The 57,329-nt window shown below is 72.6% G+C and carries 45 protein-coding genes and 1 pseudogene (1 of these 46 cut by a window edge); 26 read left to right on the top strand and 20 right to left on the bottom strand.

The window, feature by feature from the left end; translation table 11 throughout:
* Nucleotides 1-65: 65 nt before the first annotated feature.
* Both ACP4J0_RS11615 and ACP4J0_RS11610 read right to left on the bottom strand, forming a co-directional pair.
* Complete coding sequence (locus ACP4J0_RS11615; protein WP_426598556.1) at nucleotides 66-941, bottom strand: undecaprenyl-diphosphate phosphatase; 876 nt, start codon at nucleotides 939-941, stop codon at nucleotides 66-68.
* A 355-nt stretch (nucleotides 942-1,296) separates the two neighbouring features.
* Entirely contained in the window at nucleotides 1,297-2,085 is a 789-nt protein-coding gene (locus ACP4J0_RS11610) for a TVP38/TMEM64 family protein (protein WP_426598555.1), read from the bottom strand.
* Nucleotides 2,086-2,134: 49 nt separating this feature from the next.
* Between ACP4J0_RS11610 and ACP4J0_RS11605 the strand changes: the two genes are divergently transcribed.
* The 3 genes from ACP4J0_RS11605 (at nucleotide 2,135) to ACP4J0_RS11595 (ending at nucleotide 5,198) form a co-directional block, all read left to right on the top strand.
* A complete protein-coding gene (locus tag ACP4J0_RS11605) occupies nucleotides 2,135-2,857 on the top strand; it encodes a DNA alkylation repair protein (RefSeq protein ID WP_426598554.1) in 723 nt (240 codons plus the stop codon).
* Nucleotides 2,858-3,157: 300 nt separating this feature from the next.
* Nucleotides 3,158-4,327 (top strand): elongation factor Tu, encoded by a 1,170-nt coding sequence (tuf, locus tag ACP4J0_RS11600; RefSeq protein WP_426598553.1) that lies wholly within the window; start codon nucleotides 3,158-3,160, stop codon nucleotides 4,325-4,327.
* Nucleotides 4,328-4,352: 25 nt separating this feature from the next.
* Nucleotides 4,353-5,198 (top strand): spermidine synthase, encoded by an 846-nt coding sequence (locus ACP4J0_RS11595; RefSeq protein ID WP_426598552.1) that lies wholly within the window; start codon nucleotides 4,353-4,355, stop codon nucleotides 5,196-5,198.
* 30 nt (nucleotides 5,199-5,228) lie between these two features.
* Here the strand turns inward: ACP4J0_RS11595 and ACP4J0_RS11590 are convergent, their stop codons facing one another.
* Together ACP4J0_RS11590 and ACP4J0_RS11585 are read right to left on the bottom strand one after the other, a co-directional pair.
* On the bottom strand, nucleotides 5,229-6,251 hold the full coding sequence (locus ACP4J0_RS11590; RefSeq protein ID WP_426598551.1) for a hypothetical protein: 1,023 nt from the start codon (nucleotides 6,249-6,251) through the stop codon (nucleotides 5,229-5,231).
* Nucleotides 6,252-6,377: 126 nt separating this feature from the next.
* Nucleotides 6,378-7,322, bottom strand: a complete 945-nt coding sequence (locus tag ACP4J0_RS11585) for a hypothetical protein (protein WP_426598550.1) — start codon at nucleotides 7,320-7,322, stop codon at nucleotides 6,378-6,380.
* Between the two features lie 85 nt (nucleotides 7,323-7,407).
* Between ACP4J0_RS11585 and ACP4J0_RS11580 the strand changes: the two genes are divergently transcribed.
* Together ACP4J0_RS11580 and ACP4J0_RS11575 are read left to right on the top strand one after the other, a co-directional pair.
* Nucleotides 7,408-7,845, top strand: coding sequence for a DUF4442 domain-containing protein (locus ACP4J0_RS11580; protein WP_426598655.1), 438 nt, complete (start codon nucleotides 7,408-7,410; stop codon nucleotides 7,843-7,845).
* A gap of 123 nt (nucleotides 7,846-7,968) precedes the next feature.
* Nucleotides 7,969-8,592: a DedA family protein gene (locus ACP4J0_RS11575; protein ID WP_426598549.1), complete on the top strand. Its 624-nt coding sequence runs from the start codon at nucleotides 7,969-7,971 to the stop codon at nucleotides 8,590-8,592.
* 66 nt (nucleotides 8,593-8,658) lie between these two features.
* Here the strand turns inward: ACP4J0_RS11575 and ACP4J0_RS11570 are convergent, their stop codons facing one another.
* Nucleotides 8,659-9,195, bottom strand: a complete 537-nt coding sequence (locus ACP4J0_RS11570) for a gamma carbonic anhydrase family protein (protein WP_426598548.1) — start codon at nucleotides 9,193-9,195, stop codon at nucleotides 8,659-8,661.
* 107 nt (nucleotides 9,196-9,302) lie between these two features.
* Here ACP4J0_RS11570 and ACP4J0_RS11565 point away from each other — a divergent pair, with 107 nt between their 5' ends.
* Complete coding sequence (locus ACP4J0_RS11565; RefSeq protein ID WP_426598654.1) at nucleotides 9,303-10,139, top strand: acyltransferase; 837 nt, start codon at nucleotides 9,303-9,305, stop codon at nucleotides 10,137-10,139.
* Nucleotides 10,140-10,316: 177 nt separating this feature from the next.
* Nucleotides 10,317-10,874 (top strand): YbaK/EbsC family protein, encoded by a 558-nt coding sequence (locus ACP4J0_RS11560; RefSeq protein ID WP_426598547.1) that lies wholly within the window; start codon nucleotides 10,317-10,319, stop codon nucleotides 10,872-10,874.
* A gap of 4 nt (nucleotides 10,875-10,878) precedes the next feature.
* Here the strand turns inward: ACP4J0_RS11560 and ACP4J0_RS11555 are convergent, their stop codons facing one another.
* On the bottom strand, nucleotides 10,879-11,934 hold the full coding sequence (locus ACP4J0_RS11555) for a cation diffusion facilitator family transporter (protein ID WP_426598546.1): 1,056 nt from the start codon (nucleotides 11,932-11,934) through the stop codon (nucleotides 10,879-10,881).
* Nucleotides 11,935-12,103: 169 nt separating this feature from the next.
* On the opposite strand from ACP4J0_RS11555, the gene ACP4J0_RS11550 reads away from it, so the two are divergent.
* Entirely contained in the window at nucleotides 12,104-12,463 is a 360-nt protein-coding gene (locus ACP4J0_RS11550) for an ArsR/SmtB family transcription factor (RefSeq protein WP_426598545.1), read from the top strand.
* 10 nt (nucleotides 12,464-12,473) lie between these two features.
* Here the strand turns inward: ACP4J0_RS11550 and ACP4J0_RS11545 are convergent, their stop codons facing one another.
* On the bottom strand, nucleotides 12,474-13,697 hold the full coding sequence (locus ACP4J0_RS11545; RefSeq protein ID WP_426598544.1) for a 4-hydroxybenzoate 3-monooxygenase: 1,224 nt from the start codon (nucleotides 13,695-13,697) through the stop codon (nucleotides 12,474-12,476).
* Nucleotides 13,698-13,857: 160 nt separating this feature from the next.
* Here ACP4J0_RS11545 and ACP4J0_RS11540 point away from each other — a divergent pair, with 160 nt between their 5' ends.
* The 3 genes and pseudogenes from ACP4J0_RS11540 to ACP4J0_RS11530 all read left to right on the top strand — a co-directional run bounded on the left by ACP4J0_RS11540 (nucleotide 13,858) and on the right by ACP4J0_RS11530 (nucleotide 18,011).
* The gene (locus ACP4J0_RS11540; RefSeq protein ID WP_426598543.1) at nucleotides 13,858-15,291 is read left to right on the top strand and encodes a hypothetical protein; all 1,434 of its coding nucleotides are present in this window, start codon (nucleotides 13,858-13,860) and stop codon (nucleotides 15,289-15,291) included.
* Between the two features lie 137 nt (nucleotides 15,292-15,428).
* Nucleotides 15,429-16,710, top strand: a pseudogene (locus ACP4J0_RS11535) (AAA family ATPase).
* Entirely contained in the window at nucleotides 16,707-18,011 is a 1,305-nt protein-coding gene (locus ACP4J0_RS11530; protein ID WP_426598542.1) for a DUF2201 family putative metallopeptidase, read from the top strand. The pseudogene ACP4J0_RS11535 and the gene ACP4J0_RS11530 overlap by 4 nt, the downstream one beginning before the upstream one ends.
* A 151-nt stretch (nucleotides 18,012-18,162) precedes the next feature.
* On the opposite strand, the gene ACP4J0_RS11525 is transcribed toward ACP4J0_RS11530, so the two are convergent.
* A complete protein-coding gene (locus tag ACP4J0_RS11525) occupies nucleotides 18,163-18,570 on the bottom strand; it encodes a CoA-binding protein (protein ID WP_426598541.1) in 408 nt (135 codons plus the stop codon).
* 171 nt (nucleotides 18,571-18,741) lie between these two features.
* On the opposite strand from ACP4J0_RS11525, the gene ACP4J0_RS11520 reads away from it, so the two are divergent.
* A complete protein-coding gene (locus ACP4J0_RS11520) occupies nucleotides 18,742-19,458 on the top strand; it encodes a hypothetical protein (RefSeq protein WP_426598540.1) in 717 nt (238 codons plus the stop codon).
* Between the two features lie 329 nt (nucleotides 19,459-19,787).
* The gene (locus ACP4J0_RS11515; RefSeq protein WP_426598539.1) at nucleotides 19,788-20,414 is read left to right on the top strand and encodes a YigZ family protein; all 627 of its coding nucleotides are present in this window, start codon (nucleotides 19,788-19,790) and stop codon (nucleotides 20,412-20,414) included.
* 79 nt (nucleotides 20,415-20,493) lie between these two features.
* On the opposite strand, the gene ACP4J0_RS11510 is transcribed toward ACP4J0_RS11515, so the two are convergent.
* The 3 genes from ACP4J0_RS11510 to ACP4J0_RS11500 all read right to left on the bottom strand — a co-directional run bounded on the left by ACP4J0_RS11510 (nucleotide 20,494) and on the right by ACP4J0_RS11500 (nucleotide 23,742).
* Nucleotides 20,494-21,357, bottom strand: coding sequence for a carbohydrate ABC transporter permease (locus ACP4J0_RS11510; protein ID WP_426598538.1), 864 nt, complete (start codon nucleotides 21,355-21,357; stop codon nucleotides 20,494-20,496).
* Complete coding sequence (locus ACP4J0_RS11505) at nucleotides 21,354-22,328, bottom strand: carbohydrate ABC transporter permease (RefSeq protein ID WP_426556385.1); 975 nt, start codon at nucleotides 22,326-22,328, stop codon at nucleotides 21,354-21,356. The genes ACP4J0_RS11510 and ACP4J0_RS11505 overlap by 4 nt, the downstream gene beginning before the upstream one ends.
* Nucleotides 22,329-22,419: 91 nt before the next feature.
* Nucleotides 22,420-23,742, bottom strand: coding sequence for an ABC transporter substrate-binding protein (locus ACP4J0_RS11500; protein WP_426598537.1), 1,323 nt, complete (start codon nucleotides 23,740-23,742; stop codon nucleotides 22,420-22,422).
* A gap of 278 nt (nucleotides 23,743-24,020) precedes the next feature.
* On the opposite strand from ACP4J0_RS11500, the gene ACP4J0_RS11495 reads away from it, so the two are divergent.
* Entirely contained in the window at nucleotides 24,021-26,444 is a 2,424-nt protein-coding gene (locus ACP4J0_RS11495) for a glycoside hydrolase family 2 protein (protein WP_426598536.1), read from the top strand.
* On the top strand, nucleotides 26,441-27,487 hold the full coding sequence (locus ACP4J0_RS11490) for a LacI family DNA-binding transcriptional regulator (protein WP_426598535.1): 1,047 nt from the start codon (nucleotides 26,441-26,443) through the stop codon (nucleotides 27,485-27,487). The genes ACP4J0_RS11495 and ACP4J0_RS11490 overlap by 4 nt, the downstream gene beginning before the upstream one ends.
* Before the next feature lie 195 nt (nucleotides 27,488-27,682).
* Here the strand turns inward: ACP4J0_RS11490 and ACP4J0_RS11485 are convergent, their stop codons facing one another.
* The 3 genes from ACP4J0_RS11485 to manA all read right to left on the bottom strand — a co-directional run bounded on the left by ACP4J0_RS11485 (nucleotide 27,683) and on the right by manA (nucleotide 30,749).
* Entirely contained in the window at nucleotides 27,683-28,267 is a 585-nt protein-coding gene (locus ACP4J0_RS11485) for a YdeI/OmpD-associated family protein (protein ID WP_426598534.1), read from the bottom strand.
* A 183-nt stretch (nucleotides 28,268-28,450) separates the two neighbouring features.
* On the bottom strand, nucleotides 28,451-29,425 hold the full coding sequence (locus ACP4J0_RS11480) for an ROK family protein (RefSeq protein ID WP_426598533.1): 975 nt from the start codon (nucleotides 29,423-29,425) through the stop codon (nucleotides 28,451-28,453).
* Nucleotides 29,426-29,531: 106 nt separating this feature from the next.
* Entirely contained in the window at nucleotides 29,532-30,749 is a 1,218-nt protein-coding gene (gene manA, locus ACP4J0_RS11475) for a mannose-6-phosphate isomerase, class I (protein WP_426598532.1), read from the bottom strand.
* 977 nt (nucleotides 30,750-31,726) lie between these two features.
* On the opposite strand from manA, the gene ACP4J0_RS11470 reads away from it, so the two are divergent.
* Complete coding sequence (locus tag ACP4J0_RS11470) at nucleotides 31,727-32,881, top strand: cellulase family glycosylhydrolase (RefSeq protein ID WP_426598531.1); 1,155 nt, start codon at nucleotides 31,727-31,729, stop codon at nucleotides 32,879-32,881.
* 244 nt (nucleotides 32,882-33,125) lie between these two features.
* Here the strand turns inward: ACP4J0_RS11470 and ACP4J0_RS11465 are convergent, their stop codons facing one another.
* A complete protein-coding gene (locus tag ACP4J0_RS11465; protein WP_426598530.1) occupies nucleotides 33,126-37,226 on the bottom strand; it encodes a CHAT domain-containing protein in 4,101 nt (1,366 codons plus the stop codon).
* A 157-nt stretch (nucleotides 37,227-37,383) separates the two neighbouring features.
* On the opposite strand from ACP4J0_RS11465, the gene ACP4J0_RS11460 reads away from it, so the two are divergent.
* The 4 genes from ACP4J0_RS11460 (at nucleotide 37,384) to ACP4J0_RS11445 (ending at nucleotide 43,272) form a co-directional block, all read left to right on the top strand.
* Nucleotides 37,384-37,782: a hypothetical protein gene (locus tag ACP4J0_RS11460; protein ID WP_426598529.1), complete on the top strand. Its 399-nt coding sequence runs from the start codon at nucleotides 37,384-37,386 to the stop codon at nucleotides 37,780-37,782.
* Between the two features lies 1 nt (nucleotide 37,783).
* Entirely contained in the window at nucleotides 37,784-38,740 is a 957-nt protein-coding gene (locus ACP4J0_RS11455; RefSeq protein WP_426598528.1) for a hypothetical protein, read from the top strand.
* Nucleotides 38,741-39,118: 378 nt separating this feature from the next.
* Nucleotides 39,119-40,282, top strand: coding sequence for an exonuclease SbcCD subunit D (locus ACP4J0_RS11450; protein WP_426598527.1), 1,164 nt, complete (start codon nucleotides 39,119-39,121; stop codon nucleotides 40,280-40,282).
* Nucleotides 40,279-43,272 carry an AAA family ATPase gene (locus ACP4J0_RS11445; RefSeq protein ID WP_426598526.1) on the top strand — a complete coding sequence of 998 codons (2,994 nt, stop codon included), beginning with the start codon at nucleotides 40,279-40,281 and terminating at the stop codon, nucleotides 43,270-43,272. Before ACP4J0_RS11450 ends, ACP4J0_RS11445 begins: the two co-directional genes overlap by 4 nt.
* Nucleotides 43,273-43,653: 381 nt before the next feature.
* Here ACP4J0_RS11445 and ACP4J0_RS11440 read toward each other — a convergent pair whose 3' ends face one another.
* Nucleotides 43,654-45,342: a DUF885 domain-containing protein gene (locus ACP4J0_RS11440; RefSeq protein ID WP_426598525.1), complete on the bottom strand. Its 1,689-nt coding sequence runs from the start codon at nucleotides 45,340-45,342 to the stop codon at nucleotides 43,654-43,656.
* Between the two features lie 77 nt (nucleotides 45,343-45,419).
* Complete coding sequence (locus tag ACP4J0_RS11435) at nucleotides 45,420-45,899, bottom strand: Lrp/AsnC family transcriptional regulator (protein ID WP_426598524.1); 480 nt, start codon at nucleotides 45,897-45,899, stop codon at nucleotides 45,420-45,422.
* A gap of 60 nt (nucleotides 45,900-45,959) precedes the next feature.
* Here ACP4J0_RS11435 and ACP4J0_RS11430 point away from each other — a divergent pair, with 60 nt between their 5' ends.
* Complete coding sequence (locus ACP4J0_RS11430; protein WP_426598523.1) at nucleotides 45,960-47,183, top strand: trans-sulfuration enzyme family protein; 1,224 nt, start codon at nucleotides 45,960-45,962, stop codon at nucleotides 47,181-47,183.
* A 25-nt stretch (nucleotides 47,184-47,208) separates the two neighbouring features.
* On the opposite strand, the gene ACP4J0_RS11425 is transcribed toward ACP4J0_RS11430, so the two are convergent.
* The 3 genes from ACP4J0_RS11425 to ACP4J0_RS11415 form a co-directional block, all read right to left on the bottom strand.
* Nucleotides 47,209-48,594 carry an N-acetyltransferase family protein gene (locus ACP4J0_RS11425; protein ID WP_426598522.1) on the bottom strand — a complete coding sequence of 462 codons (1,386 nt, stop codon included), beginning with the start codon at nucleotides 48,592-48,594 and terminating at the stop codon, nucleotides 47,209-47,211.
* A gap of 321 nt (nucleotides 48,595-48,915) precedes the next feature.
* Nucleotides 48,916-50,502 (bottom strand): alkaline phosphatase D family protein, encoded by a 1,587-nt coding sequence (locus tag ACP4J0_RS11420; protein WP_426598521.1) that lies wholly within the window; start codon nucleotides 50,500-50,502, stop codon nucleotides 48,916-48,918.
* A 142-nt stretch (nucleotides 50,503-50,644) separates the two neighbouring features.
* On the bottom strand, nucleotides 50,645-52,105 hold the full coding sequence (locus tag ACP4J0_RS11415; protein ID WP_426598520.1) for a PLP-dependent aminotransferase family protein: 1,461 nt from the start codon (nucleotides 52,103-52,105) through the stop codon (nucleotides 50,645-50,647).
* Between the two features lie 151 nt (nucleotides 52,106-52,256).
* Between ACP4J0_RS11415 and ACP4J0_RS11410 the strand changes: the two genes are divergently transcribed.
* The 5 genes from ACP4J0_RS11410 to ACP4J0_RS11390 all read left to right on the top strand — a co-directional run.
* On the top strand, nucleotides 52,257-52,763 hold the full coding sequence (locus ACP4J0_RS11410; protein ID WP_426598519.1) for a hypothetical protein: 507 nt from the start codon (nucleotides 52,257-52,259) through the stop codon (nucleotides 52,761-52,763).
* Entirely contained in the window at nucleotides 52,747-53,709 is a 963-nt protein-coding gene (locus ACP4J0_RS11405; protein ID WP_426598518.1) for a bifunctional lysylphosphatidylglycerol flippase/synthetase MprF, read from the top strand. Before ACP4J0_RS11410 ends, ACP4J0_RS11405 begins: the two co-directional genes overlap by 17 nt.
* Nucleotides 53,710-53,812: 103 nt before the next feature.
* On the top strand, nucleotides 53,813-54,946 hold the full coding sequence (locus ACP4J0_RS11400) for an acyl-CoA dehydrogenase (protein WP_426598517.1): 1,134 nt from the start codon (nucleotides 53,813-53,815) through the stop codon (nucleotides 54,944-54,946).
* Nucleotides 54,947-55,007: 61 nt separating this feature from the next.
* On the top strand, nucleotides 55,008-56,129 hold the full coding sequence (locus ACP4J0_RS11395; RefSeq protein WP_426598516.1) for an SDR family oxidoreductase: 1,122 nt from the start codon (nucleotides 55,008-55,010) through the stop codon (nucleotides 56,127-56,129).
* Nucleotides 56,126-57,329 carry the 5' portion of an aspartate aminotransferase family protein gene (locus tag ACP4J0_RS11390; RefSeq protein ID WP_426598515.1) on the top strand. It continues 242 nt past the right edge of the window, so 1,204 of the gene's 1,446 nt are visible here — the first part of the coding sequence; it begins with the start codon at nucleotides 56,126-56,128; the stop codon falls past the right edge of the window. The genes ACP4J0_RS11395 and ACP4J0_RS11390 overlap by 4 nt, the downstream gene beginning before the upstream one ends.

Raw genomic sequence — 57,329 nt, 5'->3', positions numbered from 1 at the left:
TCATGGCGTGGTGCTGCAATCAGGCGCTAGGAAGTGCGAGAAAGCGCCACCTGTGCGGCCCTGGTTCAGCCGCCGGATTCGCCCGCGTGCGGGCTGAGCACACCGGCTCCCACCAGCACAATCACCACCACACCGAGGATCACGCGGTAGTACACGAACGGCATGAAGCTCTTGGTGGAGATGAACTTCATGAACCAGGCGATGACCACGTACCCGGTGGCGAAGGCGATGGCCGTCGCGAAGAGTGTCGGCCCCCAGGAGACGTGGTCGTTCTCCATCGCGTCCTTGAACTCGAACAGACCGGAGGCGAGCACCGCGGGGATCGCGAGCAGGAACGAGTACCGGGCCGCGGCCTCGCGCCGGTAGCCCATGAACAGACCGCCGCTGATGGTGGCCCCCGAGCGGGAGACGCCGGGAATGAGCGCCGCCGCCTGGCAGAGACCGTAGATCAGGCCGTCCCGGACGCTGAGGTCCTCCAGCTCCTTGCGCCGCCGGGGCGCGCGGTGCCGGCCGCCCTTCTCGTCCCGCGCGGCCATCCGGTCCGCGATGCCGATGATCACGCCGACGACGATGAGCATCGTCGCGGTGATCCGCAGGTCGCGGAACGGTCCCTCGATCTGGTCCTTCAGCGTCATGCCCAGCACACCGATCGGGATCGAGCCGATGATCACCAGCCAGCCCATGCGCGCGTCGGGGTCCGCGCGCAGTTCCTTGTTCGCGAGCGACCGCGTCCACGTCGAGACGATCCGCCCGATGTCCTTGCGGAAGTAGATGAGAACGGCGGCCTCGGTGCCGATCTGCGTGATCGCGGTGAAGGCCGCGCCCGGGTCGTGCCAGCCGGAGAACGCCGCGGTCAGGCGCAGATGCGCGCTGGAGGACACGGGGAGGAACTCGGTCAGCCCCTGGACGAGTCCGAGGATGAGTGATTCAAACCAAGACATGGGTTACGGGGTCCAAGCGGCGATCGAGAAACGGTCGATGGGCACGCCGAACCGCCGTGTGCGGTGATCAGGATCAGGCGTGCCGAGGGGCAGCGTAGCGCCCCTTGATGAACACCGGGCCACGGGGTGAACGGGCTCCGGGCCGCCGTCGGGCGGTCACCGTACGGCCCGGGACCTGTGGGTGGGCGGTCGGGTCCTCGTGCCGGACGGTGCCGCGACAGGCCCGGCGGGCGACCGGTGGGACGAGCTCTTCGCCGCGGGCGCGCTCGGTCACCACGGGCCGGTCGCCGTCCGCGCGCAGGTGCCGGCCGGCCCGTGCCGTGAGGGTCGTCCGGACCGGCGGTGCAACGCGCTCTCAGCGTCCGCGCAGTTGGTGGCGCCTGCGCCAGGCCACCACCGCGCCCGCCAGCCCGGGCAGGGCGATGCAGGCCAGCGCGATCAGGAAGGCGGGAGAGGTCGGTGTCGAGGCGCGGGCGCCGGCGATGGCGTAGGCGGCGGTGTTGGGGATCGATCCGAGCCCCGTCGCCAGCAGGAAGGGCAGCAGGCCCATGCGGGAGACGGCCGCGCAGTAGTTGGCGGCGACGAACGGCACCCCGGGGAACAGCCGCGCCGCCAGCATCGAGCGGAAACCGTGCCGACTGAGCTGCCCGTCCGCGGCCTTCAGCCACTTGCCCCGCAGCAGCGGACGCAGCGCCTCCTGGCCCAGCGCCCGCCCGAGGCAGAAGGCGATCCCGGCGCCGAGCACCGTCCCCGCGAGGGCCGAGGCGAGGCCCAGTTGCCATCCGAACAGAGCGCCGGCCGCCAGGTTCAGCAGGGGCCGCGGTACGAAGGCGACGGTGCACAGTCCGTACGCCACCGCGTACGCGACCACCGCCGCGGTGCCCCCGAGCTGCGGCGGCCAGCCGTTGGTCAGCAACTGCTGCGGCTGGAACAGCAGCACCGCGGTCGCGGCCGAGGCCAGCAGGGCGACGAGCAGGGAGAGCCGGGCCCACGGAGAGAGCAGAACCCTCGTCACGCGGGCGGCGAGACCGGTCGCTGAGGCCGGCGCGGACGGCCCGACGGCCGCGGCGACGGCGAGCTCTGCTGCGGCGGTCCGGGGAGAGACCGTGGCGGTGCCCCCAGAGCGGGTGGTGGCATCGAACATCCGGTGACACTAACCGACGATTGTGTGTGATCGCCGTATGGTGCGTTTCATGAGCGTCACAGCCGCAGAAACTCCGGACGTGCCGTGCAGCCCTCTCGCCGACACCGTGGTCGAGCGACTCACCACCGTGTACACCGCCGCGGCCGATCCCGAACGGGCCGTGGCCATGCGGGCGTACATGAGGGACGTGGCCCCGTTCCTCGGTCTGACCTCCCCTGTTCGCCGCTCCCTGTCCCGGACGGTCCTGGAGGGTCTGCCTCGCCCGGGCGAGGCAGACTGCGCCGCGGTCGCGCTGCGCTGCTGGCGGCTGCCCGAGCGGGAGTACCACTACTTCGCCGTCGATTTCCTGCGCCGTCATGTGACGCATTGCTCTTCCGGTTTCCTGCCCGTGGTCCGGCATCTGCTCACCACGGTGCCGTGGTGGGACACCGTCGACCTGCTCGCCGCGCACGTCGTCGGAGGGCTGGTCGCGGCCGACCGCGACCTCACGGCGGAGATGGACGCCTGGATCGCCGACGAGGACCTGTGGCTGGTCCGCGCGGCCCTGCTCCACCAGCTGCGCTACAAGGAACGCACCGACACCGAGCGCCTCTTCGGCTACTGCCTGCGCCAGTCGGGACACGACGACTTCTTCGTCCGCAAGGCCATCGGCTGGTGCCTGCGCGCGTACGCCGGGACCGACCCGGACGCCGTACGCGCCTTCGTGGCCGAACACGGGCGACGCCTCGCGCCGCTGTCCGTGCGGGAGGCGCTGCGCACCGTCGGCCGGTAGCGGACCGGGGTGACCGGGCTGGTCCGGGACGGCCGGGGCGATACTCGAACTCCCGTGCCATAAAAAACCATTCGACGTGGGGCAAAACGTCGGCAAGGATCGTCGTCATGTTCCGGTACGCCTTCCACCTCGCAGCGTCCGCGGTCGCGGATGCCCCGAAGGCTGCCGTCCCCTTCTTGCCGGCCGCCGTCGACGGCGCCCGAAGCTGACCCTCCCCGGATCGTCCGGCGGACCCCGCAGGGGGAGGGTCGGCCAGTCCCCGGGGTCCCCACCACCGCCACGAGGCTTCGAGGTACCGCCATGTCCAAGACGGCGTACGTCCGCACCAAACCGCATCTGAACATCGGCACGATGGGCCATGTCGACCACGGCAAGACCACCCTGACCGCCGCCATCACCAAGGTCCTCGCCGAGCGCGGCGCCGGCACGTTCGTGCCGTTCGACCGCATCGACCGCGCGCCGGAGGAGGCGGCGCGCGGCATCACCATCAACATCGCGCACGTCGAGTACGAGACCGACACTCGGCACTACGCGCACGTGGACATGCCGGGCCACGCCGACTACGTCAAGAACATGGTCACCGGCGCCGCCCAGCTCGACGGGGCGATCCTCGTCGTCTCCGCGCTGGACGGGATCATGCCGCAGACCGCCGAACACGTCCTGCTCGCCCGGCAGGTGGGCGTCGACCACATCGTCGTCGCGCTCAACAAGGCCGACGCGGGCGACGAGGAACTGACCGACCTGGTCGAGCTGGAGGTGCGGGACCTGCTCACCGCGCACGGCTACGGCGGCGACACCGTGCCCGTCGTACGGGTCTCCGGGCTGAAGGCCCTGGAGGGCGACCCGCGGTGGACGGCCTCCGTCGAGGCGCTGCTGGACGCCGTGGACACGTACGTGCCCATGCCCGAGCGGTACCTTGACGCGCCGTTCCTACTGTCGGTGGAGAACGTGCTCACCATCACCGGGCGCGGCACCGTCGTCACCGGCGCGGTCGAACGCGGCACCGTCCGGGCCGGCGACCGGGTCGAGGTGCTCGGGGCGTCCGTGGAGACGGTCGTCACGGGACTGGAGACGTTCGGCAAGCCGATGGAGGAGGCGCAGGCCGGGGACAACGTGGCGCTGCTGCTGCGCGGTGTCGCCCGCGACACGGTGCGCCGGGGGCACGTGGTCGCCGCGCCCGGCAGTGTCGTACCCGCGCGGCGCTTCTCGGCGCGGGTCTACGTGCTGTCGGCGCGCGAGGGCGGGCGTTCGACACCGGTCGCCACCGGATACCGGCCGCAGTTCTACATCAGGACCGCGGACGTCGTCGGGGACATCGACCTCGGCCCGGTCCCGGTGGCGCGACCGGGGGACACGGTCACGATGACCGTCGAACTGGGGCGTGACGTACCCCTGGAGCCCGGGTTGGGGTTCGCCATCCGTGAGGGCGGGCGGACCGTGGGGGCGGGGACCGTGACCGGCGTCGGGTGAGGACGGTGCCCGGCACAATGAGAAGGTGAACGAAGCCATACCCGTCAGCCGCGTCACCGACCACGGCACCGCCAAGCTCATGCCCGACGTCGACCGGGAGCGGGCCTGGCTGCTCACCGTCGACGGGGCCCCGCAGTCGTACGTCGATCTGGACGAGCCGGCGCACCTGGAGTTCGAGTACACGCGCCGGCTCGGCCATGTCCTGGACACGATCGCCGAGCCGGGACGTGCGCTGGACGTGCTGCACCTGGGCGGGGGCGCCTTCACCCTGCCCCGGTACCTGGCCGTGACCCGGCCCGGCTCGCGGCAGGACGTCGTGGAGGCCGACCGGGGTCTGCTGGACCTGGTCGCCGAGCACCTTCCGCTTCCGGACGGCTCGGGCATCACCGCGCACGGGGCCGATGCCCGTGCCTGGCTGGAGGCCGCCCCCGCCGACTCGGCCGACGTCCTGGTCGCCGATGTCTTCGGGGGCTCGCGGGTGCCGGCGCACCTGACCTCCGTCGACTACGCCCACCGGGCGGCACGGGTCCTGCGCGCCGACGGCGTGTATGTGGCCAACCTGGCCGACGGGGCGCCGTTCCCCTTCTTGCGCGCCCAACTGGCCGGCTTCGCCACGCTCTTCGAGGAGCTGGCGCTGATCGCCGAACCGGGTGTGCTGCGCGGACGCCGCTTCGGCAACGCCGTCCTCGTCGCCGCGCACCGGCCGCTCGACACCGCCGCCCTGGCCCGGCGCGCCGCCGCGGACGCCTTCCCGGCCAGGGTCGAACACGGGCCCGCCCTGCGGGCGTTCATCGGCGACGCGCGGCCGGTGCGGGACGAGGACGCCGTACCCTCGCCCAAGCCTCCGGCCGGGGCGTTCGGCATCGGCTGAGCGGCGCCCGCGGCGCCGCGCGCGGGGCTCCTACTGGTCGGTCGGCGGGGCCTCGGTGAGGCGTACGGTGCTCAGGATCTTCTGGATCGTCGCCTCCGGGATCTCGTCGGCGACGCCCTTGGCGCCGTACAGGTTCCAGGTGACGAAGTCACCCGCGCCGTTCTGGAAGGCGAAGGTGATCGCCTTGCCCTCGCTGTCGCACTTCCCCTTCTGGGGGGTGCCCTCCGAGTGCGCCGTGATGACGCTGCCCTTGATGCCGGACGCGGTGGTGTACGCCTTCGGCTTGCCGTACCTGACGCTCTTCTTGTCCGGCTGCGTGTAACCGCCGAAGATCCACCACGGCACGCGCGTCTCGGCCGCCTGCTCCGCGTTGGTGGCGCCCTCCTCACCCCGGGTACCGGCGGTCGCGAGGGCGGTGTTCTCCTTGCGGCCGTCCTTGTTCTCGTCGACCGTGCACCACTCGGACTTCAGGTAGGCCGGGGCGGTGACGGTGGTGCGGTCCGTCTTGCCGTCCTGCTCCCACTCGAAGCCGACGCTGGTGTCGGTGCTGTCGATCTCCCAGTCGGCGGGCACGTCGAACATGGTGCCGAAGCGCGGGTTGGCGACGACCTTCCAGCCGTCGACGGTCGCCTTCGGTCCGTCGCCGCCCCGCGGGTTGTCCTCGGAGCCGGACACGCTCGGCTCGGCGGTCGGGGGCTCGGACGTGTCCGTGGACGCGCTCGCGGACGGCTTGCCGTCCTTGCCCCCGTCCGCCTGGTCGTCCTTGTCACCGCCCAGCACGAGGAAACCGGTGACACCGGCGGCCACCACCACGGCGAGCGCCGCGACGATCGCGACCAGCCTGGTTCTGTTGCCGCCGTTGCCACCGCCGCCCGGAGCGGGCTGCGGAGCCCCGACGGGCTGCGGAGCCCCCCACTGCTGCTGCCCGTAAGGGCCGGGCTGCTGCTGGTAGCCGGGCTGCTGATAGGGATTCGGCTGTTGGTACCCCGGCTGCTGGTACGGATTGTTCTGCGGGTTCTGCTCGCCCCCGGGCGGCTGCTGTCCTGGCCACATGAGCAGTCACCCTAATGCCGCCCAGGACACGTTTCGGTCACCGGCCTTTGTCAGGGACGTACCGAAGCCCACGACGCGCGTCCCGGCGGCGGCCCTTGGGCTCTCTGCATTCCGCGGGCCGGTGCCTCAGGAATCCGCCGGCGTGTACTCCCTGACCGTGGCGAGGATCTTCTGGACGGCGGCGTCCGGTACCTCGTCGTCGACGTCCGCGGCGCCGAAGAACGACCAGGAGACGAGGTCGCCGTCGGCGTTCTTGAAGGCGAACGTCGTCGCCTTGCCGTCCACGTCGCACTTGCCCTTCTTCTCGACCCCCGACGACCGGGAGGTGGCGACGCTGCCCTCGATGCCGGAGGCGGTGGTGAAGGAGGTCACCGGCCCCGTCGAGACCTTGTCCCGGTCCGGCTGGGTGAAGCCCCCGTACACCCAGGCCGCGGAGTCGGCCCGGGCGATCTCCTCGGTGTTCCGCGCACCCTTGTTGCCGCGGGTGCCCGCGCTGGCCAGGGGCGTGTGGTCGACCGAGCCGTCCCGGTCGTCGTCCGCCCGGCACCACTTCTCCTTGAGGACGGCCGGGGCCCGCATGGCGACCAGGGGCTTCTCCTCGGGGTCGTCGTCCTCCGCGACGTACGTGACCCAGTCGGGCGACTGCCGCATCCAGGAGGCCGGTACGTCGAAGGCGATCCCGATGTCGGGGTTGGCCACGACGTTCCAGCCCTCGACGGTCGGCTTCGGGGCGTCCTCCCCGTTCCGCGGGTTGTCGGCGACCGGCGCGGTCGTCGAGGCGGCGGTGGGGCCGGGCTCGGCCCCGTCGTCCTCGCCGCCGCCCAGCAGGAAGGCCCCGGTCACGGCGGCGGCCACCACGACGGCCGAGGCGGCGACGATCGCCACCACCTTCGTACGGTCCCCGGGACCCCGGCCGGGGGGCGGGGCCGCCGTGACCGTGGGGGCGTTCCACGGGGCGGGCGGCTGCTGCCCGGCGTACGCGCCGGGCTGCTGCTGGTAGCCAGGCTGCTGGTACGGGTTGGGCTGCTGGGGGGTCGGTCCGCCGGTGGGTGACTGCTCTCCTGGCCACATGGGCGGAAAGCATACGACGATCACCGCGGACACCTGGCGACTGGATGCTACTCATGGGTAACCTCCCTCCATGAGCACAGATCAGATGTCGATCGGCGAGTTGCTCGCCGCCACGGTGCCGATGGTCCGGACCCTGAACCTCGAGTACCTGGAGACCACCCCGGAGAAGGCCGTACTGGCCCTTCCGGACCAGGCCGAGTACCGCAACCACGTCGGCGGGCCGCACGCCGGCGCCATGTTCACGCTGGGCGAGTCGGCGAGCGGCGCGATCGTGCTGGCCGCCTTCGGCGACCAGCTCTCCCGGGCGGTGCCGCTGCCGGTCACCGCGGAGATCGCCTTCAAGAAGATCGCGCTCGGCCCGGTCACGGCCACCGCGACACTCGGCCGCCCCGTCGCCGAGGTCGTCGCGGAGCTGGACGAGGGCAGCCGCCCCGAGTTCCCGGTGAGCGTCGCCATCCGGCGCGAGGACGGCGCGGTGACCGGTGAGATGACCGTCATATGGACCCTGCGTCCCAACAGCTGACGCCGGCCGAGCCGGTACGCTTCCGGGTGCGCCTCGTCGAGGCGAACCCGGGAAGCGGACAGACCAGGCAGGCCCTGGGCCCACCCGGAACGCAGCAGGAGCGCGAACTCGGAGGGTCCGGCCTTGCACGTCCAGGAGTGGCTCGACACCGTGCCCGCGGCGGCCGTCTACGCCGTCGTCGGACTGGTCATCGGTCTGGAGAGCCTCGGCATCCCGCTGCCGGGCGAGATCATCCTGGTCTCGGCGGCCCTCCTTTCCTCCCAGCACGGCGGTGTCGACCCGCTGGTCCTGGGCGCCTGTGCGAGCGCGGGCGCGGTGATCGGCGACTCCATCGGGTACGCCATCGGCCGCAAGGGCGGCCGGCCACTGCTGGCCTGGCTGGGCGGGAAGTTCCCCAAGCACTTCAGCGACGGGCACATCGCGACCGCCGAGCGGTCCTTCCAGAAGTGGGGCATGTGGGCGGTGTTCTTCGGCCGCTTCGTCGCCCTGCTGCGCATCTTCGCGGGCCCGCTGGCGGGTGTGCTGCGGATGCCGTACTGGAAGTTCCTGATCGCCAACGTCCTCGGCGGCATCGTCTGGGCGGGCGGCACCACCGCGGTCATCTACTACGTCGGCGTCGTGGCCGAGTCCTGGCTCAAGCGCTTCTCGTGGCTGGGCCTGGTGGTGGCCGTGGGCATCGGCGTCGCGTCGATGCTGGTCCTGAAGCGCAAGGCCAAGAAGATCCAGTCCCTCCCCGCCGCAGAGTAGGAACGCGCCCCCGAAGGGGCGCGGGGAACGGCGCGGGCAACCACGACCGACCCGCGGAAGGCGTTCCTACAGACCGCCCCCCACCGCTCCCCGATGCTCCACGGCCAGCGCCGCGTACATCGTCCCGTTCAGCGTGACCCCCTGGCGCTCCTCCTCCGTCAGCTCCCGCTTCACCTTCGCCGGCACCCCCGCGACCAGCGAACCCGGCGGCACCCGCATCCCCTGCGGGACCAGCGCCTGCGCCGCGACCAGGGAACCGGCGCCGATCACCGCGCCGTTGAGGACCGTGGCGCCCATGCCGATCAGGCAGTCGTCCTCGACGGTCGCCCCGTGCACCACGGCGTTGTGCCCGATGGAGACGCGTTCGCCGACGGTGACGGGGAAGCCCGGGTCGGCGTGGAGCGTGCAGTTGTCCTGGACGTTGCTGCTCGCGCCGACGGAGATCCGCTCGACGTCGCCGCGCAGCACCGCGCCGTACCAGACGCTCGCCCCCGCGTGCAGCGTCACGTCCCCGATCACCGAGGACGTCGGTGCCACGAAGGCCTCCGCGTCCACCTTCGGGTCCCTGCCGCCGATGCCCGTGATCAGCGCCTTCTGCGTCATCGTCGCCTCCTGCTCAAGTGGTGTACGGCACCGTACGCCACCCGGTGGGGTGAAGATCACAGCCCTTCGGAGCCATGCCGGCAGCGCCCGCCGACTACCGTGAGCGGGTGCCGAAGCGCAAGAACACGTATCCGTCCTGGCGGAGCCGCCTCGCGCAGCGGGCCGTCCACGCGGGCTGGGCCTGGGTGCAGCGCACCGGCTCCGTCACCGCCGCACACCCGGGGCGCTTCCGCTTCGGCGCGCTGGGCACGGGCACCCGGCTCGCCTTCCCGCTCGGCACGGTCTTCGGAGAGCCCTGGATCCACGTCGGCGACCACTGCATCATCGGCGAACAGGTCACCCTGACCGCCGGACTCATGCCCGACCTCGACCTGGGCCCCGAGCCGATCCTGCGCATCGGTGACGGAGTCGTGCTCGGCCGCGGCAGCCACGTCATCGCGGACACCACGGTCACCATCGGCAGCGACTGCTACTTCGGCCCGTACGTCTACGTCACCTCCACCAACCACTCCTACGACGATCCGCACCAGCCCATCGGCAAGCAGTGGCCCCGGATGGAACCGGTGGAGATCGGCTCCGGCTGCTGGATCGGCACCGGCGCGGTGATCCTGCCCGGCGCGCGGATCGGGCGGAACGTGGTGGTCGCCGCCGGTGCCGTGGTCCGGGGCACGGTCCCCGACCACGCTGTGGTGGCGGGCGCGCCCGCCCGCGTCGTACGGCGCTGGACGCCCGACGACGGCTGGCAGCCGCCGCTGCGGACCCCGCCTCCCGTCCCGATCCCCGACGGGGTGACGCCGGGACAGCTGCGGGCACTGTCGAAGCTGGACGACGAGGCGGTGGCCCGGCTGGCCGAGCTGGACGACGAGCCGGTGGCCCGGGCGCCCGGACCGGACGACCGGGCCGGAGCGGCGGGCAGGCTCGCGGAGCCGGCCGCCGAGAGCTGACCGTCCGGCGCCTCGGCCCGCCGCCCGGCGCGGTGCGCCCACCGGAGCGCGGGCCGCGCCCGCCGCCCGCACAGCAGGCAGCCGTCCGCCGAGACGGCCGTTCGCCGCCCGCACAGTGCGCAGCCGTCCGCCGAGACGGCCGTTCACCGCGCCGCTCGCTGTTGCTAGCGTGCCGCCATGCACGCACCCATCGGGAACTTCGACAGCGCCACGCCCGCGACGGAATGCCTCGCCGAGCTGACCCGCCCGGTCGCCGACGCCGTACGCCACTGGAGCGGCGGCGTCCCCGCCGACGAGATCGTCTACGTCGACACCGAACCGGAGTGGGCCGACACCGCCACCTTCGTCGAGCACTACGGCCGCGAGCTGCTCGAACAGTCCGCCAACTGCGTCGTGGTCACCGGCAAGCGGGGCGGCGGCACGACGCTCGCCGCCTGCGTGGTCCTCTCCACCACCCGGGTCGACGTCAACGGGGTCGTACGCCGCCACCTCGGCGCCCGCAAGGCCTCCTTCGCGCCCATGGACACGGCGACCGGCGAGACCGGCATGGAGTACGGAGGCATCACCCCGGTCGGCCTGCCCGGCGACTGGCCCGTGCTGGTGGACTCGGCCGTCGTCGACCTGCCGTACGTCCTCGTCGGCAGCGGACGCCGACGCGGCAAACTGCTGGTTCCGGGCAAGGCCTTCGCGGAACTGCCGGGGGCCGTGGTCCTGGAGGGACTGGGCGTCGCCTGACCGTTCAGGTGGTGGCGTGGTGGGCCAGCGCCAGATGCGGATCCGTCTCACCGGGGACCGGTTCCGGGTCGGCGTGGACCAGGGCGGCGGTGAGCCGCGGCACCGCGTGCAGCAGCGCGTGCTCGGCCTCGACGGCGATGCGGTGGGCCTGGCGGACCGTGACCTCGCCGTCCACCACCAGGGCCACCTCGGCGCGCAGCCGGTGCCCGATCCAGCGCAGCCGCAGCTCGCCCACCCCGCGCACGCCGGCCACCTCGCCCAGTACGCGCTCGGCCCGGTCCACCAGAGCCGGATCGACGGCGTCCATCAGCCGCCGGAACACCTCGCGCGCCGCGTCCCGCAGCACCAGCACGACGGCGGCCGTGATCACCAGGCCCACGACCGGGTCGGCGAGCCGCCACCCCAGCGCCGCGCCCCCGGCGCCCAGCAGAACGGCCAGTGACGTGCAGCCGTCCGTACGGGCGTGCAGTCCGTCGGCGACCAGCGCGGCGGAGCCGATCTCCCGGCCCACGCGGATCCGGTACCGGGCCACCCACTCGTTGCCGGCGAAACCCACCACGGCGGCCACGGCGACCGCCGGCACGTGGGAGACCGGACTCGGATCGAGCAGCCGGTCCACCGCCGTCCACCCGGTGAGGACCGCGGACGCGGCGATCGTCAGGACGATGACGATGCCGGCCAGGTCCTCCGCCCGCCCGTAGCCGTACGTGAAGCGCCGGGTGGCCGCGCGCCGGCCCAGGACGAAGGCGACGCCCAGCGGCACGGCGGTCAGCGCGTCCGCGGCGTTGTGCACCGTGTCGCCGAGCAGCGCCACCGACCCGGAGGCCACCACCACGACCGCCTGCGCCGCCGCCGTCGCGCCGAGCACCGCCAGCGACACCCACAGCGCGCGCAGTCCGCGGGCCGAGGACTCCAGGGCCGGGTCGAGCTTGTCGGCGCTCTCGTGGGAGTGCGGGATGAGGCGGTGCGCCGGGCGGTGCCACGGGCCGGCGGGGGAGCGGCGGCCGGGGGCGTGCTCGCCGTGGTGAGGGTGACGGTGATGCCGGTGCGGGTCGCTCACGGGGTTCCCCTTCCGAAGCCGGGGTGTGATGGCCGGTGTGGGTGTCTCGGTGGGGTGGGTGTCACGGTGCGGTGGGCCGGCGCGGTGCGGTACGGCGGGGCGGGCCGGCGCGGCGCGGTGTTCCGGTGCGGCGGTGGACGGCCGGCGTCCCCCACGCCATTATGTGCGTATGAGCGCACGCATGCACCTTTCACCTGCGGACGATGCGCACCCGCGCACCCCGGGCGAAGAACAGTTCGCCCTCGCCGCCGAGGTCCTCGCGCTGCTCGGTGACCGGACCCGCCTGTCCCTGCTGCACGCCCTGACCGGCGGCGAGGCCGACGTCACCACCCTCACCGAGGCGTGCGGAGCGGCCCGGCCCGCCGTGAGCCAGCATCTGGCCCGGCTGCGGCTCGCGGGGCTCGTGAGCACCCGCAAGGAGGGGCGGCGGGTCGTGTACGCACTCCGTGACGGGCATCTGCGCCGCCTGGTCGCCGAGGCGCTGAACGTCGCCGACCACCGGCTCGGCGACCGGCCGCTCCACGACTGACCGGGAGTTCTCAGCCGGTGGTCCGGGTGCCGAGGTACTGCTCGGCGAAGGCCGCCGCCGCGACCGGAGAGGCGAACAGGCGCCGCAGCCGGGCCAGGGCGGCGCCCGCTCGGTACGGGTCGCCCGACGCCGTGCCGTGGTACATCTCCCCGAGCCACTGGGAGAACTCCTGGTAGTCCCACGCCTGGGCGAGACACGTTGCCGAGTAGCCGGACAGCCCGGTTTCGTCGCCCTCCGTGAGGTACGCGACCAGCCCGTCGCCGAGCAGGAAGGCGTCGTGCAGGGCGAGGTTCAGGCCCTTGGCGGCGATGGGTGCGGTCAGATGGGCCGCGTCCCCGGCCAGGAAGAGACGGCCGAAGGCCATGGGCTCGACGATGTGGCCGTGCATGTCCAGGACACGTCTCTCGATCAGCCGCCCCTCCTCGAGAGGCGGCACCCCGACGGCGCCGAGCCGTTCGCGCAGCTCCGCCCAGACCCGCTCGTGCGGCCAGTTCTCCGGATCGTCGCCCGGCGGGCACTGGAGGTAGTAGCGGGTCACCTCCGGACTGCGCGCCATGTGGCCGGCGAAACCGCGCGGATGCATGCCGAACACGACACAGTCGTAGGACGGCGGTGCCTCGGCCAGGAGCGCCAGCCAGCCGACGCCGTAGTCATGGCGCGCGACGCGCACCCGCCCGGACGGCAGTGCCGCCCGGGTCACCCCGCGCGCACCGTCGCAGCCCGCCAGGAAGTCGGCCTCCACGACGCGCCGTTCACCGGAGTCCGGGCACACGTAGGACACCGACGGCCGACCGGACTCCAGCCCGTGCAGGCGGACGTCCCGGACACCGAACCGGATCTCCCCGCCCCGCACGTCCGCATACTCGCGGACCAGGTCCGTCACCAGGAACTGCTGCGGGTAGACGAAGTGGTGCCGGCCGGTCAGCCGGGTGTACTCGAACCGGTACGACTCCCCGGCGAACCGGAACTCGCACTCGGTGTGCCTCTGGGCCCGCTCCAGCAGGGTCCGCGCCAGGCCGCGCCGTTCCAGCCCCCGTACGGCCCACTCCTCGATGACCCCGGCGCGGGGCCGCCGCTCGATGAACTCCCGGGTCTCGGTCTCCAGGACCAGACAGCCGACGCCCGCGGCGCGCAGGATGTTGCCGACGGTGAGCCCGGCGGGGCCGGCACCCACGACGACGGCCGAAAAGCCCTGTGCGGCACCGGAGCTGCCGTGGGAGGAGGCTGCGGTCACTCGAGCATTATGCGGGCGGTACCCGGCCACCGGAACGGCCCGCGCGGCCCGCCGCCCGGAAAAACACCTCGCGGCCCGCGACCGGCGCGGCTATGCTCCCCGCGATGACTACTCCTTCTGTCGGCAGATTGGGGGACCCGTCCGCGCAAGGTGAGTGCTGATGCTCACTCACCCCGTGAACGAGGACTCCCGCCTTTCCCTCTGGCGGCGCGTGCGCGAGTTCGCCGTGCCGCCGTCCATGATCGAGACTGCGACCGCCCGCCGCCGTGCCGGGGACTGGGCCGGGGCATGCGCCGCCGCAGGCATCGACGTCGACCTCAACCCGCGCTCCGTGGCGCGCACGCACGGCCACGACCTCGCCGCCCGGATCCGGGCCGACCTGCGCCATCTCGCGCCCGACCTGCTGCGCTGGCACATGCCGAGAATCGCTCCGGACGGGCTGCTGCGCCCGGGCCTCACGCTCACCCTGGCGCGATACGACAGCACCGGAGGCGACGGCGCACAACCGGTGCACCTCGTGGTCCGGACGCCGCCCGCCTGGGCGGACGGCGGCCAGCGGATCAGCCTCGCCCTGTGGGACGGCTCCGGTCCGGAAACGGGCGCCGGCCGGCATCCGCACCCCCGGCCCAACCGGCGGTTCCGCCTCGACCTGCACCGCCACCTGTGGGACGCGCGCAGAACCGATGAGCTGCGCGTCCGGGCGGGGGCCGACCTGCCACCCACCGACGACCACTTCGGACACCCCCGACCTCCGGGCCTGCCGGGGACGGTGCCGCCGGGGCACCGCTGTGCCGTCGGCCGGTGGGCAGCCGAGGCGGAAATCCTGCTCCGCGCCGAGGGACGGACGACGGACGGCACCGGCACCGGCACCGGCACCGTGACCGTGCGGCTCGGGGCCGGGCGCCGGCTGGCCGTGGAACTGGTCGCGGACCGGAACGGCGCAGGTCCGCCCGTGCTCCGGATCGAGCCGGCGCCCACCGGCGGCGCCGCGCCGTCCGCACTGCCGGTGCTGCCCGACGCGGCGACCTGGATCTCACCCGACCTGGAACTCGTCCGCGCCGGCGTGATCGAGGCCGATCGGCTCCATCCTCTGGTCGCCTCCGCGCTGACAGCGGACCACGAACCGGCCGTCCCGCCCCGGCCCCCGGACCCGGCCGGACGTCCCCGCCTCGTGGACTGCCGGGGAGCCCGGCACCGGATCGGCCTCGTCGACGGGGTACTGGCGGCGCTGGACCACGACCCGGCGGAAACCCGCCGGGAGGAGCTGCTGGCCGCACTGACCGGCACTCCGCTGCCCTGCTTCCAGGTCATCGACGAGGCGCACCGACGTCCGGAGTGCCTCCCCGACATCCGCGAACGCCTCAGACACGGCGACACCACCGGCGCCCTCGCGGCCGTCGAAGACCTGCTGGGCCCCGGCGCACGCCTGCGCGACGGCGCCCTGCGGGATGAACTGGAGGCCGCCGCGCTACGGCGGATCACCTACGGGATGTTCCGCGCCGGCCTCGACGGACCCGGTCCGGGACGGGTCCGCCCGGACCGTCACCGTCCCCGCGTCGCCCGCTCCCGCCCGCGCCACGCGACCCGCGACTGACACGGGGAGTGCCGCCCCGCGACTGGCTCGGGGAGTGCCGCCCCGCGACTGGCTCGGGGAGTGCCGCCCCGCGACTGGCTCGGGGCGTCCGCCCGGTGTTCGCCACCCGCCCACCACGAACCCACAGGTGATGACTTATGACGACTTGTACGCCCGCAGCCTCCGTCTCCGCCGACCGCCCCGACTCCTCACCGGACCGTACCCAGCTCGACATCGCCGGTGACCTGCTGGCCCTGCTGCGCGACGCGACCACCGAACCGCGGCCCGACAACCAACTGGAGGCCCTCACCCTGGCCGTGGCCGCCGACCTCCCCGTACTGCTGTGGGGTGAGCCGGGGATCGGCAAGACCGCCGCCCTGACCCAGCTCGCCACCGCCCTGGACCTTCCGCTGACCACCGTGATCGCCAGCGTGCACGAGCCGTCCGACTTCTCCGGGCTGCCCGTCGTCGGGGACGACCCCGCGGAACAGGGCGTCCCGCTGGCCACCGCCGGACTGGGCGGTGCGACTGGTACGGGCCGGCCGGGGGCTGCTGTTCCTGGACGAGCTGTCCACCGCGCCACCGGCCGTGCAGGCCGCCCTGCTCCGCCTCGTCCTCGAACGGCGGATCGGCGCCCTCCGACTGCCGCCCGGGGTCAGGATCGTGGCCGCCGCCAACCCCCGGTCCTCGGCGGCCGACGGCTGGGAGCTGAGCCCGCCGCTGGCCAACCGGTTCGTCCACCTCCAGTGGACCCACGACCACGACGTCGTCGTACGAGGACTCGGCGGGACCTGGCCCCGGGCGACACTGCCGCGGCTCGACCCGGACGGGCTCGCTCACGCCGTGGGCCACGCCCGCCGTGCGGTGTGCGCCTTCCTCACCGCCCGCCCCGGGCTCGTGCACCGCCTGCCCAGCGGCGAAACACGCCGGGGCGGCGCCTGGCCGTCGCCCCGGAGCTGGGAGATGACCCTGTGCCTCATCGCCTTCGCGACCGCGGCCGGCTCCTCCAAGGAGGTGCTCTCCCTGCTGGTGCGGGGCACCGTCGGCGACGGTCCCGGGCTGGAACTGATGGCGAGCCTGGACCGCATGGACCTCCCGGACCCCGAGACACTGCTCGCCGACCCGACCGGCGCCGTCCTGCCCGAGCGCGGAGACCTGCGCCAGGCCGCGCTCGACGGTGTGGTGGCCGCGGTACGCAAACGGCCGGAAAGATCCCGGTGGGACGCGGCGTGGGCGCTGCTGGCCCGCGCCATGGAGACCGGTGCCCCGGACGTCGTGGTCGTCCCCGCCACGACACTCGCCGCCCTGCGGCAACAGGACTGGGACATCCCGGCGTCCATCGAGCGGCTCGCGGGAGCCGTGTCGCTGTCCCGGCGCGCGGACCGGGCGGCGGACCGTGCGGTGACGCGGACCGCCGGCCCCGTCAAGGCGGGCCGATGAGCAGCGGCACGTCGAGCACGGCCGCGTCGGCCACGGTGACGACCACACCGGTTCCGGCCGTGCTCGACCGCGACAAGCTCTTCGCCGCCCGGCTGCACGCCGCCCGGGCCCGGCCCTACCTGGCGACGGCGCTGTTCGCCCTGTACGTCGTCCCGTCGAGGACGGTGCCGACGATGGCCGTCGACCGGTACTGGCGGTGCTACGTCTCGCCGGTCTTCGTGGACCGGACGCCCGCGGAGGAACTGGCCGGGGTCTGGGTGCACGAGGTGGCGCACCTGCTGCGCGACCACCACGGGCGCAGTGACCGGGTCGCGCGGGAGCGCGGGCTGACCGGTCCGGCCGAACGGCTGCGGATGAACATCGCCGCGGACTGCGAGATCAACGACGACGTGTTCGGGGACGGACTGGTCCGTCCCGAGGGCGCGGTCGAGCCGGAGCTCCTCAAACTGCCCGAGGGCCAGCTCATGGAGGACTACCTGCGCCAGTTCCGGCTCGGGCGGCTCACCGAGAGCCTGGCCTGGCTGGACTGCGGCAGTGGCGCCGACGGCCTCGAACGGGAGTGGGACCTCGGGCCGGACGGCGCGGACGGGCTCAGTGAGCAGCAACAGGACGCGGTGCGCTTCCGGGTCGCGCAGGGCATCAACGCCCGCCCGGGAAGCGCGCCGAAGGGGTGGAAGCGGTGGGCGGAACAGGCGTTCCATCCGCCGCAGCCGTGGCGGGACCTGCTGGGAGCGGCGGTCCGCTCGGCGACCTCCTCGGGTGGCGCGGGCGAGGACTACACGTACGGCCGGCCGTCGCGCCGCTCGGCCGGAATGTCCGGCGTCGTGCTGCCGAGCCTGCGCCGCAGACCGCCCCGGGTCGCCGTGGTCATCGACACCTCGGGATCGGTCAGCGACGCGGAACTCGGCAGCGCGCTGCTCGAGGTCGCCGCGATCGCCCGTGCCGTCGGTGGCCGCCGCGACCTGGTCACGGTGGTGCCCTGCGACGCGTCGGCGCGGCTCGCGCACTCCCTGTGCCGCGCCGAGGGAATTCCCCTGGTGGGCGGGGGCGGTACGGACCTGCGCACGGGCTTCGCCAAGGCGCTGCGCGCGCAGCCCGCACCGGACGCCGTCGTGGTCCTGACCGACGGGCAGACGCCCTGGCCGGACACACGGCCGGCGTGCCGGACGGTGGTCGGCCTCTTTCCCCGGCAGCGGATCCGCGGCTCCTGGAACGAGGACGACCCCGAGTACGTGCCGGACTCACCACCCGACTGGGCGCGCGTGGTGGTCATCGGGTCCGACCCGGCCGGTGGCGGGTGAGGCGCCCGCGGGCTCACCCGCCACCGGTGCGAGGGCCGTCACCTCCTGGCGGCCCGAAACGCCGGGCAGGGGGTATCGGCCGAGCTGTGGGATCCCGGTGGTCGGGCAGGGGGGGCGGTCGAGCTGTGGGATCCCGGTGGCCGGGCAGGAGTCAGCCGAGCCGTGGGATCTCGATCGCCGGGCAGCGGTCCATCACCATCTCCAGTCCCGCCGCCCGGGTCCGCTCGTACGCGGCCTCGTCGATCACGCCGAGCTGGAACCAGACAGCCCCGGCCCCCTTGGCGACCGCCTCGTCGGCGACCGGTCCGGCCAGGTCGCTGTTGACGAAGACGTCGACGACGTCCACCGCGAAGGGGACGTCCGCGAGAGAGGCGTACCCCCGCTCACCGTGCACCGTCTCCGCCTTGGGATGCACGGGCACGACGCGCTTGCCGAAGCGCTGCAGCACCTCGGCGACGCCGTACGCCGCGCGCTGCCTGTTCGACGACAGGCCCACCACGGCCCAGGTGTCACCGAGTTCGGTGAGGATCTTCCGGACGGTTGCCTCGTCGCCGTACACCGGCGGCCTCCCTGGACTCCTGGACGACTCGCGTGCCGCGTGTCGTGTGTCGTGTGTCGTGTCTTCCCGCAGGACAACGGACGGCGGCCCGCCGGGATTCCCGTGCGGCGGGGGAGCCGCGGCGAGCGCGCCCTCTGTGCGCCACCGCCCCACCCCGCCTACGCTCACCCCGTGCTGCGCATCATCGACGCCCGGACCCGAGAGCCCGCCCCCGCCGCCCCCGCCCGGCGGGGCCCCACCCGTGTCGAGGCGCACGCGCCGGGCCGCGACACGACCGGACTGCGCGTGCTGCTCGTCGCCGACCTCCTGGTCCGTGCCCTGGAGCTGGACGGCACTCCCGTGTGGGCGGTGCTGACCGGCGCGGAGGAGGAGCCACGGTTGCGTGCGGACGCCGCGGCCCTCGGCATCCGGCCCTTCGACGACGGAGGAGCGGCCGGACCCGGACCGGGCGCCGGGCAGACCGTGCACGTCGTGCGCGAGGGCGGGGCCACTCCGGACGGGGCAACGGTCGCCGTGGCCTCCGTGGACGTGGCCGCACAGGGCACCGACGACCCCGACGCCGTGCGTCTCGCGCTGCTGGAGCGGCACCACCACGCGCGCGTGGAGCTCGACGCGAGCGCGCTGGACGATGCCGGGGACACGCTCGCGCGCTGGCGCCGCGCGGTCGCCGCCTGGGCGCGGCAGCCTTCCCGTCCCGTCCCGGGCGAGGTGCGCGACCAGCTGCGAGCCGCGTGGGAGGACGACCTGGACGCCCCCGGGGTGCTGCGTGTGCTGCGCCGGGTGGAGACCGATCCGGGCCTTCCGGACGGAGCCCGGTTCGAGACCTACGCCTACGCCGACCGGTTCCTCGGCCTCCACCTCGCCCGGGACGTCGGAACCCCGGCCTGAGCGCGCCGGGCTCCGGCCGCGGCCGCGCCGCCTGGCCGTCCCGCGGCACGCCAAGCAGGCCCACCCGCCGGCGCCGCCGTGCACGACCGCACGCTCGCCGGGCACGACCGCATGCTCGCTGGCCACGACCGTCCGCTCGTCGGCCACGACGGCATGCTCGCCGGGCACGACCGTCCGCTCGTCGGCCACGACCGTCCGCTCGCCGGGCGAGGCCGCCGAGACTCAGCCGGGGGCCGGACGGGCCCCCGGCCCCCGGCCCCCGGCGTGGCCCTGCCGGCCGCGGCGACGGTGCCGCGGGGCGTGCGACGGTGAGCGCATAGGCTGGCCGGATGCAGGACGAGTACCGCACCGTCGCCCGCGCGGGTGTGCACGAGACCGAGATCAACCGCTCCCGTTTCCTGTGCGCCCTCGCCCCGGCCGCCACCGAGCAGGAGGCCCAGGCGTTCGTCGCGGCCGTACGCAAGGAGCACGCGGACGCCAACCACAACTGCTGGGCGTACGTCATCGGGGCCGACGCCGCCGTGCAGAAGGCCAGTGACGACGGCGAGCCGGGCGGCACCGCGGGTGTCCCCATGCTCCAGATGCTGCTGCGCCGCGACATGCGGTACGTCGTCGCCGTCGTCACCCGCTACTTCGGAGGCGTCAAGCTCGGCGCGGGCGGACTCATCCGCGCCTACGGCGGCGCGGTCGGCGAGGCCCTGGACGACCTCGGCACTCTCACCCGCCGCCGGTTCCGCCTGGCCACGGTGACCGTCGACCACCAGCGCGCGGGCAAGCTCCAGAACGACCTGCGCACGGCGGGACGCGCGGTGCGCGACGTGCGGTACGACGAAGCCGTCACCATCGAGATCGGCCTGCCGGAGGCCGACGTGGCCGCCTTCCGGTCCTGGCTCGCGGACGCCACCGCGGGGTCGGCCGGGTTCGAACTGGGCGGCGAGGCGTACGGGGACGCGTGACCGCGCCGGTTCACCGTCGCCGACGTGGTGTCTCCGGTGAGGCGGAGGCTCGCCCGCCCCACCGTGCGCGCGGATCCCGCTACTTCGTGGCCCCCTGTGCGAACCCGTTGTAGATGTAGCGCTGGAGGAAGAGGAAGATCACCAGAGTGGGCACGATCACGAGGACGGCCCCGGCGGAGATGTTCTCCCAGTGCGCGCCGAACGGCCCCTTGAAGCGGAACAGGGCCGTGGACATGGTCCCGAGTTCCTCGGAGGGCATGTAGAGGAACGGGATGTAGAAGTCGTTGTACGTGGTGATGCCCTTGATGATGACCACGGTGGCGATCGCCGGCTTGAGCAGCGGGAAGATGATCTTCCGGTAGATGGTGAACGAGTTCGCGCCGTCGAGCCGCGCCGCTTCGTCGAGGGACTTCGGAATCCCGCGGATGAACTGCAGGAAGATGTAGATGGACACGATGTCGGTGCCCATGTAGAGCAGGATCGGGGCCCAGCGGGTGTCGAACAGGCCGAAGCTGTTGACCACCTGGAAGGTGGCGACCTGGGTGGTCACGCCGGGGACCAGGGTGGCGACGAGGAACAGCGCCATGACGAGCTTCTTGAAGCGGAAGTCGAAGCGGTCGATGGCGTACGCGGTCATGGAACCGATGACCACGGTGCCGGTGACGGAGAACAGCAGGATGAAGGCCGTGTTGCCGAAGGCCGTCAGCATGTGGCCGTCGGTGAACGCCGTGGCGTAGTTGGAGAAGTTCAGCCAGTCGTCCGGCAGGGCCAGGGCGCCCTGGCCGTCGGAGATCTCGTCGTAGGACTTCAGCGAGGTCAGGAAGACGACGAGGAGTGGGACCAGGACCACGAGGGAGGCGACGACCAGCGACAGGTAGGTGAGGGCGCTGCCGATCGGGAGGCGCCGGCGGGGCCGGCCCTCGGTGGGGGCGGTGATGGTCATACGAGGTCCACCTTCTCGTCGGGCACGATGCGGCGCTGGATCCAGGTGATCAGCAGGATGATGACCAGCAGCACGACGGCGGAGGCGGAAGCCAGGCCGGTCTTGTTGAACTGGAAGGCGAACTTCACCGTCTGGATGACGAACGTCGAGGTCTCGGTCGCGCCGCCGGTCATGATGTACGGGATCTCGAAGACGGACAGGGAGCCGGAGATCGCCAGGATGACGCTGAGGCTCAGCACCGGGCGGATGCTGGGCGCGATGATGTGCCGGAACTGCTGCCACCGGGTCGCGCCGTCGAGCTGGGCGGCCTCGTAGAGCTCACCGGGGATCGACTGGATCGCGCCGAGGAACAGGACGAAGTTCAGGCCCGTGAAGCGCCACACGGACACCCCCGCGAGCGAGGTGTTGGCCGACTCCGGGCTGCCCAGCCACGCGTGGCCGGTGTCGGCGCCGAACCAGGACAGGACGGAGTCGAGGGTGCCGCCGTCCTGGAAGAAGTAGAGGAAGACGAAGCCGATCGCGACCCCGTTGATCAGGTAGGGGAAGAACAGGATGCCCTTGAACAGGTTCCTGAAGCGCAGGTCGAAGCTGAGGACCACGGCGAAGTACAGGGCGATCACGATCTGCACGGCGGAGGCCGCGAGGTAGTAGAAGCTGACCGCGAAGACCTTGAAGAGCTCGGGCCGGGTGAACAGCTCGGTGTAGTTGTCGCCGCCGACGAAGTTCCGGTCGGGGCTGACGCCGTCCCAGTCGGTGAAGCTGTAATAGATCATGTTGCCCACGGGCACGTACGTGAACGTGACCAGCAGGGCGAGGGGGGCCAGGAGGAACAGCCACGGGGTGATACGGCGCAGGGGCCGGTCATGCCACGAGGCAGCGCCCGGCGCACGGCGCCGGGAGGGCTGTTTAGCGGTCCGGCCCGGTTCGGTGGCCGGAGCGGGCGGTGATGCGGTGGAGGCGGTGCGGGTCATAGCGGGGCCAGGGCCTTTCGTCGTCCGCTGAGGGCACTGGGGCGGGGCCGGACCCCTCCCGCCGACGGGAGGGGCCCTGCCGGGCACCGGTTCAGGAGCCGGCCATCTGCCTGGCCTCGGACCAGCGCTTGTTCAGTTCGCCGAAGTAGCCGTCGAGCGACCCGTCCACGGCTCCGCGGGCGATGTCGATCAGCTTCTGCCGGTAGTCCGGCTTGGCCAGGCCGATCTCGGAGGCGTTGTCGATGGCGTTGACCTCGGCGGTCTTCGCCTCGGAGCGCTCCACCATCTTGACATCGTTGTCAACGTAGCCCTTGAGGGTGTCCGGCATACCCTCGGCCTTCAGGGCGGAGACCGCCCCCTCCTTCGCCGCGTAGCCCGACTTCTCGGTGAACCAGTCGATCCAGGCCCGGGCCGCGCTCTTGTGGTCGGAGTGGATGTTGACGGCCTGCTGGTAGTCGGAGACCAGGGTCGCGCAGAACGTGCCGCCCGTCTGGGCCGGGACGGGCATGAAGCCGATGTCGTCGGGGTTCTGGCCGGCCTTCTCGGCCGCGTCCCGCATCTGGTTGATCGCCCAGGAGCCGAGCATCATGCTGCCCACCTCACCCTTGGCCAGCAGGGTCTTCGAGCTCTCCCAGTTGGTGGTGGCCGGGTCCTTCTCCGACAGCTTCTCGTGGACGATGTCGTGGAGCAGGGTGTCGAGCGCGTTCAGCTCCGTGCCCTTCTCCCAGGGCTTGCCCATCGAGGCCAGCTTGTCCGAAGCCTGGCTGTCGCAGCTCACGGACCCGACGCTGTTCGTCCAGGGGCTGCTGAGCGGCCAGCCGTCCTTGAAGTTGGTGTAGTAGGGCGTCGCGCCCGTCTTCTCCCCGACGGCCTTCAGGTCGTCCAGGAACTGCTGCGGCGTCGTCGGCCAATCGGTGATGCCGGCCTTCTTCCACAGCGCCTTGTTGTAGACGAAGCCGTTGGCGGTGCCGAAGGTGGCGATTCCGTAGGTCCTGCCGCCGACGTCGGTCTTGTCGGTGAAGCGGTAGGTGTTCTTCATCGTCGAGGTGTCGCCGAGCGGCGCGAAGAACTTGGGGTAGTCACCCTTGGCGATCACCGAGGGGATCAGCAGGACGTCGCCGTAGTCCTCCGTGTTCATGCGGATCTTCACCTCACCCTCGTAGTCGGTGAGGCCCTCGAACTCGACCTTCACCTCGGGGTAGGTCTTGTTGAACTCGGCGGCGTACTTCTTCATCGTCCCGTCCTGGATCAGGTCGGTGCGATTGGTCAGGACGGTGATGTCCCCCGAGACGCTGTCCGGGTTCACCGGCGCGGCAGCGGTCTCGTCGGCGTTCGGGCTCCCGCCCCCGCCGCACCCCGCGACGGTCAGCATCGCGGTGGTCAGCAGAGCGACGCCCAGCGTCTTCTTCCCCATGTGCCCAGCTCCTTCCAAGGATTACGGCTCGGGCTCCGGTGGTTGTCGGCGACTATGTCAGGCACCCGTGAACCGGTAAAGCTAAGTGCCGCACCGCGATACTTAATTGTTACCGGCGGTGAATGCCTGTGCCAGATGCCGATGGCGCTCACACCGGCACTCACGGCGGAGCAGTGGTGGCTCCTGTCAGGAGGTGAGGGCTAGACCGGTTCACTTGTGTGGGGTTAAGTTGGCCGCGTCGTACAGGAAACGGGCCCGTCCCGCCTAAGGAGCCGCACATGAAGGAAGTCGTCCAGCTCACCGAGGACTGGAGCCTGCGCCACGGCGAGAGCCTGCTGCCCGCCCAGGTCCCCGGCTGTGTCCACACCGATCTGCTCACGGCCGGCCTGATCCCGGACCCCTTCCTCGGTGTCAACGAGCCGGAGGTGGCGTGGGTCGGACAGCGTGCCTGGACCTACGTCCGGGACGTGGCGGCCACCGACACCGCCGAGGAGGGCCACGAGCGGACCGACCTGGTCTTCGACGGACTCGACACGGCCGCGACCGTCACCCTGGGCGGGCGGGAACTGGGGCGCACCCGCAACATGCACCGCCACCACCGCTTCGACGTCACCGGCCACCACGGGCAGCTGAAGGTGGACTTCGCCTCCGCCTACGACGAGGCGGCGGCGGTACGGGCCCTGACGGGCGAGCGGCCCAACGTCTACCCGGAGCCGTTCCAGTACATCCGCAAGATGGCGAGCAGCTTCGGCTGGGACTGGGGCCCGACACTGGTCACCGCCGGGATCTGGCGTCCGGTCCGGCTGGAACGCTGGTCGACGGCGAGACTGGCCGGCGTGCGTCCCCTGGTGACGGTCGAGGGCGGCACCGGACGGGTCGAGGTGCGGGTGGAGGTCGAGCGCACGGCACAGGGCGCGGACCGTTCGCTCGCCGTGCGGGCCACGGTCGCCGGTGTCGAGACCCGCGCGGCCGTGGACGGTACGCGGGCCGTGCTGACGCTCGACGTGCCCGACGTCTCCCTGTGGTGGCCGCGCGGCTACGGTGCGCAGCCGCTCCACGACCTGGAGGTTGCGCTCGTCGAGGACGGGCCCGAGGCGAGGGCGCTGGACTCCTGGCAGCGGCGGATCGGTTTCCGGAACGTGGAGCTGGACCGCTCCGAGGACGCGCACGGAACCGGGTTCACCCTGGTCGTCAACGGTGTACGGCTCTTCGTCCGCGGTGTGAACTGGATCCCCGACGACGTCTTCCCCTCCCGGATCACACCCGAGCGGTACCGCACGCGGCTGCGCCAGACGGCCGAGGCGGGAGTGGACCTGGTGCGCATCTGGGGCGGCGGGATCTACGAGGACGACGCCTTCTACGACGCGTGCGACGAACTGGGTCTCATGGTCTGGCAGGACTTCCTCTTCGCCTGCGCCGCCTATCCCGAGGAGCAGCCGTTGCGCGGCGAGGTGGAGGCGGAGGCGCGCGACAACGTTGTCCGCCTGATGCCGCACCCGAGCCTCGTCCTGTGGAACGGCAACAACGAGAACCTGTGGGGCTTCCGGGACTGGGACTGGGAGCCCGAACTCGCCGGCGACTCCTGGGGTGGCGGCTACTACCTGGACCTGCTGCCGCGCGTCGTCGCCGAGCTCGACCCGACCCGGCCCTACACCGCGGGCAGCCCCTGGTCCGGCTCGTGGGACCACCACCCCAACGATCCGGCCCACGGCACCCACCACTCCTGGGAGGTCTGGAACCGCCGGGACTACGCCGAGTACCGCGACTCGGTGCCCCGCTTCGTCTCGGAGTTCGGCTGGCAGGCACCCCCCGCCATGGCGACCCTGCGGCGCGCGTTGCCCGGTGAGCAACTCGCTCCCGACTCGCCCGGCATGCTGCACCACCAGAAGGCCGAGGACGGCAACGGCAAGCTGAACCGGGGCCTGGCACGCCACTTCGCCCTGCCCGAGGGCGACTTCGACCGCTGGCACTACCTCACCCAGGTCGTACAGGCCCGCGCGATCGCCGCCGGCATCGAACACTGGCGCTCGCACTGGCCGGTCTGCGCCGGCACCATCGTCTGGCAGATCAACGACTGCTGGCCGGTCAGCTCATGGGCCGCCATCGACGGCGACGGAAGGCTCAAGCCCCTATACCACGAGCTGCGCCGGGTCTACGCGGATCGCCTCCTCACCCTCCAGCCGGACACCGACGGTCCGGTCCTCGCCGTCGTCAACCAGGCACCGGAGCCGTGGCAGGCCCCGGTGACCCTGCGCCGGATGCGGGCGGACGGCACCGAGTTGGCGAAGCTGGTCCTCGACGTGACCGTGAACGCCCGTTCAGCGCACCGGCGGAGTGTGCCGGAGGAACTGGTGCCGGACGAGCGGTCGGGCGAGGAGTTCCTCGTCGCCGACTGCGACGGCCTGCGCGCGCTGCATGTTCCCGTGCCGGACAAGGACTTCGCGTACCCGGTACCTCACTACGACGTGGCCGTGGAGTCCCCGGTCGGTGGTGATGCGAGTAGTGTCGAGGTCGTGGTGACAGCACACACTCTCGTACGTGACCTCCTCCTGCAGGCCGACCGGCTCGGCCCGGACGCGGTCTGCGACACCGGACTACGCACCCTCCTTCCCGGAGAACGGGCCCGCCTCCGGGTCACGAGGGCGGCCGAAGCCGGGGCCAACGCCGTACGCGCCGCACTGTTCTGCGTGGAACCGGCGTGAGCGCACCCTCCGAACGCGTCACCATCAAGGACGTGGCCGCCGCCGCGGGCGTGTCCAAAGGTGCCGTGTCGCTGGCGTTCAACCACAAACCGGGTGTCTCCGAGGCCACCCGGGAGCGGATCTTCGCGGCGGCGCGGCAGCTGGGCTGGGCGCCGAACTCCTCGGCCCGCAGCCTGTCCCGGCAGTCGGTCGACACCGTCGGGCTGGCCATCTGCCGGCCGGCCCGGCTGCTGGGCCTGGAGCCCTTCTACATGGAGTTCGTCTCCGGCATCGAGAGCGTGCTGGCCGAGCGGGACTGCTCGCTGCTGCTGCGACTGGTCGACTCCCTGGAGGAGGAGATCGGACTGCAGGAGCGCTGGTGGAGGGAGCGGCAGATCGGCGGCTCGATCCTGGTCGACTTCCACCAGGAGGACCCGCGTGTCGAACCGCTGCGCAAGCTGGGCCTGCCGGCCGTGGCGGTCGGCCACCCGTCCCTCACCGGGGGCTTCCCTTCCGTCTGGACCGATGACGCCGCCGCCGTCGCCGAGGCGGTGCGTTACCTGGCGGCGTTGGGACACCGGCGCATCGCGCACGTGGGAGGCCCCCGCGGCCTGGGGCACAGCGCCATCCGGACGACCGCCTTCGAACAGACCATGAGGGAGCTCGGCCTCGACAGCGGCCCGCACGCGGAGACGAGCTTCTCGGGCGACGACGGGGCGCGTGCCACGCGCTCCCTGCTGCTGGCCCGGGAGCGGCCCACGGCGATCCTCTACGACAACGACATCATGGCGGTCGCCGGGCTGGGCGTCGCCGCCGAGATGGGCATCTCGGTGCCGGACGACCTGTCCCTGCTGGCCTGGGACGACTCCCAGCTGTGCCGGCTGACCCATCCGACGCTGTCCGCGATGAGCCACGACGTCCACGGCTTCGGCGCCCAGGTCACACGCGTGCTGTTCGACGTTCTCGACGGCCGCCAGGTCGCCTCCCGGCCGGTGGCGACACCGTCCCTGGTACCGCGTGCCTCGACCGCCGCACCCCGTCCTGAGAGATACACGGACGTCTGACGGTACGGCGTCTGGATACGACGTCCGGCGATACGGCGTCCTGGAGATACACGGACGTGGGAGGGGTGCGGCATCCTGCCGCGCCCCTCCCACGTTCTCGTCCCCTGTACGGACGGCTCCTCGCCACCTGATGAGTACGCAACCCGGTGATCGCTTCGGGCCACAGCACCGGCGGTCCGGAGTTCCACCGGGGCGTCACCCTTCGCCCACCGGCCGCCCCTCCGCCAGGTCCCGTACCGCCCGCTCCAGCCGCGTCCGGCGAGTCTCCGACGTCGTGGCCCGGAGCAGCGGGAGCAGCACCAGGTAGCGGGCGGTCCGGTCGAGCGCGTCGAAGGCCGCGCGCGCCACCGGGTCCGCGGCCAGCGCAGCAGCAAGGTCGTCCGGGACAACAGCCGTCGCCTGCGACGCGTACGCGCGGTCCCAGCGGCCGTCCTCCCGGGCCCGTCGGACCTCGGCGAGGCCGGGCTCCCGCATCCGGCCCGCCCCCGTCAGCGCCGCGACCTTCTCGACATTCACCCGCGACCACAGGCTCCTCGGCCGCCGTGGCCCGTACTTCTGCAGGTAGTACCGGTCGTCCAAGCCCCGACGCTGCCCAGAGATCCAGCCCCAGCACAGTCCCACGTCGACCAGTTCGTCATCCGTGACCGACGCGATCCCCGAAGCCTTCTTCGCAACCTTGACCCACACGCCCTCGCGGCGGGTGTGGTGCTCGGCCAGCCAGTCCTCGAAGGCCGCCGCGTCCGGGAACGCGACGACTTCCACCCCGTTGAACTGCTCCATACGGGCCAGGCTAGCCCGGCCGCGCCCCAGCCGGAGCGGGCAACGCCTGATGCCGGTACGTCGGGGAGCTTGCGTTGATGGGACACGTGTCGCACATCTGTCGATCGACGAACAGAAGGCCGTAAAACCGAGAGTGCCGCACGGCATCTGATGAACGACGGGAATCCGCCTGGGCAAAACCGGTTAAGTTCCTGTCGTGAACACGGCTCCCGCCGCTGTGTCACCGGCCTCCCGCAATTGCAGGCGGGCGGCCGCCGCAGCTCCGACGAGGCCCGCGTCCCGCGCCAGAGCGGCGGGGCGCACCTCGAGACCGCGGGCGAAGTCGAGTACCGCGAAGGTGCGCAGATGGCGGCGGAGCGGAGTGAACAGCGTCTCCCCGGCCTGGGCGACACCACCCCCGATGACCGCGACCTCGATCTCCAGCAGTGTCGCGCTGCCGGCGATGGCGGCGGCCAGGGCCCGTGCCGAGCGGTCGTACGCGGCCAGGGCGCGTTCGTCGCCCGCGCGGGCGGAGGCGGCGACGGCAGCGGCCGTCGGCTCCGCGCCCGGCTGCGGTGTCCAGCCCGTCCGCACCGCGTGTCGGGCGATGGCGGTCCCGCTGGCGTATCCCTCCACGCATCCCCGTGCGCCACAGGCGCAGGGGGCGCCGTCGAGGCCGACGGAGATGTGACCGATGTGCCCGGCGTTCCCCGAGGGCCCCGGATGCAGTCGGCCGCCCAGAACGTACCCGCCCCCGACGCCGGTCGAGACCACCATGCACAGTGCGTTGTCCACTCCGCGAGCGGCGCCGAGCCAGTGTTCGGCGGCGGTCATGGCCACGGCGTCTCCGAGCAGGACCGGTCTGATGCCGGCGAAGAGCATCGGATGGGCGCGCACGCTCTCGACGAGGGGAAAGGCCCGCCAGGCGGGAATGTTCACGGGACTCACCGTGCCGGCCGCCGTGTCGACCGGGCCCGCGCTCGCGATGCCCAGTCCACGTACCGTGCCCCAGGCCGGGGCGGCGGCCAGGGTGTCGATCACGGCGTCGACGGTCCGGGCCATGCGCTGGGTGGACTCCCGCGCGGGTGTGGGGAGTTCGGCGCGGTGGACGACGGTCCCCCGCTCGTCCACCAACGCACCCGCGATCTTGGTCCCTCCGATGTCCAGGGCGGCGTACACCGATTCAGTCCTCTCGGGCCGGTCGGGCCTCCCTGCGCACCGCTTACCGGCGGCGTCGAGCGAGAGGCCCGGACAACGTTGTCAAAGAAATGGGCGGCAGCAGGTCTTACACGAGGGGGCCACGTTCGGCCGGGCTCAGGCCGGCGGCTGCCACGAACAGCGTTCCCTCGCCCTCCACCAGGACGCCGTCGTCCGAGGCGGACAGGAAGCAGGAGTCGCCGGGGCCGAGCCGAAGGTGGTCCGTGCGACCCGCGCGCAGTCGGACCGATCCGTCCGTGCAGAAGGCGATGCGGGGGCCGGCCGACGGCACGAGGGGTCCGCCCGAGCCGTCGAGCCGGGTCCGGTGGAGGGAGAACTCCTCCACCGGGCAGTCGTACAGCTGTGTGGAACCGGGCCCCGGGACGCCGGTGGGCGTCACCTCGGGTACGCGCACCGCCGGGTCGGTGATCCGAAGCAGCTCGGGCACGTTCACTTCCTTGGCCGTCAGCCCGGCCCGCAGCACGTTGTCGGAGTTGGCGAGCAGTTCGAGTCCGACGCCCCGCACGTAGGCGTGCAGTCCACCGGCCGGCATGAACAGCGCCGCACCGGGTTCCAGGACCCGGTGGTTCAGGAGGAGGGAGGCCACGAGTCCGAGATCTCCGGGGTGGTGCCGGGACATGCGCTCCACCGCCGCATACGCCTCCGCGTGGGGGCCGTCGGACCGCGCCCGGCGCCGGCATGACTCCACGACGCCGCGCACCAGCGCCGCGCGGTCATCACTCGGCCACTCGAGTACGGCCCGCAGGGCATCGGTCAGCACCCGGTCGCCGGCGCCGGCCTGCAGCAGCGCGACGACCGGGCGCAACCGGCCGACCTCCAGGTCCTCCAGCACGCGCACGGCCTCCTCGCGGTCGCGGAAGCCGGCCAGCACCTCGAACCGGCTCAGCGCGCACAGCAGCTCGGGCTTGGGCCAGCCGTCCACGTAGGGACCGTGACGGCCGTCGGCCTGCTGCGCGGCGAAGGCCGAGCGCGCCTGCTCCCGGTCGGGGTGCACCTGTATGGACAGGGGTTGCTCGGCGGCCAGTACCTTCAGCAGGAAGGGCAGCCTTCCCCCGAACCGCCGGGCACACGCGGCCCCCAGCTCCCTCTCGGGGCCGTCGGACACGGCGTCCAGGAGGGTCAGCTCTCGTCCGCCGCGCGTCATGCCCGCGGGGCCGGACGGATGCGCGCCCATCCACAACTCCGCCTCCGGCCCGGCCGAGGGCGTCCTTCTGCCCTGCAGCCGGGCCAGTGCCTCGTGCGAGCCCCATGCGTATGGCTTGATGACCGGTTGAAGTAGATCCACGTTTTCACGTTAACGGCGTACGAACGAACTCCATGGCCCGATCGGCTTCTGTTATTGAACCGGTATAGTGGCGTCCCGAGGGGATCTACGGGTCATTCCTGCCGTGCGGTGTGAAGGGTGCGGGAGGGTGGAAGGCCGAACGGCGAACGGCGGAGGCTGTGGGGCGCCTGCCGGTGAGGCGGCGTGCGCGGATCCGGGCCCGGAGGCCCGTCCCGACGGAAAGCGGCTCCCGCGACGCGACACGAAGGCGTAGGCGGCCTCCCGGTGCCGGTGCCGGTGCCGGGGGCGTGAGTGACGGGCAGGTGCCCGTCAAAGGGGCGCGTCCGGGGGCAGGGGCACCAGGGGGCGTGGGCGTCCCGGTCGGCGTGTGGGGTGTGGCCATGGATGGCGTCTCTTTCGTTCGAAGGGAGACGGCTCGTCGCGTCGGTGGGTGCGACGGGTCTGGCCTCGAGATTTCGGCGCGGGTAGTGCAGGTCGGCCCGTGTACCGGTTAACCGGGTAGGAACGTAGGGCGACGCCGTTCCACTGTCAATCAGTTGCGCCGGCTCTGTTTCCGCTGGTGGTTGACCACTTTGTCGCATCCATCGGTACTGGTCAGCCCGTTTAGCGGTTTAGTCCCGGGGGTGCGGTCGTGCTCGGTGGACGGATCGCGAACCGGCTATTGACATGGGCGGAACACCCAGTGCCTCATGGTGTGGCGATGGCCCGGTGGTGCCTCATGGGGCCGAAGTCGCGGCAGGGCGAGGTCACTTGTCGGCGCCCACCCGCACCGGCGACGCCTGCGAAGCCTGCCTTTGGTCACACCTCTGTCGAAGTGCCCGCGACGCTCGCCGATCCTGCTCTCAGGAGTCGATGCCCGCACCAGACATCGTTGTCAGCGAGACATGGTCCGCCCTCGCGGGCATCGTCGCGCTCCGCACCACCCGCATTCGCATCCGCACGCGCAGCCGCATCCGCACCCGCATCCAAGGAGAGATATGCGAAAGCCGAGAAGCACCCTGATCACGACGGCGGGCATGGCGTTCGCCGCAGTCCTGGGCCTGCTGGTCTCGTTTGCCGGCCCCTCCGTCGGCGAGGCCGACGCGGCACCCACCGGTATCCGTGTCAGTGACGGAAACGTGGTCGAGGCGAACGGGAACGAGTTCGTCATGCGCGGGGTCAACCACGCCCACACCTGGTACCCCGAGCGCACGAGCTCCATCGCCGACATCGCGGCCAAGGGTGCCAACACCGTCCGCGTCGTCCTCAGCAGCGGCGACCGGTGGACGCGGACGAGCGCCTCCGAGGTCTCCTCCCTCATCGGCCAGTGCAAGGCCAGCAAGGTCATCTGCGTGCTGGAGGTGCACGACACCACCGGCTACGGAGAGGACGGCGCCGCCACCACCCTGGACAGGGCCGCCGACTACTGGATCGGCATCAAGAGCGCGCTCCAGGGCCAGGAGGACTACGTCATCGTCAACATCGGCAACGAGCCGTTCGGCAACACCGGCTACGCGGCCTGGACCGACGCCACCAAGAGTGCGATCGGCAAGCTCCGGGGAGCCGGCATCAGCCACGCCCTGATGGTCGACGCCCCCAACTGGGGCCAGGACTGGTCCGGGACCATGAGGGACAACGCGGCCTCGGTCTTCGCCTCCGACCCCGACCGCAACACCATCTTCTCGATCCACATGTACGGCGTCTACGACACCGCCACCGAGGTGCAGGACTACCTGAACCACTTCGTCTACAACGGACTGCCCATCGTCGTCGGTGAGTTCGGCGACCAGCACAGCGACGGCAACCCCGACGAGGACGCCATCATGGCGACCGCGCAGTCCCTGGGCGTGGGCTACATCGGCTGGTCCTGGAGCGGCAACGGCAGCGGCGTCGAGTACCTCGACATGGTCAACGGCTTCGACGCGAACTCCCTGACCACCTGGGGCAACCGCATCATCAACGGCGCCAACGGCATCGCGGCCACGTCCGAGACCGCCACCGTCTACGGCAGCGGGGGCGGGACGGGCGGCGGTACCGCGCCCAACGGTTACCCGTACTGCGTCAACGGCGGCTCGTCCGACCCCGACGGTGACGGGTGGGGCTGGGAGAACAGCCGTTCCTGCGTGGTCCGGGGCAGCGGCGCGGACAGCTGACGCCCTCGCGCACCTTCACATTCATGGGTCGTCCTCCCGGTCCTCGAGGCGGGGGGACGACCCGATGCGCGGCCCCGGCTCGGCCCTCCACGACCCCGAGACCGAGGCGAGGTGGCGGGCGCCGCACAGCATCCGGCTCGCGTCCGGCTCCGCACTGAACCGGCTCCGCACTGAACCGGCTGCAAGAGGGACTCGACGCGCTGCAGCGCTCAACGCTGGGCGAGTCGGCGGAATCCGACGCCGGTCAGGCACCCGCGTGTACGTGCCCGGCCCAGAGTGACGGGGTGTGGGGATACAGGTCGCGCTCAGCGAGGACCGCCGTACGCAGCGCGGCTGCGGAGCGGCTGCAGTCCAGGCCGCCGGCACCTGTCAGGGACGCGTAGAACGCCTGCGCGATCCGGGCGGAGACGATGTCGTCGGCCTCCCACAGTGTGCCCACCACATGCCGGAACCCGGCCAGTTGGAACGCACTCGTCAGATGGATGGCCTCGTCCTGCAGGTCGGCAGCGGCAGCGTCGCTCGTCCGGCAGGCGGAGAGGTACGCCAACTGCGCCTCGTCGAGAGTCACTGAGGCGACACCCGCGACGGTCAACGGGCTGGACAGGTGGTCCCAGAGCATCAGGCGGCTGTGAGAGGGGTCGACGGGGTCCGTGACCGCGTGGCAGGCGAAGTGGATCACGTGCGCGTCGGTGAGCCCGTCCAGAACGGCTCTCTTGGTCGGCACCGGGGCACCCGCGGGCGGTTCGGCTCCGGTCGGCCCGGCGAGCACCGTAGGGCTGGGCAGTGCGGCCGCCACGACTTCCGCCTCCGCAAGCGCACCGGGGAGTGGTGCGGCGCCAGGGGTGAACGGCATGGCGACGACGAGCGATCGCTCGGGCCCACCACCGTCGGCTCGTGGGCGGCGGGCGTAGTGCAGTGCGCGGATCGTGGGCGTGTACGACGACACGACGCGGTCCAGGACAGTACGGTCGCCGCCCTGCTCGGCGGACTCGCCATGGTGACCGGCGGCGTGGAGCGGGAGGGCACCCAGCAGTCCTCCGGGCGACCACCACACCCGAGGCGGATCGCTGTCACGGCCTGTGCCCGAGTCGAAGCCCAGCGCCCGGAGGACCGGCTCGGCAGCCACGTCCCAGAGCCAGCCCAGGATGCCGCTCAGCGTCCGCTGCGCCTCACGCTGGGCACGGAATCCGGTGAGGGGATCGGTGACGACGGCGAGCGTTCGGTGGAAGAGGTCGGCCTGTCGGCTCACCTCCGCGTGGGTCAGGCCGGGGAGCGGCAGGTGCCGTATGCCGTGCCGTGTGACCAGCAGGGCGTCGCAGCGTGACGGGTCGCAGTTGAACACCGCGACAGGCCCCTCCGCCGCGGCGGCGACGAGGGTCTCCGGCTCCGGTGGACGGGCGAAGGAGGCGAAACCCGGCAGGTCACGGATCTCGTCAAGGGTGGCGGCGAGTTCGGACGCGGCCCGGGGGCGGTCCAGGGAGCCGAGGGCCGCGGTGGCCTGTTCGGCTGCTGCGGGGTCGTCGCCCGTGGCGACCGTCTCACTGTCGAGCAGGTCGCGCAGGCGTACGAATCGCTCGGCGAGTTCAGGGTGGTGCCGGCGCAACTCCGAGATGTCACCGCGGGTGTCCAGCATCCGGCTGTGGAGGACTGCCCGCCCTCGTTCCAGGGTCTGAAGGGCACTGAGCTCCGCATCCGGCAGCAGCGGCGCCGGGATGGCCGGGTGCGGCATCGCACGCGGCCATCCGGGCGGGTGCGGCGTCTCACCCGCGATCAAGGTGACGGCCACGCTCCGGGTGACCAGCTCCGAGACGTCTTTCAGCGCTCGCTGCTGATCGGCCCGGTTGATGCGGCGCGGGGCGAGAAGGGGGATGATCCCGACGGCGTACTCCAGCAGGAAATGAGCGTGGAGAACATCCGACGGCGCGATCATGTGCGCTGCCGCCAGGGCGGACCGGATGCGTTGCGAGGGCACGGTCGTCTCGCTGCGGGCCGCCTCCGAGAGATCGTGGACCGCCTCCACCACGGTGAAGGGGGTCAAGGACTTGCCGGTCACCTCCGCGAACGCCTGCAACATCGGGTCAAGTCCGACCGCGTCTGCTTGTGCCTTGCGGGCGAGCCCCAGGTTGTGGCGGAACAGCGCGAGGCCGGAATGATCGGGCGGGGCGAGGTCGACGACCTGCTGGCACAGGGCCACGAGCTCGTCCACGTCGACCCGGTCGGGGCGCCTGCGCTGCTCGTCGGACAGGGCGGCGGTCAGGCTGGTGAGGGCGTGCAGCGATCCCGGATCGTCCTTCGGGAGCGCGTCGGCGGCACGCCGTGCGATCACCAGGGCCTCTTCGAGGTCCGCCGGATCGCTGCTCGCGCGGTAGCGAAGAAGGAGGGCATGGCTGAGCCCGGACAGGATGGTCGACATCTCGTCGTCGTCCAGCTCCGCTGCCCGCCGCATCAAGGTGATGCCCTCGTCGAGTCCTGCCGGTTCGGCGACCCGCTCGGCTCTTCTCACGAGCGCGAGGCCGAGTCCGTAGAGGTTCCGGCCCTTCTCGGGCTCAGGCGAGTCGTACGAGCGTCGCAGTGTCCGGACGGCGGCGTTCAGATCGTCGAGGCTGCCGGTGTGCGCGCCGCGTTCGGACAGAGCGATGCCCAGCAGGTGCAGCGGATTCACTCCTCGGGGGCCGTCGAGGGCCTCTTCGCCGACGGCCCGGACGGACTCCCGGCCGCTCTCGACTGCCTCGTCCAGCGCGGAGAGCTCTCCCGTGTGATGGAAGAGGTGAACCAGCGACACGCCGATCTGGGCGAGCACGGCGGCGGCTCCGGGATGCCCTGGTGATGCCTTCGCGAGGGCGTCGCGGCCGGCGGCCACCGATGCGTGGAGTGCCCCGAGCCCCTGACCCGCCCGGTATCGGGCGCGGTGCACCTCGGTGGCGAGGGAGCCGTACTGCAGCACCGCACTCTCCGGAGAGGTGATTTCCTGGACAGCGGCCGAGCTCAGCGATTCGGTCAGCTCGTCCAGGTCCTCGGCCCGGCGCTCACGCATGTACCGGTGCCACAGCGCCCAGGGAAGCTCCCGGCCGAGGACCGCGCGGAGGGCGGCGGGGGCCTGGCCGCCGTCCGAGCGGTCGAGTCCGGCCCGGATCACCGCGATCGCCCGCTCCACGTCGTCCGCGTCATCGGCACGTGACGATTCCCCTGCGGGCCGGCCTCGTTCGACGCGCTCCATGAGGGCGACGGCGAGCTTGCGCAGTATGTCCCAGCGGATCGTCATGTCGTCGTCCGGCACATGGCCGAGGGCCTGTTCCAGGGTGTCCACCACCGCGTCCAGGTCCTCCGACCGCTTCGCGTGCTGGTGGCGCAGCCAGTACGCGTAGCCCAGCCGGTTCAGTGTCCGGGCGAGTTCAAGGCCGGCGAGACCGTTTCCCGGTTCCCGCGCCAGTGAGGTCCGCAGCCGGATGGCCTCGTCCAGGTCTGCGAGGCCGGACGCACCGTCCAGGAAACGTCTCTCCAGGATCGTTGCCACGCTCTCCTGCGCGTAGCGGGCCAGTTCCGGGTGCTCCATGGCCGCGCGGCCCGCCTCCAGCCCCTCGTCCCACCGCCGCTCCGCCAGTGCACGGGGCATCAGGTCGCCGAGCAGTGAGGCCAGCGTCCGCATGAGGCCGTCCCGCTGCTCGTCGCGCAGCGAGAGACGGAGTGCGCCAGTGCATGCCTCACGGGCGGTGCGCAGGTCGTTGAAGGACTTCGTGAGCGTGTAGCGGCCGGCCAGGGCGAGGGCGTGGCCGGCCCGTGCGCTCGGGCCGTTGGTGTGCCCGACGGGCGTGACGCGCACGGCGAGGCTGAGAAGGCTGACGGCCTTCAGCAGGTCGTCCACGTTGTCGAGCACGTGGTACCGATGGAACAGAACCGATCCGAGTGCGCACAGATGGTTGCCGTAATGATCGTTGTCCGGGTCGGCGTGGGCCAGCAGGAACGAGCACCACCAAGCGAGGGCCGTCAGTTCCGTCCCGGCGTTGTCGCCCGCGGCGAGAGCCTGCGCGAGTTGCGTCCCCACATGGGTGCCGTACGCGTCCGCGATCTCGGTCCGCAGCCCCTCGGGAACGAGATACAGCTGTTCCGGGTGGAACAAGGGGGACAGCACGCGTACCGCGTCGTCCAGATCGGCCTGAGCGCCGTGATTCTCGTGGCGCGACCAGTACAGATGGCCCAGGGCCACCCTGGCCGGTTCGTCGGTGGGGTCGGCAGCCAGCAGCCGTGCCAAGTCGTCGATCACGGGAGCGGCGAGGGCTCCCAGCATCCCTGCGCTCGGGTTCGCCGACCACAAGGCGCGCAGGACCGTCTCGGCTCGGGTCAGCACACTGTGGCGCCATTCCTCGTGCCGCTCGGGCGATTGCCGCCCGCGGCCGTGCGTCCATGGTCCCGGATCGCGCACCGCATTCCCCCGAACTACCCTGCGTCCTCGGCTTGTTCGTGCATGATGCCCTGAAAGCCGGCATCTGTGAGGGGAGTCCGGGGTGACTGGGGAAAACGCGTCGGCACAAGTCCGAAGAGGCCTCTCCTACGTGTGCGAGAACCTCGACGCGCTGGACCGGCATCTGGCCGAACTCGGCCGGACCGATGCGCTCGTCCGACTGCGGCGCGCGATCGTCGACCGGACCGAGGACGTACAAGCACCCCTCGACGTCCTCGACGAGCTTGTGAGACGGGACGGTGACGCGCGCGGAGCCTACGGGACGGGAGTCCGTACCGTTCCGGAGCCGTCGCCCGTCGGCACGGGGGCGGCAGCCGAGGCCGACGTCGCGTTTCTCTGCCCTCTCGGCACATGCGCACGCGTGGTGTGGGCGGAACGCACGATGCAGGAACCGCCGCTGTGCCGCGTGGCCTCCGTACCGCTGCGCTGGGTCAAGCGCTGAGATGGGCGGGCTCCTGACGGAACTGGGCAAGCGCCTGGCCGAGCGGTGGCTGTCCTTGCTGGTGCTGCCCGGCGCTCTGTTCCTGGCGGCCGCCTTCGCCGCCCGGACCCTCGGGCACGCGGACGCCCTCGACCTCGACCTGCTGGTCCGAGAGGTACAGGCGTGGCGCCCGGCCCCGGGCGCGGGGGCAGGAGCACGACTTGCCGTACTCCTGCTGTTGGTCGCCCTGCTGTCCGCCGCTCTGGGCGTCGTGGCGCAGACACTCGGCTCGTTCGTGGAGCGAGTGTGGTTCGCGGCGGACTGGTCTGTCTGGCCGTGGCCTCTGCGGTCGTTCACCGATCGGCTGGTCTCCAAGCGCCGACGGCGGCGCGCCGAAGCAACGGCCGCGTATGAACGCGAGCGGCTGCGCGTCGGAGAGTCGCTGGCCGCCGGGAACGCCGAGAGCGGTGCGGCCCTGAGGTCGGCACGGCTCGCCGTCGAGCGTGTTTCACGGGAGGAACCGCACCGGCCCACCTGGACCGGCGACCGGATGCACGCGGTCTCCCTGCGCCTCGCGCGGGATCTCGACCTCGACCTCGCCACAGTGTGGCCGGCGCTGTGGCAGATGCTGCCCGACGCTCCGCGCCAGCACATCGAATCGGCCCGGGAGGCTCTCAGCCGGGCGACCGCACTCGTGGCATGGGCGGTCCTGTACGCGCTCCTGGCGGTGTGGTGGTGGCCGGCGCTACCTCTGGCCGTTGCCATGTTCATCACCGCGAAGCTCCGGATGCGCAGTGCCACCGAAGCCTATGCCGCCCTCGTCGAGGCATCGGTCCACGTGTACACCGCCGAGCTCGCCGAACGCCTGGGGGTGCCGGTGTACGGCGTCCTCGGCAGGCGTGCCGGCTGGGAGATCACCTGTCTGTTGCAGGGCAGGCGGCACCTGATCGACCTGACGGCGTACGAGCCACAGTCGTAGCCGGGTCTCGGCATGTCCCGCAGCCGCGCACGCTGTGCGGGCCGATGCCTCGCAGCGGGCAGCAGGCGGGCCGGCTGCCCGGGCCGGTGGCGGCGGTGCGCGCCGGGCCGCCCGGCGGCTCGTCCGGATCCGTCAGGGGCGACGATGGCCATGGTCGCCCTGCGGTAGACCCTGGTCGGACGGCGGTCGGCGACCTCGGCGATGCGAGAGGGAACGGCATCCTGGAAGGACGTTCCATCGTCCGGGGGATTCGAGGACAGTGGTGGGTCAGAGGCCCCCATGCGTTAGCGTGACGAGCGTCGGTAGTGAGCTCCGTGCTGGTTCGCGCTGGTTGCGAAGGTGCAGTAAGGGTAGAAACGTGCAGGTCAGGGCAATTTCATGAGAATTCTGCACACTTCCGACTGGCATCTCGGCCGGGCGTTCCACCGGGTGAACATGCTCGAGGCCCAGGCCGGGTTCATCGGCCATCTCGTCGAGACCGTGCGGGACCAGGGCGTCGACGCCGTGGTCGTGTCGGGAGACGTGTACGACCGGGCCGTGCCGCCGCTGGCCGCCGTCGAGCTCTTCGACGACGCCCTGCACCGCCTGGCCGACCTCGGCGTGCCCACGGTGATGATCTCCGGCAACCACGACTCGGCACGCCGCCTGGGCGTCGGCGCCGGGCTCATCGACCGTGCCGGCATCCACCTGCGCACCGACCCGGCGGGATGCGGATCCCCGGTCGTGCTGGAGGACGCGCACGGTGAGGTGGCCTTCTACGGGCTGCCGTACCTCGAGCCGGCTCTGGTGAAGGCCGGGCTCGGGGTCGAGAAGGCGGGTCATGAGGCCGTGCTCGCCGCCGCCATGGACCGGGTCCGTGCCGACCTCGCCACTCGCGCGCGCGGCACCCGTTCCGTCGTCCTCGCGCATGCCTTCGTCACCGGCGGCGAGCAGAGCGACAGCGAGCGGGACATCACCGTCGGCGGGGTCGCGGCAGTGCCCGCCGGTGTCTTCGACGGCGTCGACTACGTGGCGCTCGGGCACCTGCACGGCTGCCAGGCCCTCACCGAGCGCGTCCGCTACTCCGGGTCCCCGCTGCCGTACTCCTTCTCGGAGGCCACGCACCGCAAGAGCATGTGGCTCGTGGACCTGGACGCCGACGGCTCGGTCACCGCCGAGCGAGTCGACTGCCCGGTGCCGCGCTCTCTGGCCCGGCTGCGCGGCACCCTGGAGGAGCTGCTCGCCGACCCCGGGCTGACCCGGCACGAGGAGGCGTGGGTCGAGGCGACCCTCACCGATCCGGTCCGCCCCGCCGACCCCATGGCCCGGCTCACCGAGCGCTTCCCGCACACGCTGACCCTCGTCTTCGACCCGGAGCGGCCCCCGGACGGCCCGGCCGTGTCCTACGCGCGACGCCTCGCCGGCCGCAGCGACCAGCAGATCGCGGAGGACTTCGTGACGCACGTGCGCGGAGCCGGGCCCGACGACCGCGAACAGACCGTGCTGCGGGACGCCTTCGACGCGGTGCGCGCCGACGAGACCGTGCGGGAGGTGGCCCGGTGAGGCTGCACCGGCTGGACATCACCGCCTTCGGCCCCTTCGGCGGATCACAGAGCGTCGACTTCGACGACCTGTCGGCCGCCGGACTCTTCCTGCTGCACGGGCCCACCGGCGCCGGCAAGACCTCCGTCCTCGACGCCGTGTGCTACGCGCTGTACGGGTCGGTGCCCGGCGCCCGCCAGAGCGGCCAGGGCATGACCCTGCGCAGCGACCACGCCGCCGTCGGCACGCGGACCGAGGTGCGCCTCGCCCTCACCGTCGCCGGGCGGCGACTGGAGGTCACCCGGCAGCCGCCCTGGGAGCGTCCGAAGCTGCGGGGCAAGGGCACGACCGTCGACAAGGCCCAGACCTGGCTGCGCGAGTACGACGCGACGGCCGGTGCCTGGAAGGACCTCAGCCGCTCCCACCAGGAGATCGGCGAGGAGATCACGCAGCTGCTCGGGATGAGCCGCGAGCAGTTCTGCCAGGTCGTACTGCTGCCGCAGGGCGATTTCGCGCGCTTCCTGCGCGCCGACGCGGAGGCTCGCGGCAAGCTGCTCGGCCGGCTCTTCGACACCCGGCGCTTCGCCGAGGTCGAGAAGCGCCTCGTCGAGCGGCGCCGCACGACCGAGGCCCGGGTGCGCGAGGGGGACGCCGCGCTGCTGGCCGACGCCCACCGGATGCAGCAGGCCGCCGGCGACGCCATGGATCTGCCGGAGCTGGCGCCGGGCGAGCCCGGTCTGGCCGAGGCGGTCCTCGCCGCCGCCGCTCTCGCGCGCAGCACGGCCCGGGAGCTGCTGACCGTCGCCGACTGCCGGCTCACGGCCACCGAGACCGACCGGGCCGCCGCCGAACGCGACCTCGCCGACGCACGGGAACTGGACCGGCTGCAGCGGCGGTTCGCCGAGGCCCGGGAGCGGGAAGCGCTGCTGGCACAGCGGGCCGACGCCCACCGCGCCGCCCAGGAACGCATGGCACGGGCCCGCAAGGCCGAAGCGGTGGCCCCCGCCCTGGAGCTGCGGGACGCCGCCGACGCCGAACGCCGGCGGGCGGCAGCCGCGGAAACCCACGCGCGTGCCCTGCTGCCCGAGGCCCTCGCGGACGCCGGGGCCGCAGGGCTCGCCGCCGCCGCGCGTCGGGCAGCCGAGGAACTGGGCGGGCTGGAGTCGGCCCGGCGGGCCGAACGGCGCCTCGCGGACCTGGTCGAGGAGCGGGCCGCGCTGGACCGCCAGGAACGCGCCGACGAGGACGTCCTGCACGAGGCGGAGACCTGGCTCGCCGACTGGGAGACCACACGCACCGCACTGCAGGCCCGCGTCGACTCCGCGCAGGAGGCAGCGGCCCACGCCGAACAGCTCGCCGTGCAGCGCGACCCGGCGCAGCGGCGGCTCGCCGCGGCCCGGCAGCGGGACCGGTACGCCGCCGACGCGCAGGAGGCCCAACGGCACGCCCTCGCCTCGGCCGAACGTGCCGTCGAGGCCCGTGCCCACTGGCTCGACCTCAAGGAACAGCGGCTGACCGGCATCGCCGCCGAACTCGCCGAGGGCCTCACCGACGGCGCACCGTGTGCCGTGTGCGGCGCCCTCGAACACCCCGCCCCCGCGCGCAGGATCGCAGGGCATGTCGACCGCGAGGCGGAGGAGCGCGCCCTCGCCGCCTACCAGGACGCCGACGAGCGGCGCGCGGACGCCGAACGGCGCCTGGGCGCCGTACGGGAGGCGCTCGCCGCCGCCGCGGCGGAGGCCGGGGAGACGCCCACCGCCCGGCTCGCCGAAGAGGCCGAGGAACTGGAGCGGCGGTACGCGCGGGCGAGGGCCAGCGCCTCCGGGACGCACGCCGCGCATGAGGAGCTGCGCCGGGCGGAGCACGAGCGCGAGCAGCGGATCACCGCCCAGCAGCAGGCCGCCGTGCGGGCCGCCTCCCGGGTCGGCAACCGGGAGCGGCTGGAGAGCGAACGAGCCGCGCTGGAAGAGGAGTTGACGAGGGCTCGCGGCAGCGCCGGCAGTGTGGCGGCGCGAGCGGCGCAGCTGGAGCGCCGGGCCGCGCTGCTGACGGAGGCCGCCGACGCCGTCCGCCTCGCCGAGGACACGGCCCAGCGGCTCAAGGACGCCGACGCCCGTCTCGCCGACGCCGCCTTCCGCGCCGGCTTCGACACCCCGCGGGACGCCGCCGCCGCGCTGCTCGACGACGCCGCCCACCGCGAGCTGCAACGGCGGCTCGACGCATGGGACTCCGAGGAGGCCGCCGTCCGCGCGGTCCTCACCGAGGCCGACACCGCTGCCGCCGCCCAGCGGCCGCCCGCCGACGTGGCGGCGGCGGAACTCGCCGCCGCCGACGCGGGCCGCCGCCTGCGCGACGCCGCCTCCGCACGCGACGCGGCCGCCCGGTGCTGCGCCGAACTGGACCGGCTGTCCGCGCGGGCCACCACCTCCGCGCGCCGGCTCGCCCCGCTGCGCGAGGAGCACACCCGCGTCGCCCGGCTCGCCTCGCTCGCCGCGGGTACCTCCGCGGACAACGAACGCCGGATGCGCCTGGAGTCGTACGTGCTGGCGGCCCGTCTGGAGCAGGTGGCCGCCGCGGCCACCGCACGGCTCCAGCGCATGTCCTCCGGCCGCTACACCCTCGTCCACTCCGACGACCGCACCGGGCGCGGCCGCAGCGGCCTCGGCCTGCACGTCGTCGACGCCTGGACCGGCCGCGAACGCGACACGGCCACCCTGTCCGGCGGTGAGACGTTCTTCGCCTCGCTCGCCCTCGCGCTGGGCCTCGCCGACGTGGTCACGGACGAGGCGGGCGGTGTCCGCCTGGACACCCTCTTCATCGACGAGGGCTTCGGCAGCCTCGACGACCAGACCCTCGACGAGGTCCTCGACGTCCTCGACTCACTGCGCGAGCGGGACCGCAGCGTCGGCATCGTCAGCCATGTCGCCGATCTGCGGCGGCGGATCCACGCCCAGCTGGAGGTCGTGAAGGGACGGTCGGGGTCGGTGCTGCGGCAGCGGGGTGCCACCTGAGGGGTTCCGGCGGAACCTCGGCGGCCCGGTGGCCCGGCGGCCCGGTGGCCCGGTGGCCCGGCGGCCCAGCGGCCGGCGGGGGAGCGGTGGGGAGCAGGCGACGCTCGTGGTCACCGACCCCAGCTCGACGTACGAGGACGTCACCGCGCTCTTCCCCGCCGGGTGGTGGGGCATGCCGGACGATCCGGCCCGCCTCGTCGCGCGGCTCGCCACGGACGAGGCGACAGGGCTCTCCCCGGCTCGAACGCAGTCGAGAGCTGGGGAAGGGGCACCGGGCAGGTCATCGACTCGGAAGGCGGCTCCAGGCGATGAGCACGGCCCGGCGCCGGTTCGGATCCCGGCTCTGAGTCAGCCGGGCCCGGCGCCGGGCCGGAGCACGGCTCAGAGCCGGGACAGCTCGTCCACCAGGTCGTCCAGGCCGAGCGAACCCTGGGAGAGAGCCGCCATGTGCCAGGCCTTCGGGTCGAACGCGTCACCGTGCCGCTTGCGGGCGTTCTCCCGGCCCAGCAGCCAGGCCCGCTCCCCGAGCTTGTAGCCGATCGCCTGGCCCGGGATCGTCAGGTACCGGGTCAGCTCGCTCTCCACGAAGTCCGCCGGACGGCTGCTGTGCGCGCCGAAGAACTCCTGCGCCAGCTCCGGCGTCCAGCGCTCGCCCGGGCGGAAGGGGGAGTCCGCCGGGATCTCCAGCTCCAGGTGCATGCCGATGTCCACGATGACGCGGGCGGCCCGCATCATCTGCGCGTCCAGGTACCCGAGCCGCTGCTCCGCGTCGGTGAGGAAGCCCAGTTCGTCCATCAGCCGCTCCGCGTACAGCGCCCAGCCCTCGGCGTTGGCGCTGACCATGCCGACCGAGGCCTGGTAGCGGGAGAGGTCCTCCGCGACGTGCGTCCACTGGGCGAGCTGGAGGTGATGGCCCGGGACACCCTCGTGGTACCAGGTGGAGACCAGGTCGTAAACCGGGAAGCGGGTCAGGCCCATCGTCGGCAGCCAGGTGCGGCCGGGACGGGAGAAGTCCTCCGACGGGGACGTGTAGTACGGGGCCGCCGCGCTGCCGGGCGGAGCGATCCGCGACTCCACCTTCCGCACCCGCTCGGCGAGTTCGAAGTGGGTGCCGTCCAGCGCCTCGATCGCCTGGTCCATCAGGCCCTGCAGCCAGTCGCGGACCTCGTCGACACCCTCGATGTGCTTGCCGTGCTCGTCCAGGTGCGCCAGCGCCACCCACGGGGTTTCGGCGCCCGGCAGGATCTTCTCCGCCTCCTGCTTCATCTCGGCGAGCAGGCGGTGGAACTCGGCCCAGCCGTACGCGTACGCCTCGTCCAGATCGAGGTCCGTACCGTTGTAGTAGCGCGACCAGCGGGCGTAACGCTCCCGGCCCACCGTGTTCGGGGCGCCCGCCACGGCCGGTGCGTACTCGTCACGCATCCAGTCCCGCAGCTCCACCACGGCCGCGGTCGCGCCCCGGGCCGCCTCGTCCAGCTCCGCGCGCAGCGCGTCGGGGCCGGCCGACGCGAAGTCCTCGAACCAGCCGCGGCCCTCACCCGTGTCCGCCCACTCGCCGAGCTGGTCGACGAAGGTGGCGGTCGGGCGCGGTGCCGCGTACAGCTTGCGTTCCAACCCCAGGGCCAGGGACTCGCGGTAGCCCGCGAACGCCGCCGGCACCGCGCGCAGCCGCTCGACGATCCGAGCCCAGTCCTCCTCCGTCTGCGTCGGAGTGATGGTGAAGACCTCACGCACCGAATGCGCGGCGGTGCCCATGTTGCCGACCGAGCGCAGTCCCTCCTCGGCCTCGTGCACCGCGAGTTCGGCGGTGAGGCGCTCGCGCAGCAGCCGGGCGCAGCGCCGCTCCACGTCGCTGTCCCCGCCGGGCCGGCGCTCCGCCTCGTCCAGCAGGGCGAGCGTGGTCCGCGCCAGCTCCGCGAGGGCCTCCTGCCCGGCGGGCGAGAAGTCGGGCAGGCGGCTGGAACTCTCCGGCACGCCGAGGTACGTACCGGTGACCGGGTCGAGGGCGATGAGTGCGTCGACGTAGGCGTCGGCGACCTCGCGGGGCAGCGGGCTCTTGGTCTCTGACATGCGGACATACTCATACGGATTCCGGTGCCGCGTCAGCCCTGTTCGACGGGTCCGCCGCCGAGGGGGCCGGATTTCGCTCAGGGCGTGGCGGGCGGCAGCAGGGGGCCGCACTCCCACTGCTGGAAGATCAGCCGTGTCTCGACGCGGGCCACCTCCCGCCGGGACGTGAACTCGTCCAGGACGAGGCGCTGCAGATCCGTCATGTCCGCGACCGCGACATGGACGAGGTAGTCGTCCGGGCCGGTGAGGTGGAAGACGGTACGCGACTCCGGAAGCGCCCGGATCCGTTCCACGAACGGGCCGACCAGCTCCCGACGGTGCGGTCGCACCTGCACCGACAGCAGTGCCTGGAGCCCGCGCCCGAGCTTCGCCGGGTCGAGTTCGAGCCGATGGCCGAGGATCACCCCGGCACGCCGCAACCGGGTCACCCGGTCCAGGCAGGTCGACGGGGCGACCCCGACCTGGGCGGCGAGATCGCGGTAGGTGGTCCGGGCGTCGTTCTGCAGCAGTCGCAGCAGATGAAGATCCACCGGATCCAGTACGACTGATTCGCCCATCGGCCGAACGTAGCACGGCTCGCGGTCCCCGGAGCCCGGTCGGTGTTCACTCTTCGGTCCATGGACTCCGCGCGCACGCACACGTCAACGTCCGACGACGCACGCACCACCGTACGCACAGGCAGGGCACTGGCCACCGAGGCCGTGCACGCCGGCCGCGACGATCTCGCCGGCCAGGGACTGCACGCTCCGCCCATCGACCTGTCCACGACCTACCCGTCGTACGACAGCCGCGGCGAGGCCGCCCGCATCGACGCGTTCGCCACCACCGGCGCCGACCCGGAGGGCCCGCCGGTCTACGGCCGCCTCGGCAACCCCACCGTCGCCCGCTTCGAGACGGCGCTGGCCCGGCTGGAGGGCACCGAGGCCGCGGTCGCCTTCGCCAGCGGCATGGCCGCGCTCAGCGCCGTCCTGCTGGTCCGCGGCTCGATGGGACTCCGGCACGTCGTCGCCGTACGGCCCCTCTACGGCTGCAGCGACCACCTGCTGACCGCCGGACTGCTGGGGTCCGAGGTCACCTGGACCGATCCGGCGGGCGTCGCCGACGCGCTGCGCCCGGACACCGGCCTGGTGCTCGTGGAGTCACCGGCCAACCCCACGCTGGCCGAGGTGGACCTGCGGGCCGTCGCCCACGCCTGCGGATCCGTGCCGCTGCTCGTGGACAACACGTTCGCCACGCCCGTGCTCCAGCGCCCCGCCGAACACGGAGCCCGGCTGGTGCTGCACAGCGCCACCAAGTACCTCGGCGGACACGGAGACGTGCTGGCCGGTGTGGTGGCCTGCGACGAGGAGTTCGCGGGGCGGCTGCGGCAGGTGCGCTTCGCCACCGGTGGCGTACTGCACCCCTTGGGTGGCTATCTGCTGCTGCGCGGGCTGTCGACCCTGCCGGTGCGGGTGCGCGCCGCCTCCGCGACCGCCGCCACGCTCGTCGAGCGCCTCGCCGCCGACCCGCGGGTGGCCCGCGTCCACTATCCGCGCATCGGCGGCGCGATGGTCTCCTTCGAGGTCCACGGCGACCCGCACGACGTCATCGGCCGCGTCCGCCTGATCACCCCGGCCGTCAGCCTCGGCAGCGTGGACACGCTCATCCAGCACCCGGCGTCCATCAGCCACCGCATCGTGGCCGCCGACGACCGCCGGGACGCCGGGGTCGTCGACCGGCTGCTGCGGATGTCGGTCGGCCTGGAGGACGTCGACGACCTGTGGGCCGACCTGGACCGGGCGCTGGGGGAGCCGGTGGCCGGGGCGATCCCGCTGCGGGAGGCACTGTCGCGGGCCGACTGACCCGCGCGGCACCGCCCGTCGGCGCTCACTCCGTGCCGATCCGCTCCGCACGTGGCAGCCGCGCCGCGGCCCGGGCCGCCGGGTCCAGGCGGGCCGTGATGACCAGGGTCCCCTCCTCGATCTGGTAGTCGAGGGGGAGGCCCAGGCCGCGCATGGCGGCGACCATGCCGGTGTTGGACGCCTGCGTCACGGCGTACACGCTCTCGCAGCCCGCCTCGGCCGCCATCGTCACGAGCCGGCCGAGGAGCTCACCGCCGATGCCCCTACGCTGCCACGCGTCCTCGACGAGCAGCGCGACCTCCGTCTCGTCCCCGTCCCACAGCAGGTGCCCCAGTCCGACGATCCGCCCCGATGCGGTCTGCACGGCGAGGGTTCGGCCGTAGCGCGGGCCGAGCAGGTGGTCGAGATACCGGTCGGCGTCACCGACCGGGCCGTGGTACCGCATGCCGAGCGTCCGTGCCGAGCACCGCTCGTGCATCGCCTTGGCCGCGGGGAGGTCACGCGTGTCGGCCCGGCGGACCGTGATGTCGCTCCCCTGCGGCAGCGTCAGCGCGTCCCGGCTGCGCGGGACGCGCGGACCGAGCCGGGCGTCCAGCTCGACCAATGCCCGCGCCCGCGCGAACTCGGCCGGGGTGAACGGCAGATACGGCCGCTCGACACTGATCACCCCGCCCTCCGGCGCGCGCAGCCGCAGCACGGTGTCCTCCAGCGCGCCTTCCGGCGGTACGTCGCCCGCCGCGCGTCCCCCGGCGGACGCCGGCACCGACCGGATGGTGCACCGGCCCAGCAACTGCCGCAAAGCAAGCGGGAGTTCCGCCGCGTCCAGGGCCGTGCGGGCCGCCAGTCCCAGGATCCGGGTCGGCGCGTCGACCAGGTCGTGGGCGTCCGCCCGCTCGGTCCAGGTGTGGGCACCGCCCGCCGTCGACACCACGTCGGCCAGCTCGGACCCCGTCAGCTCACCCGGGGCGCGGAGCAGGAACTCGTCCACCGTGCCCTCGGCCAGCGGGTGCGTCTGCAGGTTCAGGATGTCCACCCGCCGGTCGGCGAGGGCCGCGCACAGGACGGCCAGCGACCCCGGTGCGTCCCGCACCGTCGTCCGCATCCGCCACAGCGCGCTGTCTGCGGTCTCGGTACCGGCGTCGGTACCGAGAGCGGCGTCGGCGTCGGTGCCGGTATCGGTTGCGGCACCGGTCCTGGCCCCGGCCTCGTCCTCGGCCCGGCTCCCGGCCGCCGTCGCGGCCGGCGGCCGGGAGCCGGTATCGTCCGCCGGCGGGGCGTGTCCGCGGCGCCGTGACCACCGGCTGTGGAACCCGGCCGTGGTGATCAGTGCGGCCACCGAGGCGAGCAGCATGACGGGCACCCCGGGGCCGTGCTCGACGAGGAGGGCCGCGGCATCCGTCACTTCAGACATGTCTCGAGTCATGCAGCCACTGTGAAGGAACGGTGTTGCGTGATCACGAACGCTCTGTGACCGATGGGTAAAGAAGGCTTCCGGGGTATTTGTTGCGTTCTCTGCCCGTGTGGTGTCAGAGGACGGCCACCTCCTCCGCCAGCATGCTCCGCAAGGATCGCGTCATGCGGAAAACCGTGAAGGCAGCCACTGACAAACGGCCTGAGCTGCCGAAACGACCCCGCAGGGTGGTCAGTTGGACTGCGCGCGCGGCAGCAGGAAGCCGGCCGCGCACCGGGGGATGACGCCGGTGCGCGGCACACCCGACAGGCTATACGGGAACTACTGGCCGACCCGGCCCGGCTGGAGCACCTTCGTGAACAGCACGGTGCCGTCCTGCTCGCGCAGCCGCACCGTCATCTCGGCACTGTCGCCGTCGATGTCGACCTCGCCGAAGAACTGGTAGCCGCCCGCGGGGGAGACGTTCGACGCGGTCGGCGCCTTCACGAACACCCTCTCCGGGCCGAAGGTGCCGTCGAGCGCGCTGGCCGGGAAGGCACCCGCGTTGAGCGGCCCGGACACGAACTCCCAGAACGGCTCGAAGTCCGTGAACGCGGCCCGCGAGGGCTGGTAGTGCTGGGCCGAGGTGTGGTGCACGTCGGCCGTCATCCAGACCGTGCCGGTGATCCGACGGTGCTTGATGAAGCGCAGCAGCTCGGCGATCTGCAACTCGCGCCCCAGCGGCGCGCCGGGGTCGCCCTGCGCGATCGCCTCGATGTTCGGCTTCCCCTCGCCGCCGTCGGGCACGACCAGGCCGAGCGGCATGTCGGCGGCGATGACCTTCCACACCGCACGCGACCGCGACAGCTCCCGCTTGAGCCACTCGAGCTGCTCGCGGCCCAGGATGCCCTGCGGGTCCACCGTCTCGTCGCCGGGGGAGTTGGCGTTGCGGTACGTCCGCATGTCCAGGACGAACACGTCCAGCAGGGGGCCCTGGCGCAGCACCCGGTGCACGCGGCCCTCCCGTGCGCCGGGGCGCAGCGTGGAGATCGGGAAGTACTCGGCGAACGCGCGCTGGGCCCGGGCGGTCAGGACGTCGACGCTCTTCTCGGTGTAGCGGCTGTCCGTGTCCGCGATCACCTGGCCCGGGTACCAGTTGTTGCGCACCTCGTGGTCGTCCCACTGGATGATGGACGGGACCTGGGCGTTGAAGCGGCGCAGGTTCTCGTCGAGCAGGTTGTAGCGGAAGTTGCCGCGGAACTCGGCCAGGGTCTCGGCGACCTTGGACTTCTCCTCGGTGGTGATGTTCCGCCAGGTGCTGCCGTCGGGCAGCTCGGCCGTCGCGGCGATGGGGCCGTCGGCGTAGATGTTGTCGCCGCTGCACAGGAAGAAGTCCGGGTCCAGGGCGCCCATGGCGTCGTAGATGCGGTAGCCGCCGAGGTCCGGGTTGATGCCCCAGCCCTGGCCCGCCAGGTCGCCGGACCACACGAAGCGCACTCCCTCACGCCGGCGGACCGGCACCGTGCGGAAGGTGCCGGGGACCGGCTCGCCGGTGCGGCGCGGGTCGTCGGGGTCGGCGAGGAGCACGCGGTAGTGGATCTGCTCGCCCGGCGGCAGGCCGCGCAGCCGGGTCGTGCCGGTGAAGTCCGTGTCCGCCCCCAGCAGCGGGCCGCGCCATCTGCGCGGGTTGCGGAACGACTCGGTCGCGGACGTCTCGACGATCATCCGGGCCGGCCGGTCGGACCGCACCCAGACCAGACCGGAGTGGGAGGTCACGTCTCCCGTCTGCACGCCCCAGCCCGCTCCCGGCCGCCCGGAACGGGCGAACGCCGGCGCCGCCCCGAGAGCGGTGGGCAGGGTCAGGGCCGCCGACGCGGCAAGGGAGCCGCGCAGCACGCTGCGGCGACCGGGCAACGGACGGTGTGACATGGATGCGCCTCCAGGAACGGGATCCGGCCAGCGTTTCGGCCAGTGTGCAGAGCCAGACCTACTGGTGCGGCGCGGCGATCACGCAAACGCCGGGTGAACAACCGGGCGCCCGCGCGCGGGGAGCGCATCCTCCCTCGCCGCGTCACACGGCCCGCGCCATCATCTCCACCCCCGCCCGGATCCGTCCCGGTGACAGATGCGCGTACCCCAGCACCAGCCGCACCTCCTTCCCGGCGACGTCGTCACCCCCGGCCTCGTGCCCGTACTCCGCCAGCGAGCGCACCGCGACCCCGGCCTCCGACACGCGCGCGAGGAAGCGCTCCTCGGGGCCGTACCGCTCCGGGAGCGCGGCGATGGCGTGGAGTCCGGCGGCGATGCCGGAGACGCGGGAACCGGGGAAGTGCTCCGCCAGCGCGGTGACCAGCGCGTCGCGCCGCTCCCGGTAGGCGCGCTGGCAGACCCGCAACTGGCGGTCGTAATCGCCGCGTTCCACGAAACGGGCGAAGAGTGCCTGGTCGAGCGCGGGATGTCCGAGGTCCGTGGTGCGTTTGCGCTGCACGATGTCGTCCGCCAGCCACTCCGGTACCAGCAGCCAGCCCAGCCGCAGCCCCGGCGCGAGGGACTTGCTGACCGAACCCGTGTAGGCGACGCGTTCCGGATCGAGACCCTGGAGCGCGCCCACCGGGGCACGGTCGTAGCGGAAGTCGCCGTCGTAGTCGTCCTCCAGGACGAGACCGTCCACGGACCGCGCCCAGTCCAGCAGTTCGGCCCGGCGCCGCGCCGAGTAGGCGATCCCGGTCGGGAACTGGTGGGCCGGCGTCGTCACGACGGCCCGTACGCCCGAGGCGCGCAGCGGGCCGACGGCGAGTCCCTCGTCGTCCAGGGGCAACGGCACGGTGGCGACGCCCGCCGCCGCGTACAGGGCGTCGTGCTGGGGGCTGCCGGGGTCCTCGACGCCGGCGGTGCGCATCCCGCGCGCGTGGAGCACGTCGGCGATCAGCGCCGTCGCCTGCGCCACCCCGGAGACGACGACGATCCGCTCCGGGTCCGCCACCACGCCCCGGCGTCGCGCGAGGAGCTCGGCCAGCGCGGTCCGCAGCCGGGGCAGCCCGCGCGGGTCGGGGTAGCCGAGGCTCTCGTGCGGCAGCTCCGTCAGCACCCCGCGCTGCGCGGCGGCCCACGCCGAGCGGGGGAAGAGCGACAGGTCCGGTGTGCCCGGCACGAAGTCGGCCCGGTCGCCCGGGGAGCGCGGGGCGAGATCGCGCGCGCGTGGACGTGCGGCCCGTACGGCGTCGCCCACCCAGGTCCCCGCGCCCCGCCCGCTGCGCAGGTAGCCCTCGGCCGTCAGCTGCTCGTACGCCTCCGTCACGAGCCCCCGCGACACCCCCAGGTCGGCCCCGAGGTCCCGGCTCGACGGCAGGCGGGTGCCCGGCGTGAGCCGGCCGGAGCGGACGGCGTCCCGCAGCGCCGCCTGCAGTGCGCGGCCACGCGCGCGGGCCGGCGCCGAGGCGGCGGGCAGCAGCAACTCCCAGGCCGCCGTGCCGTCGACGGTGCGGCCGACGGGGCTCGGGCGGCCGTCCGGGCCGATCAGCGCTGACGTCATGAGAACAGTCCCCCCGAGGATCACGTCCGTTCAATCGCCCCCACTTTACGAGGGGTTGGACCCGCCGGTGCGTAAACCGGAGTGACAGACCACAGCGAGGGGGCAGGCCGGTGCCGGGCCCCGGAATCGTACGCGCAATCCAGGAGCGCCCGTGGACGCCAAGAACCGTTTCGAGACGAAGGCTACCTTCGCTCTCTCCCGACTCGAATGGCTGGGCTTTCTCGCCGTATCGCTCGTGCTCGCATTCCAGCACCGAACGGAGATCCGCTGGGGTGTTTTCGTGCTGCTGTTCGTGGTGATCGACGCCATCGGTTATCTGCCCGGCGCGATCGCTTTCCGGCGCAGCCCCGACCGACGTATTCCGCGCGGCTACTACGTGGCCTACAACGCGATGCACAGCCTGGTCACGGCAGGTGCCCTGGCCGGGGCGTGGGCGCTGTTCGTCGGGCCGGAATGGGCACTGCTCGCCCTTCCGATCCATCTCATGGGAGACCGGGCACTCTTCGGGAACTCCCTCAAACCCTTCGGTGTCGCCTTCGAACCGGCAATCACTCCGGAATTCCGGACATTCGAGCGGCGGTATCACTCGGCGGCCGATTCCGGTGAAAGCGCCGCGGCGCGGACTCCCCTGGAGGACACCGATGCCGTCCGTGCTTGACGCGCTGGCCGCGCACAGCGACAACCCCAGTTCCTTTCTCGCCCTCAACAGCGGGAACACGTACTTCCACGACGACCGGTTCGAGGGCGCCTGCGCCTATCGCACCTCGGGCCGTTACGTCCTCCAGTTCGGCGGGCCGTTCGCGGCCCCCGAACACCGCGCGCGACTGCTGGACGCCTTCGTCGCCCACGCCGGACGCCGCCTGGTCGCCGTGCAACTGCAGCGGGCGGATGCCGAGCTGTACGCGGCGCACGGATTCACGGTCAATCAGATCGGTGCGTCGTACGCCGTCGACCTGAGCCGTTTCACGCTGCGCGGCTCACGGTTCGTCCGGCTGCGGAACAAGATCTCGCGCGCCCGGCGGGCCGGCCTCGAGGTCGCCGAGGTACGGGACGGCGACGACCGCGCCGAACTCGACCGGATCGACCAGTGCTGGCTGCGGGAGAAGGGCCGGCACGTCAAGGAGCTGCGTTTCCTCGTCGGCCAGCGGAACGGAAGCCTCCAAAAGCACCGCCGTCTGTTCGTCGGCCGGATCGGCGGCGAGGCCGTCGGGTACATCAACTACTCGCCGGTCTACGGCAGCCGCCCCGGCTGGCTCCACGACCTCAGCCGGCGCCGCCCCGACGCGCCGCCCGGCGTGATGGAGGCGCTCAACGCAACCGTCATGGAACGGCTGACCGCCGACGGCGCCGGCTGGCTGCATTTCGGGTTCACCCCGTTCACCGGGCTGGACCCGGAGCACGAACCACCGGGCGCCAGCCGCCTGTTCTCCCGGTTCGCCCGGCTGCTGGCCGAGCGCGGCGACGCGGTCTACCCGGCGGCCTCCCAGCTGGAGTACAAGCAGAAGTGGGCCCCGCACGTGGTCCTCCCGGAGTACATCGCCTTCCGCGGCAGACCACGCCCCGGCGCCGTCTGGCAGCTGCTGCGCGCCACCAACGCCGTGTGAGCCACCGCCTCCACGGCCGTGCGAGTGCCGTGCGAGTGCCGTGCGAGTGCCCTGCGGTTGACGCGCGGATCTCCCGCCCGACCCACCCTGGAGGACCACGTCCATGAGATTCCTCGAACGTGAACGCGCCACCCTCGCCGAGCTGTTGCCCGACCTGGACCCCGCCCTGCGCGAGACGCCGCTGATGGAGCTGGAGCGGCCGGGCAGCCCCGGCATCCGGCACTTCCGGGACAGCGGCGGCCCGGGACTCCTGGTCCCGGAGTCCCATCAGGGCCGGGGCGCCACCGCGCTGGACGCGGTGCGCGTGCAGCGGGCCATCGGCAGCCGCTCTCCGTCCCTCGCCGTGGCCACCACCATGCACCACTTCTCCATGGCCACCCTGGTCGGACTCGGCGGCCTCGGCGACGGCCTGGAGTGGATGCTGATCGAAGGCGTGGCCTCGGCCAACCGCCTCATCGCCTCCGGTTTCGCCGAGGGCCGCAGCGGAGCCGGCGTCCTGGACCCGTCGATGACCGCGACGGTGACCGGGGACGGCATCCGGATCAACGGCGTCAAACGGCCGTGCAGCCTCGCCCGCTCCATGGACGTACTCACCGCAAGTGTCGTGATTCCGCGCGAGGACGGGCAGGGCGACGAACTCGCCGTCGCCCTCGTGCCCGCGGAGAGCGAGGGCCTGAGCGTCAGCGGCTTCTGGTCCAGCTCCTTCCTCGCGGGCGCCGAGAGCGAACAGGTCACGCTCACCGATGTCCTGGTCCCGCCGGAACTCCTGCTGCGCACGGCGACGACCTCCGGCGAACGGCTCGACGAGATCCAGACGGCCGGTCTGATCTGGTTCCAGGCGCTGATGACGGGCAGCTACCTCGGCGCCGCGAGCGCGCTGGTGGAGCGGGTGCTGCTGAACGACCGCATCCCCGAGCACGACCGCGTACGCCTCTTCGTCGGGACCGAGGCCGCGATGGCCACCGCCGAGGGCGTCGCCCGCCGTATCGACGCCGGTGACCTGGACGAGTCGGCGCTCGCGCAGGCCCTGTACGCGCGCTACGGCGTCCAGGACGCCATCGCCCGTGTCGTCCCGCGCGCGGTCGAGCTGCTGGGCGGGCTCAACTTCATGACGTCCGACGAGGTGGGCCACCTGGCCGCCTGCGCCAACGGACTCTCCTTGCACCCGCCGTCGCGCTCCCGGATGACCGGCTCGTTCTCCGCCTACCTGGCCGGCCGGCCACTCACCATCGCCTGACCCACCCCACCCCACCCCACCGTCCGTCGGTGGCCGAGACCCGTTGGGGGAACACACACCCATGCCGTCAGACAACCAGCGTCCCGCCGTACCGCCGGCCGGCCGCACGGGACCGCGCGACCGCCCCACCCTGCTGCTCACCGGCGGTTCCGGGGTACTCGGACGGGCCCTGATCGACGAGCTGTCACCCGACTTCGACCTGCTGTGCCTGCGCCGCACCACACCCCTGCGCGATCCGCGGGTGCGCGAGCTCCAGGGCGACCTCGTCGCGCCCCGGCTCGGTCTGCACCCTCCGGCCTGGCACGAACTGGCCCGGGAGGTGGACGTGGTGCTGCACTCCGCCGCCGAGACCAACTGGCGCACCCCGCCGGACGACATCACACGCACCAACCTGCTCGGTGCGGACAGCATGCTCGACCTGGCCGCCCGGGCCGACGCCCCGCTGTATCTGGTGAGTACCGCGTTCGTGGCCAACACCCCCACGGAGGAGGACCGCCGGCGCTTTCCCGGCGCCGCCGCCTACCTCGGCTCGAAGACCCGTGCCGAGCAGATGACACGTGACTCGGGTGTGCCCGGCGCCATCGTGCGGCCCTCGGTCGTCATGGGTGATTCCGGCACCGGTCGGATCGCCGGCCAGCAGGGACTGACCAAGACGATCGGCGCGATGGTCCTGGGGCAGGTGCCCGTGCTGCCCGGGGCCCCCGAGGCGCGGATCGACATGGTGCCCCAGGACTACGTCGCGCGGGCCATCGGTGACTTGGTACGGGGTCGCGTGGACAGCGGCGAGTACTGGCTGACGGCGGGGAAGGAGGCCATCGAGTTACGGGAGTTCGCCGACGCCTGCGCGGACGTCGCCGTACGGCACGGCCTGCCCCGGCCCCAGCGGCCCCGGCTCATCCCGGTCGAGGCGGTGCACCGGCTGCTGCTGCCCATGCTGGAGGGCACCGCGCTGCCCGCCTCGGTCCGCCGCCGACTGGAGCACTACGCGGAACTGCTGCTGGTGTTCCAGCGGGAGCTGCCGTTCGACACCTCCCTCGGCGATCCCGACTGCGGCACCCGACTGACCCACACCGACATCCACGCCGCACTCGTGCGCAACGCGGAGAGCTGGGCCGAGGAAAGGGCCGGCCTGCTCAGCCGGCACCGGGCCGCCGCGGCCGCTCCGAGCGAGGTGGCGTCATGACCGTGTCACCCCCGCCCACCGAGACCACCGTGCCGCCCACCGAGACCACCGTGCCGCCCACCGAGACCACCGTGCCGCCTACCGGGTCCGCCGTGCGGCCTGGCGGGTCCGCCACCCCCTCGACCGGGCCCGCCACCCCCTCGACCGGGTCCGCAGCACCGTCCACGGAGACCGCCGCACCGTCCACCGAGGCCGCCGCACCGCCCGACCGGGCCGACGTCGTCGATCTCTACTTCAAGCACATCGGCTCCGGCCGCGCCGTCATGGGCCGGGTCATGGGCGGCATGGCCGAGGTCCGCTCCGAGGGCGTCTGGATCCACGCCGACGACGGCCGCCGCTTCCTGGACTTCGGCGGCTACGGCGTCTTCATCCTGGGCCACCGCCATCCGGCCGTCGTCGAGGCGGTGCACCGCCAGATCGACACCCACCCGCTGGCCAGCCGCGTCTTCCTCGAGCCCGTGGCCGCCCGCGCCGCCCAGGCCCTCGCCGCCCACACCCCGCCCGGTCTGGACTACGTCCACTTCGTCAACTCCGGTGCCGAGGCCACCGAGGCGGCCCTGAAACTGGCCCGCGCCCACGGCCGCACCTCGTTGATCACCACCCGCGGGGGCTTCCACGGCAAGACCCTCGGGGCGCTGAGCGTCACCGCCAACACCACGTACCAGACGCCGTTCCAGCCCCTGCTCCCCGACGTCACCCAGGTCGCCTACGACGACCCGGCCGACCTCGAACGGGCCCTTGCCACCCGCCGCGACCGGGCCTGCGTCGTCATCGAACCCGTCCAGGGCGAGGGCGGCGTACGCATCCCCCGCCCCGGCTACCTCAGCCAGGTACGGGCGCTGTGCCGGGCGTACGGCGCCCTGCTGGTCGTCGACGAGATCCAGACCGGCATGGGACGACTGGGCACCTGGTGGGGCGTCGACGCCGAGGACGTGCGCCCGGACGTGCTGCTGGCCGGCAAGGGGCTCAGCGGCGGCGTCGTACCGATCGCCGCGATGGCCGCCACCGCGGAGGCCTACGCACCCTTCAGCCGCGACCCCTACCTGCACACCTCCACCTTCGGCGCCTCACCGATCGCCTGCGCCGCCGCCCTCGCCACCGTACGGGCCATGGAGGAGGAGAACACCGTGGCCCGGGCCGCCGCGCTCGGCCTGCGCGTCCTCACCGCCGTGCGGGCCGTGTGCGCGCCGTACGAGGGCG

Source organism: Streptomyces sp. WG7, assembly GCF_049975785.1.
Classification (GTDB): Bacteria; Actinomycetota; Actinomycetes; order Streptomycetales; family Streptomycetaceae; genus Streptomyces.
The sequence above is the reverse complement of the archived record's forward strand: the minus strand, read 5'-3'. Positions and strand labels throughout refer to the sequence as shown.

Excerpts from the sequence above, each read along its gene's own strand:
- ACP4J0_RS11615 (WP_426598556.1), bottom strand. The coding sequence starts at position 941 with ATGTCTTGGTTTGAATCACTCATCCTCGGACTCGTCCAGGGGCTGACC.
- ACP4J0_RS11610 (WP_426598555.1), bottom strand. The coding sequence starts at position 2,085 with ATGTTCGATGCCACCACCCGCTCTGGGGGCACCGCCACGGTCTCTCCC.
- ACP4J0_RS11605 (WP_426598554.1), top strand. The coding sequence starts at position 2,135 with ATGAGCGTCACAGCCGCAGAAACTCCGGACGTGCCGTGCAGCCCTCTC.
- tuf (WP_426598553.1), top strand. The coding sequence starts at position 3,158 with ATGTCCAAGACGGCGTACGTCCGCACCAAACCGCATCTGAACATCGGC.
- ACP4J0_RS11590 (WP_426598551.1), bottom strand. The coding sequence starts at position 6,251 with ATGTGGCCAGGACAGCAGCCGCCCGGGGGCGAGCAGAACCCGCAGAAC.
- ACP4J0_RS11585 (WP_426598550.1), bottom strand. The coding sequence starts at position 7,322 with ATGTGGCCAGGAGAGCAGTCACCCACCGGCGGACCGACCCCCCAGCAG.
- ACP4J0_RS11580 (WP_426598655.1), top strand. The coding sequence starts at position 7,408 with ATGTCGATCGGCGAGTTGCTCGCCGCCACGGTGCCGATGGTCCGGACC.
- ACP4J0_RS11570 (WP_426598548.1), bottom strand. The coding sequence starts at position 9,195 with ATGACGCAGAAGGCGCTGATCACGGGCATCGGCGGCAGGGACCCGAAG.
- ACP4J0_RS11560 (WP_426598547.1), top strand. The coding sequence starts at position 10,317 with ATGCACGCACCCATCGGGAACTTCGACAGCGCCACGCCCGCGACGGAA.
- ACP4J0_RS11550 (WP_426598545.1), top strand. The coding sequence starts at position 12,104 with ATGAGCGCACGCATGCACCTTTCACCTGCGGACGATGCGCACCCGCGC.
- ACP4J0_RS11540 (WP_426598543.1), top strand. The coding sequence starts at position 13,858 with ATGCTCACTCACCCCGTGAACGAGGACTCCCGCCTTTCCCTCTGGCGG.
- ACP4J0_RS11530 (WP_426598542.1), top strand. The coding sequence starts at position 16,707 with ATGAGCAGCGGCACGTCGAGCACGGCCGCGTCGGCCACGGTGACGACC.
- ACP4J0_RS11515 (WP_426598539.1), top strand. The coding sequence starts at position 19,788 with ATGCAGGACGAGTACCGCACCGTCGCCCGCGCGGGTGTGCACGAGACC.
- ACP4J0_RS11510 (WP_426598538.1), bottom strand. The coding sequence starts at position 21,357 with ATGACCATCACCGCCCCCACCGAGGGCCGGCCCCGCCGGCGCCTCCCG.
- ACP4J0_RS11505 (WP_426556385.1), bottom strand. The coding sequence starts at position 22,328 with ATGACCCGCACCGCCTCCACCGCATCACCGCCCGCTCCGGCCACCGAA.
- ACP4J0_RS11500 (WP_426598537.1), bottom strand. The coding sequence starts at position 23,742 with ATGGGGAAGAAGACGCTGGGCGTCGCTCTGCTGACCACCGCGATGCTG.
- ACP4J0_RS11495 (WP_426598536.1), top strand. The coding sequence starts at position 24,021 with ATGAAGGAAGTCGTCCAGCTCACCGAGGACTGGAGCCTGCGCCACGGC.
- ACP4J0_RS11485 (WP_426598534.1), bottom strand. The coding sequence starts at position 28,267 with ATGGAGCAGTTCAACGGGGTGGAAGTCGTCGCGTTCCCGGACGCGGCG.
- ACP4J0_RS11470 (WP_426598531.1), top strand. The coding sequence starts at position 31,727 with ATGCGAAAGCCGAGAAGCACCCTGATCACGACGGCGGGCATGGCGTTC.
- ACP4J0_RS11455 (WP_426598528.1), top strand. The coding sequence starts at position 37,784 with ATGGGCGGGCTCCTGACGGAACTGGGCAAGCGCCTGGCCGAGCGGTGG.
- ACP4J0_RS11450 (WP_426598527.1), top strand. The coding sequence starts at position 39,119 with ATGAGAATTCTGCACACTTCCGACTGGCATCTCGGCCGGGCGTTCCAC.
- ACP4J0_RS11440 (WP_426598525.1), bottom strand. The coding sequence starts at position 45,342 with ATGTCAGAGACCAAGAGCCCGCTGCCCCGCGAGGTCGCCGACGCCTAC.
- ACP4J0_RS11435 (WP_426598524.1), bottom strand. The coding sequence starts at position 45,899 with ATGGGCGAATCAGTCGTACTGGATCCGGTGGATCTTCATCTGCTGCGA.
- ACP4J0_RS11430 (WP_426598523.1), top strand. The coding sequence starts at position 45,960 with ATGGACTCCGCGCGCACGCACACGTCAACGTCCGACGACGCACGCACC.
- ACP4J0_RS11425 (WP_426598522.1), bottom strand. The coding sequence starts at position 48,594 with ATGTCTGAAGTGACGGATGCCGCGGCCCTCCTCGTCGAGCACGGCCCC.
- ACP4J0_RS11420 (WP_426598521.1), bottom strand. The coding sequence starts at position 50,502 with ATGTCACACCGTCCGTTGCCCGGTCGCCGCAGCGTGCTGCGCGGCTCC.
- ACP4J0_RS11415 (WP_426598520.1), bottom strand. The coding sequence starts at position 52,105 with ATGACGTCAGCGCTGATCGGCCCGGACGGCCGCCCGAGCCCCGTCGGC.
- ACP4J0_RS11405 (WP_426598518.1), top strand. The coding sequence starts at position 52,747 with ATGCCGTCCGTGCTTGACGCGCTGGCCGCGCACAGCGACAACCCCAGT.
- ACP4J0_RS11400 (WP_426598517.1), top strand. The coding sequence starts at position 53,813 with ATGAGATTCCTCGAACGTGAACGCGCCACCCTCGCCGAGCTGTTGCCC.
- ACP4J0_RS11395 (WP_426598516.1), top strand. The coding sequence starts at position 55,008 with ATGCCGTCAGACAACCAGCGTCCCGCCGTACCGCCGGCCGGCCGCACG.